At 40.3% G+C, this 57,671-nt stretch carries 51 protein-coding genes (1 of these 51 running past the window's edge); 25 read left to right on the top strand and 26 right to left on the bottom strand.

Annotation, left to right across the window (positions count from 1 at the left end):
• The 3 genes from BV372_RS31795 to BV372_RS31785 all read left to right on the top strand — a co-directional run.
• On the top strand, positions 1 to 567 hold the 3' portion of the coding sequence (locus tag BV372_RS31795) for a metallophosphoesterase (RefSeq protein ID WP_086691052.1). Its footprint begins 258 nt before the window's first position; only the last 567 of its 825 coding nucleotides appear in the window; its start codon lies beyond the left edge, outside the window; the stop codon is at positions 565 to 567.
• A gap of 25 nt (positions 568 to 592) precedes the next feature.
• A complete protein-coding gene (locus tag BV372_RS31790; protein WP_086691050.1) occupies positions 593 to 1,282 on the top strand; it encodes a trans-aconitate 2-methyltransferase in 690 nt (229 codons plus the stop codon).
• 187 nt (positions 1,283 to 1,469) lie between these two features.
• Positions 1,470 to 2,009: a DUF3172 domain-containing protein gene (locus tag BV372_RS31785; RefSeq protein WP_086691048.1), complete on the top strand. Its 540-nt coding sequence runs from the start codon at positions 1,470 to 1,472 to the stop codon at positions 2,007 to 2,009.
• A 115-nt stretch (positions 2,010 to 2,124) separates the two neighbouring features.
• Here BV372_RS31785 and BV372_RS31780 read toward each other — a convergent pair whose 3' ends face one another.
• The 4 genes from BV372_RS31780 to BV372_RS31765 all read right to left on the bottom strand — a co-directional run bounded on the left by BV372_RS31780 (position 2,125) and on the right by BV372_RS31765 (position 7,517).
• On the bottom strand, positions 2,125 to 3,075 hold the full coding sequence (locus BV372_RS31780; RefSeq protein WP_086691046.1) for an AMIN domain-containing protein: 951 nt from the start codon (positions 3,073 to 3,075) through the stop codon (positions 2,125 to 2,127).
• Positions 3,076 to 3,119: 44 nt separating this feature from the next.
• Positions 3,120 to 3,641 carry a hypothetical protein gene (locus tag BV372_RS31775; protein ID WP_086691044.1) on the bottom strand — a complete coding sequence of 174 codons (522 nt, stop codon included), beginning with the start codon at positions 3,639 to 3,641 and terminating at the stop codon, positions 3,120 to 3,122.
• 4 nt (positions 3,642 to 3,645) lie between these two features.
• Complete coding sequence (locus BV372_RS31770) at positions 3,646 to 5,820, bottom strand: cation:proton antiporter (RefSeq protein WP_086691042.1); 2,175 nt, start codon at positions 5,818 to 5,820, stop codon at positions 3,646 to 3,648.
• A gap of 407 nt (positions 5,821 to 6,227) precedes the next feature.
• Positions 6,228 to 7,517, bottom strand: coding sequence for a cation:proton antiporter (locus tag BV372_RS31765; RefSeq protein WP_086691040.1), 1,290 nt, complete (start codon positions 7,515 to 7,517; stop codon positions 6,228 to 6,230).
• A 236-nt stretch (positions 7,518 to 7,753) separates the two neighbouring features.
• Here BV372_RS31765 and BV372_RS31760 point away from each other — a divergent pair, with 236 nt between their 5' ends.
• Entirely contained in the window at positions 7,754 to 8,245 is a 492-nt protein-coding gene (locus BV372_RS31760) for a GNAT family N-acetyltransferase (protein ID WP_086691038.1), read from the top strand.
• 41 nt (positions 8,246 to 8,286) lie between these two features.
• Here the strand turns inward: BV372_RS31760 and BV372_RS31755 are convergent, their stop codons facing one another.
• On the bottom strand, positions 8,287 to 8,616 hold the full coding sequence (locus tag BV372_RS31755) for a hypothetical protein (RefSeq protein ID WP_086691037.1): 330 nt from the start codon (positions 8,614 to 8,616) through the stop codon (positions 8,287 to 8,289).
• Between the two features lie 182 nt (positions 8,617 to 8,798).
• Between BV372_RS31755 and BV372_RS31750 the strand changes: the two genes are divergently transcribed.
• Positions 8,799 to 11,423, top strand: coding sequence for a colicin uptake protein (locus BV372_RS31750; protein WP_086691035.1), 2,625 nt, complete (start codon positions 8,799 to 8,801; stop codon positions 11,421 to 11,423).
• Between the two features lie 321 nt (positions 11,424 to 11,744).
• On the opposite strand, the gene BV372_RS31745 is transcribed toward BV372_RS31750, so the two are convergent.
• The 5 genes from BV372_RS31745 to BV372_RS31720 all read right to left on the bottom strand — a co-directional run bounded on the left by BV372_RS31745 (position 11,745) and on the right by BV372_RS31720 (position 16,858).
• Positions 11,745 to 11,999 (bottom strand): NIL domain-containing protein, encoded by a 255-nt coding sequence (locus BV372_RS31745; RefSeq protein WP_086691033.1) that lies wholly within the window; start codon positions 11,997 to 11,999, stop codon positions 11,745 to 11,747.
• A gap of 114 nt (positions 12,000 to 12,113) precedes the next feature.
• Positions 12,114 to 12,992 carry a sulfate ABC transporter permease subunit CysW gene (gene cysW, locus BV372_RS31740; protein WP_086691031.1) on the bottom strand — a complete coding sequence of 293 codons (879 nt, stop codon included), beginning with the start codon at positions 12,990 to 12,992 and terminating at the stop codon, positions 12,114 to 12,116.
• The gene (cysT, locus tag BV372_RS31735) at positions 12,979 to 13,848 is read right to left on the bottom strand and encodes a sulfate ABC transporter permease subunit CysT (protein WP_086691029.1); all 870 of its coding nucleotides are present in this window, start codon (positions 13,846 to 13,848) and stop codon (positions 12,979 to 12,981) included. The genes cysW and cysT overlap by 14 nt, the downstream gene beginning before the upstream one ends.
• Before the next feature lie 94 nt (positions 13,849 to 13,942).
• Positions 13,943 to 15,085, bottom strand: coding sequence for a sulfate ABC transporter substrate-binding protein (locus BV372_RS31730; protein WP_086691027.1), 1,143 nt, complete (start codon positions 15,083 to 15,085; stop codon positions 13,943 to 13,945).
• Between the two features lie 1,266 nt (positions 15,086 to 16,351).
• Positions 16,352 to 16,858 (bottom strand): hypothetical protein, encoded by a 507-nt coding sequence (locus tag BV372_RS31720; protein WP_086691023.1) that lies wholly within the window; start codon positions 16,856 to 16,858, stop codon positions 16,352 to 16,354.
• A gap of 237 nt (positions 16,859 to 17,095) precedes the next feature.
• Here BV372_RS31720 and BV372_RS31715 point away from each other — a divergent pair, with 237 nt between their 5' ends.
• Positions 17,096 to 18,151 (top strand): thiamine phosphate synthase, encoded by a 1,056-nt coding sequence (locus BV372_RS31715; RefSeq protein ID WP_179198303.1) that lies wholly within the window; start codon positions 17,096 to 17,098, stop codon positions 18,149 to 18,151.
• 100 nt (positions 18,152 to 18,251) lie between these two features.
• A complete protein-coding gene (gene thiS / locus BV372_RS31710; protein WP_086691019.1) occupies positions 18,252 to 18,464 on the top strand; it encodes a sulfur carrier protein ThiS in 213 nt (70 codons plus the stop codon).
• A gap of 119 nt (positions 18,465 to 18,583) precedes the next feature.
• Here thiS and BV372_RS31705 read toward each other — a convergent pair whose 3' ends face one another.
• Positions 18,584 to 19,777 (bottom strand): glycosyltransferase family 4 protein, encoded by a 1,194-nt coding sequence (locus tag BV372_RS31705; RefSeq protein WP_086691017.1) that lies wholly within the window; start codon positions 19,775 to 19,777, stop codon positions 18,584 to 18,586.
• Positions 19,778 to 21,486: 1,709 nt separating this feature from the next.
• On the opposite strand from BV372_RS31705, the gene BV372_RS36830 reads away from it, so the two are divergent.
• Both BV372_RS36830 and BV372_RS31700 read left to right on the top strand, forming a co-directional pair.
• Positions 21,487 to 21,624, top strand: a complete 138-nt coding sequence (locus tag BV372_RS36830) for a hypothetical protein (protein WP_179198301.1) — start codon at positions 21,487 to 21,489, stop codon at positions 21,622 to 21,624.
• Entirely contained in the window at positions 21,617 to 22,597 is a 981-nt protein-coding gene (locus tag BV372_RS31700; RefSeq protein ID WP_086691015.1) for a DUF1517 domain-containing protein, read from the top strand. The genes BV372_RS36830 and BV372_RS31700 overlap by 8 nt, the downstream gene beginning before the upstream one ends.
• Positions 22,598 to 22,718: 121 nt before the next feature.
• On the opposite strand, the gene BV372_RS38505 is transcribed toward BV372_RS31700, so the two are convergent.
• The 3 genes from BV372_RS38505 to BV372_RS31690 all read right to left on the bottom strand — a co-directional run bounded on the left by BV372_RS38505 (position 22,719) and on the right by BV372_RS31690 (position 26,107).
• Entirely contained in the window at positions 22,719 to 22,829 is a 111-nt protein-coding gene (locus BV372_RS38505) for a 4-Cys prefix domain-containing protein (RefSeq protein ID WP_373270821.1), read from the bottom strand.
• Positions 22,830 to 23,108: 279 nt separating this feature from the next.
• Positions 23,109 to 24,953, bottom strand: coding sequence for a bifunctional serine/threonine-protein kinase/formylglycine-generating enzyme family protein (locus tag BV372_RS31695; protein WP_086691013.1), 1,845 nt, complete (start codon positions 24,951 to 24,953; stop codon positions 23,109 to 23,111).
• Between the two features lie 353 nt (positions 24,954 to 25,306).
• On the bottom strand, positions 25,307 to 26,107 hold the full coding sequence (locus tag BV372_RS31690; protein WP_306299026.1) for an ABC transporter permease: 801 nt from the start codon (positions 26,105 to 26,107) through the stop codon (positions 25,307 to 25,309).
• Positions 26,108 to 26,614: 507 nt separating this feature from the next.
• On the opposite strand from BV372_RS31690, the gene BV372_RS31685 reads away from it, so the two are divergent.
• Both BV372_RS31685 and BV372_RS31680 read left to right on the top strand, forming a co-directional pair.
• Positions 26,615 to 27,700 carry a glycosyltransferase family 4 protein gene (locus BV372_RS31685; RefSeq protein WP_086691009.1) on the top strand — a complete coding sequence of 362 codons (1,086 nt, stop codon included), beginning with the start codon at positions 26,615 to 26,617 and terminating at the stop codon, positions 27,698 to 27,700.
• 558 nt (positions 27,701 to 28,258) lie between these two features.
• On the top strand, positions 28,259 to 30,373 hold the full coding sequence (locus tag BV372_RS31680) for a DUF1565 domain-containing protein (protein ID WP_086691007.1): 2,115 nt from the start codon (positions 28,259 to 28,261) through the stop codon (positions 30,371 to 30,373).
• 54 nt (positions 30,374 to 30,427) lie between these two features.
• Here BV372_RS31680 and BV372_RS31675 read toward each other — a convergent pair whose 3' ends face one another.
• Positions 30,428 to 31,372: a 1-aminocyclopropane-1-carboxylate deaminase/D-cysteine desulfhydrase gene (locus tag BV372_RS31675; protein ID WP_086691005.1), complete on the bottom strand. Its 945-nt coding sequence runs from the start codon at positions 31,370 to 31,372 to the stop codon at positions 30,428 to 30,430.
• A gap of 190 nt (positions 31,373 to 31,562) precedes the next feature.
• Here BV372_RS31675 and BV372_RS31670 point away from each other — a divergent pair, with 190 nt between their 5' ends.
• Together BV372_RS31670 and BV372_RS31660 are read left to right on the top strand one after the other, a co-directional pair.
• On the top strand, positions 31,563 to 32,123 hold the full coding sequence (locus BV372_RS31670) for a pyridoxamine 5'-phosphate oxidase family protein (protein ID WP_086691004.1): 561 nt from the start codon (positions 31,563 to 31,565) through the stop codon (positions 32,121 to 32,123).
• Between the two features lie 552 nt (positions 32,124 to 32,675).
• A complete protein-coding gene (locus BV372_RS31660) occupies positions 32,676 to 33,221 on the top strand; it encodes a GNAT family N-acetyltransferase (RefSeq protein ID WP_086691000.1) in 546 nt (181 codons plus the stop codon).
• A gap of 40 nt (positions 33,222 to 33,261) precedes the next feature.
• Here BV372_RS31660 and BV372_RS31655 read toward each other — a convergent pair whose 3' ends face one another.
• Both BV372_RS31655 and BV372_RS31650 read right to left on the bottom strand, forming a co-directional pair.
• Positions 33,262 to 33,930, bottom strand: a complete 669-nt coding sequence (locus BV372_RS31655) for a glutathione S-transferase family protein (protein WP_086690998.1) — start codon at positions 33,928 to 33,930, stop codon at positions 33,262 to 33,264.
• Positions 33,931 to 33,938: 8 nt separating this feature from the next.
• Positions 33,939 to 34,211: a hypothetical protein gene (locus BV372_RS31650; protein ID WP_256973574.1), complete on the bottom strand. Its 273-nt coding sequence runs from the start codon at positions 34,209 to 34,211 to the stop codon at positions 33,939 to 33,941.
• 177 nt (positions 34,212 to 34,388) lie between these two features.
• Here BV372_RS31650 and BV372_RS31645 point away from each other — a divergent pair, with 177 nt between their 5' ends.
• On the top strand, positions 34,389 to 35,282 hold the full coding sequence (locus BV372_RS31645; protein WP_086691107.1) for a LysR family transcriptional regulator: 894 nt from the start codon (positions 34,389 to 34,391) through the stop codon (positions 35,280 to 35,282).
• A gap of 22 nt (positions 35,283 to 35,304) precedes the next feature.
• Here the strand turns inward: BV372_RS31645 and BV372_RS31640 are convergent, their stop codons facing one another.
• A complete protein-coding gene (locus BV372_RS31640) occupies positions 35,305 to 35,943 on the bottom strand; it encodes a Uma2 family endonuclease (RefSeq protein ID WP_086690996.1) in 639 nt (212 codons plus the stop codon).
• Between the two features lie 106 nt (positions 35,944 to 36,049).
• Here BV372_RS31640 and BV372_RS31635 point away from each other — a divergent pair, with 106 nt between their 5' ends.
• The 4 genes from BV372_RS31635 (at position 36,050) to BV372_RS31620 (ending at position 40,176) form a co-directional block, all read left to right on the top strand.
• Positions 36,050 to 36,463 (top strand): GNAT family N-acetyltransferase, encoded by a 414-nt coding sequence (locus BV372_RS31635; RefSeq protein ID WP_086690995.1) that lies wholly within the window; start codon positions 36,050 to 36,052, stop codon positions 36,461 to 36,463.
• Positions 36,464 to 36,476: 13 nt separating this feature from the next.
• Positions 36,477 to 36,938, top strand: coding sequence for a cupin domain-containing protein (locus tag BV372_RS31630; protein WP_086690993.1), 462 nt, complete (start codon positions 36,477 to 36,479; stop codon positions 36,936 to 36,938).
• Between the two features lie 286 nt (positions 36,939 to 37,224).
• Positions 37,225 to 39,315, top strand: a complete 2,091-nt coding sequence (locus BV372_RS31625; RefSeq protein WP_086690992.1) for an S-layer homology domain-containing protein — start codon at positions 37,225 to 37,227, stop codon at positions 39,313 to 39,315.
• A gap of 126 nt (positions 39,316 to 39,441) precedes the next feature.
• Positions 39,442 to 40,176 (top strand): hypothetical protein, encoded by a 735-nt coding sequence (locus BV372_RS31620; protein WP_086691105.1) that lies wholly within the window; start codon positions 39,442 to 39,444, stop codon positions 40,174 to 40,176.
• A 177-nt stretch (positions 40,177 to 40,353) separates the two neighbouring features.
• On the opposite strand, the gene BV372_RS31615 is transcribed toward BV372_RS31620, so the two are convergent.
• Together BV372_RS31615 and BV372_RS31610 are read right to left on the bottom strand one after the other, a co-directional pair.
• The gene (locus BV372_RS31615; protein ID WP_086690990.1) at positions 40,354 to 41,616 is read right to left on the bottom strand and encodes an ABC transporter ATP-binding protein; all 1,263 of its coding nucleotides are present in this window, start codon (positions 41,614 to 41,616) and stop codon (positions 40,354 to 40,356) included.
• A 2-nt stretch (positions 41,617 to 41,618) separates the two neighbouring features.
• Positions 41,619 to 42,491, bottom strand: coding sequence for an ABC transporter permease (locus BV372_RS31610; protein ID WP_086690988.1), 873 nt, complete (start codon positions 42,489 to 42,491; stop codon positions 41,619 to 41,621).
• Positions 42,492 to 42,879: 388 nt separating this feature from the next.
• On the opposite strand from BV372_RS31610, the gene BV372_RS31605 reads away from it, so the two are divergent.
• A complete protein-coding gene (locus tag BV372_RS31605; RefSeq protein WP_086690986.1) occupies positions 42,880 to 43,491 on the top strand; it encodes a hypothetical protein in 612 nt (203 codons plus the stop codon).
• A 33-nt stretch (positions 43,492 to 43,524) separates the two neighbouring features.
• Here BV372_RS31605 and BV372_RS31600 read toward each other — a convergent pair whose 3' ends face one another.
• The 4 genes from BV372_RS31600 to BV372_RS31585 form a co-directional block, all read right to left on the bottom strand.
• On the bottom strand, positions 43,525 to 44,499 hold the full coding sequence (locus BV372_RS31600) for a glycosyltransferase family 2 protein (RefSeq protein WP_086690984.1): 975 nt from the start codon (positions 44,497 to 44,499) through the stop codon (positions 43,525 to 43,527).
• 7 nt (positions 44,500 to 44,506) lie between these two features.
• Positions 44,507 to 45,802 carry a glycosyltransferase gene (locus BV372_RS31595; protein ID WP_086690982.1) on the bottom strand — a complete coding sequence of 432 codons (1,296 nt, stop codon included), beginning with the start codon at positions 45,800 to 45,802 and terminating at the stop codon, positions 44,507 to 44,509.
• Positions 45,803 to 46,786: 984 nt separating this feature from the next.
• Positions 46,787 to 47,041, bottom strand: a complete 255-nt coding sequence (locus tag BV372_RS31590; RefSeq protein WP_256973572.1) for a hypothetical protein — start codon at positions 47,039 to 47,041, stop codon at positions 46,787 to 46,789.
• A 1,038-nt stretch (positions 47,042 to 48,079) separates the two neighbouring features.
• The gene (locus tag BV372_RS31585) at positions 48,080 to 48,688 is read right to left on the bottom strand and encodes a hypothetical protein (protein ID WP_143845416.1); all 609 of its coding nucleotides are present in this window, start codon (positions 48,686 to 48,688) and stop codon (positions 48,080 to 48,082) included.
• 790 nt (positions 48,689 to 49,478) lie between these two features.
• Here BV372_RS31585 and BV372_RS35660 point away from each other — a divergent pair.
• The 6 genes from BV372_RS35660 to BV372_RS31560 all read left to right on the top strand — a co-directional run bounded on the left by BV372_RS35660 (position 49,479) and on the right by BV372_RS31560 (position 54,232).
• Positions 49,479 to 49,658, top strand: coding sequence for a hypothetical protein (locus BV372_RS35660; RefSeq protein ID WP_143845414.1), 180 nt, complete (start codon positions 49,479 to 49,481; stop codon positions 49,656 to 49,658).
• An 11-nt stretch (positions 49,659 to 49,669) separates the two neighbouring features.
• Entirely contained in the window at positions 49,670 to 50,158 is a 489-nt protein-coding gene (locus tag BV372_RS31580; RefSeq protein WP_143845413.1) for a GAF domain-containing protein, read from the top strand.
• Between the two features lie 288 nt (positions 50,159 to 50,446).
• On the top strand, positions 50,447 to 51,091 hold the full coding sequence (locus tag BV372_RS31575) for a nucleoside hydrolase (protein WP_086690975.1): 645 nt from the start codon (positions 50,447 to 50,449) through the stop codon (positions 51,089 to 51,091).
• A 170-nt stretch (positions 51,092 to 51,261) separates the two neighbouring features.
• Entirely contained in the window at positions 51,262 to 52,227 is a 966-nt protein-coding gene (locus BV372_RS31570) for a pentapeptide repeat-containing protein (RefSeq protein ID WP_256973571.1), read from the top strand.
• 15 nt (positions 52,228 to 52,242) lie between these two features.
• Positions 52,243 to 53,586: an AAA-like domain-containing protein gene (locus BV372_RS31565; protein ID WP_086690972.1), complete on the top strand. Its 1,344-nt coding sequence runs from the start codon at positions 52,243 to 52,245 to the stop codon at positions 53,584 to 53,586.
• A gap of 145 nt (positions 53,587 to 53,731) precedes the next feature.
• On the top strand, positions 53,732 to 54,232 hold the full coding sequence (locus tag BV372_RS31560) for a DUF1648 domain-containing protein (protein WP_086690970.1): 501 nt from the start codon (positions 53,732 to 53,734) through the stop codon (positions 54,230 to 54,232).
• 53 nt (positions 54,233 to 54,285) lie between these two features.
• Here the strand turns inward: BV372_RS31560 and BV372_RS31555 are convergent, their stop codons facing one another.
• Together BV372_RS31555 and BV372_RS31550 are read right to left on the bottom strand one after the other, a co-directional pair.
• Positions 54,286 to 55,533, bottom strand: coding sequence for an ATP-binding protein (locus tag BV372_RS31555; protein WP_086690968.1), 1,248 nt, complete (start codon positions 55,531 to 55,533; stop codon positions 54,286 to 54,288).
• A 324-nt stretch (positions 55,534 to 55,857) separates the two neighbouring features.
• The gene (locus tag BV372_RS31550) at positions 55,858 to 57,060 is read right to left on the bottom strand and encodes an AAA family ATPase (RefSeq protein WP_086690966.1); all 1,203 of its coding nucleotides are present in this window, start codon (positions 57,058 to 57,060) and stop codon (positions 55,858 to 55,860) included.
• Positions 57,061 to 57,671 lie beyond the last annotated feature (611 nt).

Genomic DNA, 57,671 nt, shown 5'->3' with positions numbered 1-57,671 from the left:
GAAAGTCGCGCTGGTATTTATGCAGTTTTAGGAAATCATGACCTATATTTACCTACCTCTAAAGCAGAAATAACTAGTGCTTTAACTGCTGTGGGAATTCAAGTTCTTTGGAATCAAGTAGCCTATCCTCTAGGCCCTGAGTTAGCATTAGTAGGACTTCCTGATTATTGGTCACCTGAGTTTAACCCTGCATCTGTAATGCGGCAAATAGATGTCAACACGCCTCGGATCGTGTTATCTCACAATCCAGATAGCGCCGAAGCATTAAAAAAATGGCGCGTGGATTTACAACTTTCAGGACATACTCACGGGGGTCAAATAGTGATTCCAGGAGTTGGTTCTGTACCTCACTGGATTTATTCATCTCGTCATAAAATTCCCGAATTCCTTTGGCCTTGGATACCCTTTTTAAAAGGAAAATGGCCGAAAGTTGTGAAGAATTGGCAATGGAGCCAAGGTTTACATTGGGTAGGTACAAACAAGCTTTATGTTAATCGTGGTTTGGGAACTTTTCCGCCTGGACGCTGGTATTGTCCTCCCGAAGTAACAGCGATCGCTTTGGTTTAATATTGACGCTCAAAGATTAGGCAATATGAGTGACCAACTGACACAAAAAATTCAACAGGATTTTGATAGAATTGCCTTACTTCAACCTGTACAATGGAACCATAACAATCATTACCATAGTTTTTTACTCAAGCAATTACCACCCCATTGTGAGAAGATTTTAGATATCGGCTGTGGCACTGGTGTTTTTTCTCGTCTGTTAGCTCAACGGGCCGATCAAGTTACTGCGGTAGATTTATCTCCAAAAATGATCGAAGTCGCGCAGGAACAATCTCAAAGTTATCCAAATATAGATTTCCAAGTAGCTGATATATTGCAATGGCAATTTCCTGTTGAGTATTTTGATGCTATAGCGTCGATTGCCACAGTTCATCATTTACCCTTGGAAGTATTATTGCCCAAAATTCAGGCGGCTCTCAAACCTGGTGGTAAGTTTTTAATTCTAGACTTGGTTAAATCAGAAGGGATACAAGATATACTGAGCGATGCGATCGCTGTTCCCTTACATTTGACATTGCAACTGTTAAAAAACAAACGCCTCAGACCGACACCAGAAGCGATTGCAGTATGGCAAGAGCATGGTCGCACAGACAAATATCTCACGCGATCGCAAGCAAAACAAATATATCTGAAGTCGTTAACCGAAGCAAAAATCAGAAAGCATTTGTTCTGGCGATACTCAGTTGTATGGGAAAAATCATTAACAGCAACTTAAATACACAGCATCGTAAAATGGGGCTGATTGCTATGCTTCTCAAATAGCTAAAAAATTTGCTATTTTTGTTTTTAAACAAAAATCTAGAAACTTGCGGGCAATTCTCCTCAATTCTCGGCATACTTAAAGAGGGAGAGCATTTTAGACAACTCCCTGCTATTTGAGGCGTGAAGGTAAACCAGCGACAATGAGACGTACAACCACTAGTAGATCGGCTAATAGTTCTAAATCTTCTGCATTCCAATCTCCTATATTTAACTTCACCACCATAGCGATTTTGGGGGGCGTCCTTGTGTTAGGGATTGGAATTGGCATTGCTTTTAGCTCTACAACCACTTTGTCCCCATCAAATGTGGCTTCCCGTGAATTTATTGATACTAAAGCACCAAACCCTGAGATTTGCGTGCAATACGGAGCCAGCGCTATGGTGATGGACGCCAGACTTTTTGTAACTCTCAACCCTTTCAATGTCTACGTTGCTCAACCTAGTATGCGCCCTGGATGCGTTCTCCGCCAAAATAACTGGGCACTTTTAGAGCAGCGAAAGCTAGTAACATCTGACCAGGTAAGAGAATGTAAGAACCGCCTGAACACTTTTGGTTTCACAGGTAACTTGGACACTGACAAACCTGATATTAGATGTATTTACCAGAATGAGTCGGCTCAAAACTTTTTCATGTCTCAACCAGGAGCAGTTGCGCCAACGCAAGAAACGGATAGATTTTAATAGCTTGGCAACGAAACTTGAGATTTAAAGAAGATAAAAAAGTAGGGGAAGCTAGCGAAAAATTAATTTATAATTCATTCTCACCTCTCTAGCTCCTCGCTTCTTTTTATCGCCATTAATTTCTTGTTTTGGGAATAGGTTGACCAAACTCAATCACCGTTGTTTCGGGAACATTAGGTGGATATTGAGGAACTGTAGGGATGGGAAAATCAGGTTTAGCAATAGCAGCAGGGTTGTTAAAGTTACCAGGTTGATTTGAGAAAATAGGTGGAGGAAGTGTAGAACTGGGTAGTTGAGATTGGTTGTTAGGTGTAAGGGGCGGTACAACGACAAAAGGTTGTTGTTGGTTAATAGGTATTGCAGGCAAGTTGTTAGATGGTGGCGGTAAAGTAAAAAAGGGTAATTGTTGGTTAGTAGTTGGTGGTTGGCTAATAGGTTGTTGTGGATAGTTATATGGGAATTGCGGTAAGTTGCTAGGTTGTTGTGGGTAGTTATAAGGATTTAACGGGACGTTTCCAGGCAATTGCGGATAGTTTCCTGGTTTTGCAGAGTTTCGATAACCAGGGCTGAAAGGACGTAAAACCCAGCGCGTAGGGTTTTTTTTAGATAAAGGTTGCAATTTCATCTGATTAGGATCGAAAAAATTCCCTGGTGCTAAATCTAAAACAATCCGAGTTACGCCTGTGTTCAATTGGGAAACGCGAACTCTTTGGATAGCTCCAGAATAATTTTGTTGTGTAGGAACATATCCCAATTTGGTATTGGGTAAATCTACAACAATACGTGGAGGTTGTGCAAGATAGAAGTGATGAGGTGTTGTACCTGCTGAAAGAGCAAATTCTAGTTGTAAAACCTCTGGAGAAAAACGCCAATTATCCAGCCTGGCTAATGGAGTGGACACAAGTGGTACATTGGGATAATTGGGTGCTTGTGGCGGCTTCGCAACTGGTTTGGCACTACTGCTACCAGCTTGTAGAGTAATTGTTATGTAGACACCAAACAAGCTAATACCAAATAGCTGCTGGCAAAATTTTAAAAATTGCTGAGTTCTTAAACCTTGGTCCATAATTTTTATCTAATAATTTTCTATTTTTCATTGCTGCTGTTCTTTTAATGCTTTTTAAGCTGTTGAGATTTTTCTTGAGCTTTTTGTGGTACAGCTGTAAATCTAAAATTTCTAGTGCTACCTCTTAAAGTCAATTGACCAGTAAAATTTCCTTGTTCTACCAATTGCATTTGCATTGTAGCTAAGTGAACGAGTGCATTTTGAGTAGAAGCAATATTACACAGAAGGGATCTGTCAATTTTGCCAGATAAACTCAATTCTTTATTTCTCAATATGCCTGAAAGAGAATCATTTTTGGGATTGCTAGTGGCAATTTCAGCATCAGTATTTGCTGGTAAGAAAGAGGCATTGAAGTAAATACCTGATTGTTGAAGGTTGAGTATCAAAGCATCTGGTTTTTCACAGTTAGGTATATCGTCCGCCAAAGTCAGACGATAGCGATTGTTAATTGCAGGGGGAGCTTTAAGATTAGTTTCCCCATAAGCGCTGACAGTTTTAAACAGCAGGAGAACTGAACCGATGGCTATGCCATAAAAGGCTAAGGATTTTAAATTAAAATGATTCATTGTTTCAGCTCTTAGCGACCGATTCCTGACTAGTAACCTCAGACAGCACTGAGGATAAATGAGATGTGACCTGACTATAGCGGCGGGTAATTAGCAACGAGGAACGACATTGAATCGCTAGTTGATCTGTATATCTTCCTAGAGTTTGGCGTTCGATACCCCATGCGCGGCTAGTACCAGCAATCGTTAGGTCAACTGCTTCGGAAGCTGCGACTACTGCTTGCATTGGCTCTGGCGACTCAATCGTCTTGATTTCAATGCGATCGCGTACACTTTCTGGCATTTGTCCCATCATCGTGTGTAGCTCGTAACTCAATTCGTTGTTGACTTGATTTTCTGAAACTACTTGTAAAATCTGCAATGTACAAGTATCGCGGTTGATGAGCAATCTCAAGGCCAGTATTAGCGCCAAATCATCATGGATATTTGCAGAGTAAGGAACTAACAAGCTTTCTAATCGCTCCCCTCCTCGGTCAATAAAAACTGCTACATCCACAGGTGCAGTAGTCAGAATTTGACCAACTCTGCCACCTAAGCGATTGTTACTAAAAGCCGGACGGTGCCAACCTACTAAAATCAGATTAGGTTGCTCAATTCTGGCAATATCTGCTGTTTCTCTAGCAACATTGCTCGATAGGCGGATGATAGGCTGTACATAAGAACGTGAGGTTGGTGGTTCTAAAGTATTAATTAATTCTTCTAGCTGTTGGTGGCGTTGCTCAATTAATCGGTTAGCCTCAACTGGTGTGCTCTCGAAGGCATAGTCTTCTTCAAATTCAATCAAGCTGAGGGGATGAACTACAGCAGGTTGGCGATAATTAAGGGCGATGGCTACTGCTAACTGCAATAAGCCTTTTTGGGTACTGGGATTAGCTACTGGTACTAAAATTCGGTACTCGCTACTAACAGTAGTTTCCTTCTCGGCTGCTTCCAATTCTGGCTCTAAGCGATCTAACTTGATCAGCTTTTTCGGATATGTCCATTCCAGTAGTGGTGAGGTCATAAATGTCGTTACCAATGCCATAATCACTAGCATGGTAAAGAGTACAGGGGAAATCACGCCTAAATCCAGACCAATATTGAGCACGATTAACTCGGTCAAGCCGCGAGTATTCATTAACCAACCAAGGGCCGATGCTTCCCGCTTATTAATGCCACTGACGCGAGCTGCGACATAAGTACCAATATACTTGCCTGCGATCGCCACTGCTAATACCAATGCACACAGTAACCACAACTCCGGACGGTTGAGCAAGCCTACTTGCGTCCGCAAACCACTAAAGGCAAAGAACACTGGTAGCAGAAATACCAATACAAAATCTTCGGTTTTTTCTGCCAGTTCCCTGACTAGATCTGCATTCTTGGGCATGGCTGCACCCAGTAAAAAGGCCCCAAAAATCAGGTGAATGCCAATTAGTTCGGTGATCAGAGCAGAAGCCACGACTCCCATATAAATCGACGCTACTACCAATTGGCTCAGGCGTCTGGTGCGTTGGTAGTGGCTAGCAAGGCGTTTGAGAAACCAACGTCCCACTGTCACCATGAAACCGATGTAGAGTAAGCTGGCGATAATTGTCGGGAATGCACTAGCAATGCTACCTTCTCTCGCTACCGCGATCGCTACTGCTAATAAACACCAAGCCGTCACATCATCCACAGCAGCGCAAGTTAACGCCAATGTTCCTAAGCGCGTTCCTTGTAAGTTGTTCTCTGTAATAATTCGCGCCAATACAGGAAAAGCTGTAATCGACATCGCCGCCCCCAAAAATAGGGCAAAGGCGGTAAAGGAAACACTAGCATTGGAAACCAGAGGATACAGCAACACTGCTAATAGTGTGCCTAAAGAAAAGGGCACCAAAATGCTGACATGAGAAGTCAAAACTGCTGTTTCTAACTGACCGCTGAGGTATTTTGGATTGAGTTCCAAACCAATAAGAAACATGAAAAATATCAGTCCCACCTGAGACAACACATTCAAAAATGGAACTGCTTCAGGTGGGAACACAGTAGCTGCTGCTGATGGTGCAATCAGACCAAATAGAGAAGGTCCGAGCATAATCCCGGCAACAATCTCACCAATTACCAGCGGTTGCTTAACTGACTTAAATGCCAGTCCAACTAGCCGTGACAGTCCAATAACAATCAGCACCTCAAAGAGAACGAGTATTACTGTGTGCATAGTTTCCTCGAAAGTGGCTATCAGGTTTCCCTAAGATAATTCTTTAAATCAATAGAAAATGTCAACCTTTTTATACACAACCCAGCTTCAATCCTGCCAGGTTATGATGTTAATTGTTGTTACGACACTGGGTTGGTAATTAGCAATGAATTGTGGTTAATTTAATACCTAAGTGATTAGTTGACAGTCAATAGTCAATGGTCAATCGTCAATATTTGCAGGAATTATTACCTCAAATATATTGCTTACATCCCTATTTTCTAGCTCTTAGTCTCTATTTTCAAGCTAGTCAATCACAGGCAATCTTCCATAACTAAAGCCTTCGCGTGAAGCAGTTGCTCTCCAAGACTGCACTGCTTCACCTCTGGCCTCGTAGCCTATTTAAAAATAGGCAATTAATACTATTATTAAGCTGGAAATTTTTCGTAAATTGTACCTTGTAATAAAAAGGCAACTAGTGGCGATGCCATCAATGTTGTCACAATTGCCATAATAACCATGATAGTAAATAAAGTTGGGGTAATTACTCCTTGCTCTAGCCCAATATTGAGGATAATTAACTCCATCAAACCACGAGCATTCATCAGAGCACCAATAGTTGCCGATTCACGCCAAGTTTCTCCAGCGAATTTTGCTGCTAGCATACAAGCAATACCTTTACCCAAAATAGCGATCGCCACAATTAACAGCGTAATTCCCCACAACGTAGGTGTATTTACTAGCCCTATTTGAGTGTTGAGTCCAGAGAAGACAAAAAATATTGGGAGTAAAAACCCTGTAGTCAAATATTCTGTGCGATCGCGTACTTGTTCGGCAAATTCACCGCGTGGCATTGCTGTACCTAAAATAAAAGCGCCAAATACTGCATAGATGCCTATGGCATCAGTAAACCATGCACAGAACATCAAAACCATCAGCACTAAAGTTAAAGTCTGAATTGTCACACCACCATCTTTGTCTGCAATTCGAGCAAAGATTTTCAATGCTGGTTTGCCAATAAAAATTGTTAATAGTACGTAGCCAATCCCACCACCAATCGCAAAGGCGGCAATACTTGTATTGGCATTCAGACTCGCTAGGACAATAGCTAGTAAACACCATGCAGTCGCATCATCTATGGAACCAGCTGCTAGTGCTAAAGTCCCAAAGGTAGTTTTGGCAATGCCGCGTTCGTAGAGCATCCGGGCTAACATGGGAAATGCCGTAATCGACATAGAAGCACCCAGATATAAAGCCGCAGCCCAAGGAGTAACCCCTGGTTTGAATAGATCGCCTTTACCATACAAGAAAAAAGCTGCAACTGCACCCAAACAAAAAGGCGCAATTATCCCAGCACCAGACACCAAACCTGCACTTTTGAGGCGCTGCTTAATCAGATCGGTATTAAACTCTAAACCGATCAAAAACATATAAATTACTAGTCCAATCTGACTAACAGCGAAGAGAATTGACATTGAAGGATTGGGGATTTTTGCTCCCGTCGCTAACAAGATTGGTGCTTTTGGAAATAGCCATTGCTGTATGTCTGGATTGATTAAACCCAGCAAAGATGGGCCTAACATCACACCAGCAATCATTTCACAAACAACATCGGTTTGTCCCAGATATCGTTTCCCAACAATAGTCACAACCCGACAAGTTATCAAAATTACCGTTATTTGCAGCAACAGCTTGAGTACTAGCTCAAAATTTGACATTTTATTTCCCTTAGATGAAATGGGGAGAGGTAGTATAGCAATCTTAAGGCAAGAGTCAACCAATAACTTGTTAGATCCCCGACTTCTTTAAGAAGTCGGGGATCTGGGCTGTAGACAGTTAAGAATTGAGCTTTTTTACATATTGCGATCGCAACTTATGTTCCTGATAAAAAACTTGATATCTTTGTAAAAATAAAGTCCACAAGGCATATAATTTTGATGCCAGCCCTAAAAATATGAGCGCTAACGAAATAGTTCTTCGACCTGCACAAGAAACAGATGCATGGGATATTAGTGCAATTCATATTGCTGCCATAAAAGCACTACCAGCAACCTTCTATTCTCAGAAAGAACTGTTAGCTTGGCGAAATTATCGTGATCAGCCTGATGGTTCAAATATCATGAAGAGTCTGAAAGCAGAACATTTCTGGGTAGCTGTCGAAGATGATGTGCTTGTGGGGTTTGCTAGTTATATTGTGGATGAACTCATAGCTTTATATGTGCATCCCAAATACCAAAGAAAAGGCATAGGGCGAGTTTTAGTTAATCATTTTTGCTATCAAGCCAGCGAGCAAGGTATAGATAAAGTACTTACAAATGCTAGCCTGTATGCTGAAGGATTTTATTCACGGCTGGGTTTTACTTTTATCGCCAGGGCACCGCATCAGTTAAAGAAAGGGATAATTGTTCCAGTTACAAAAATGAGTAAAAAATTAGATTTAGTTTGAAAATAAGGCAGAAGGCAGTCCCGATGAAACAAGTTTCATAGTCAAGCATGAAAGTGGAATTTTTCTGTTCCCTGTTCCCGACAGGCAGAAGGAAGGTAAGAATTTTTATGAATTAAAGTCTCCGAAACGGCAATTGTAGTCTCCGAAATAGCAATTGTAGTCTCAAAAATGGCAATTGTAGTCTCAAAAATGGCAATTGTAGTATCGAAAATGGCAATTGTAGTCTCCGAAACGGCAATTGTAGTCTCAGAAATGGCAATTGTAGTCTCAGAAATGGCAATTGTAGTATCGAAAATGGCAATTGTAGTCTCCGAAATGGCAATTGTAGTATCAAAAATGGCAATTGCGTAGGCGCAGCCCAACCTAGGCATCGCATTTCCGAACTATGGCTGCTTGTCAGAGGAAATACGCATTTTTACTCTGTGATTAAGACATTAGTTAACAAATCGGTTAGGATGAAGCGGAATTTATTCTGACAGGAATAACAGAAAATAGTAGAAGTTATATTTCCTTTTGAAAAAATATTTTACAAGTAAAAAACATCTATAAAATTATGAATGCAAGCGAACGTAAAATTGAAACTAAAAGCGATGCTCCGGGAACTTCTAGCGGTGTCATTCGCCTCAAACCCCAGCAATTTATTCATGTTTTAGACAACAATACTGGTGTTACCCGCTTGGAAGTTGGGCCGCAAACCATTACGCTGCGCGACCACGAACGGTTGATATTAAAACCTGAGCCAATGATTGTGGTTCCACCTCGCCACTATTGTATTGTTGCTAATCCAGTGCAACGGAATGAGGAAAATCAACCGATCGCTGATGACTTTGGTCAGGTGAAACTGCGGTATGGTGACGAAGAAATCCGCTTTGCGCAAGAACCATTTCCACTTTATCCCGGCGAAGAGTTAGAGGGAGAAATCAAGCGCTTGCAAGTGGTTGAGACTAATCAAGCACTGCGTCTGCGATCGCTGAGAGATTTCACTGATACGATTACCGTTACCGTTGACGGGCAAATTCAAACTAGGAATATCAATCGGTTAGCGGGGGATGAGTGGCTGTTTGAAGGGCCGGGAACCTATGTTCCTCGTGTAGAAGTAGAAGTCATGGAAACGGTGACAGCGCAGATAATTAAGCCCAACCAAGCATTGCGCTTACTGGCGCGACAAAATTGTAGCGATCGCTTAGGTAATCAGCGTCGATCTGGTGAAGAATGGTTAGTTAGAGAAGAAGGAGCCTATTTACCAGGGGTTGATGAAGAAGTTGTAGGCATGATTAATGCCTATGTGTTAACAGAAAAGAAAGCTTTACATCTGCGGGCGCAACGCACATTTAATGATGTTTTTGGTCGTCAGCGCAAAGCTGGAGATGAATGGTTAGTAACTTTTGAAGATGCAGAAATCCACATTCCTGATGTTTATGAAGTAGTGGTAGGGGAAGTTAAAATTACCGTTTTGGGTGACAGAGAATGGTGTATTGTTGTTAACCCCATTGATGATGCAGGTAAACCGCAATTAGGAATGCGCGAAGTACGTCAAGGTAGAACTTCATTTTTCTTGCATCCTGGTGAATCTTTAGAAAAGGGTATCGAAAAAGTTTATGTTTTAGGTGAGCAAGAAGCATTGTTACTGCGGGCGAGAGAAGCTTTTAGCGAAGGTGAAGGCGCAACTTTGATTCAACGCCAACCTGGGGATATGTGGATGATTGCTGGGCCGAGAGATTATATTCCCCGGGTGGAAGTGGAAGTAGTAGAAAAACGCCAAGCTATCCCCCTAGATAAGAATGAAGGAATCTACGTCCGCGATATTCAAACAGGCGAACTCAAGCTAGTGGGTGGCCCTCAAGCATATATGCTCACACCCTATGAAGAACTTTGGCAAAAAGAACTACCAACCGTCGTTGAAGAACTACTAGCAAATAAATTTGATCCTATTGCTGACAGGGGACAGCATCACCGAGATCAAACAAATTTACCTCAACCACAAAAACGCGATCGCACTAAGGCGGTTGTCTTTCACGTTCCTCAAAACGCCGCCGTCCAAATCCATGATTATAAAGAAAGAACAGCCCGCACTGTCTTTGGCCCCGACTTGGTGATGTTAGGCCCAGATGAAGCCTTTAGCGTGTTGAGTTTGTCTGGTGGCGTACCCAAACAAATGCATCGGATTAAGTCACTGGCGTTATTACTGGGGCCAGATTTTATGACGGATTTATTTACCGTCGAAACTTCCGACCATGCACGCCTACAGCTGCGGTTATCTTATAACTGGTATTTTGACGTAGACCGCCACGACGAACAAGCAGCCGCCAAACTGTTTCAAGTACCGGATTTTGTCGATACTGCATGTAAAGCGATCGCATCGCGGGTGCGTGGTGCAGTAGCAGGCGTCAAATTTGATGAATTTCATCGCAATTCTGCCCGTATTATTCGCGTTGCCGTATTTGGTACAGATGAAGCCGGACATATCCGCGAAGAATTCCGTTTTAGAACCAATAACTTGGTGATATTTAATGTTGATATTCAATCAGTCGAACCTGTTGACGAACGTACCTTAGACAGTCTGCAAAAATCGGTGCAAATTGCGATTCAAATTACCACCGATGCTCAAGAAGCCGCAGCCCGTCATGATGCTGAACGTATCGAACAAGAAGCAAAAGCTAGGTTAGAAAGACAAGCAATTGTCGATAAAAGTGCAGCTGCAAGTGAGCGGAAAAACCTATTGGAATTAGAAGCAGAAAATGCCGCAATTGAAGCCACAGGTCATGCTACCGCTGAAGCCAGAGCTAAAGCAGAAGCCGCGAGAATTCAAGGCGAATTAGCAGTAAATTTGGCACAACAAGAAGCAGAAGCCGCCAGGGTTCGAGCCGAAGCTGAATTAGAGCAATTACGCGCCCGGCAGATGGCGGAACTCGCCCACCAACAAGCACTTGTTGGTTTAGAGATAGAAAAAGCACAGCGGATGGCGGAAATTACTAGTTCCGAATTCCGTCAAAAAGTAGAAGCTATCGGGGCAGAAACCTTGATTGCAATGGCACAAGCTGGGCCAGAAATGCAGGCAAGATTATTGCAAGCTTTGGGGTTGCAGAGTGTTTTAATTACTGATGGACGCAGTCCGATCAATCTATTTAGTACAGCCCAAGGCTTAATTAGCCCAATTAATCCTACGCAATCACCTTAACTTTTGATGAGTTCGTAGCCAGCACTTTAGTCCTGACTACGAAACTACTTTTACCTCAACATTAATGATGTGTATATTCCAAGTTTATTTAATACACCAATCATACATAATTCATACTGAATTCTAAGCTCGAGTTTATCCATTTTTACCAAACCCAAAACCTGACACTGAAACCATTGCGGGAAATCAAATTGGTGTCATGCATGAAAAATTAGATCCCCGATTTCTTAAAGAAATCGGGGATCTGTAACGAGTGAATTTTCACAAATTATAGAGGATTGCTAGACTATACAATCACTATCACAAGAGACTTAAATAACCTTACCAATTAGCTGTGTTTGTCTCATCCCAGATTTGCAAAGATAACTCCTGGAGATAATTTAATGCGCTTTCAATTTGTGCATCTGTTCCTTGTAATTCCAGGTCAAACCAACCATCACCAACAGCATTAGCTCCCAAAATAGCCGCAGTAATATTAACAATCAGACCATAGTCAGAAACTAAGCGAGAAATTACAGGTTCTTGGTGATAGTCCTTTGGGATTCTTACCCTAATTCGTTTAATTTGATTTGTCATTTGCCATTTATCCAGAGTCAAAAGTCAATAGTCAACAGTCATTTCTTCTTCCTCTGCTTCCTCTGCTTCCTTGTCCCCCCACACTCCCCCTACTTCCTCATTCCCAATCCCAACTCAATCCACATCCTTAATGCGGGTTTTGCGTTCTAAAATCTCTTTCAACACCAAAGTGACTACTGCTAGTAGCGCTAACAGTACAGCGGCGGAAAATGCAGCTTCAGTTTCATACTGTTTGTAAGCATCTTCAACAAATAGTGGTAAGCTCTGGGTTTTATCAGCAATATTGCCAGATACTACTGAAACCGCGCCAAATTCGCCCATTGCTCTAGCATTGGTTAAAATTAAGCCGTAGAGTAAACCCCAGCGAATACTGGGTAGGGTGACGCGCCAAAATGTTTGCCAATCGTTTGCGCCGAGTGTTCTTGCTGCTTCTTCTTGATCCTTGCCAAACTCTTCTAAAACAGGAATTACTTCTCTAGCGACAAAGGGCATACTCACGAACGCGGTAGCCAATACCATACCAGGAAAGGCAAAGATAATTTGGATATCATGCCCTTGCAGCCAAGGGCCAAACCAGCCATTTCGCCCATATAGCAACACAATCATTAATCCAGCAACTACGGGCGAGATCGAAAAGGGTAGGTCAATAATACTTAAGACTACAGCCTTACCAGGAAAATTATGACGAGCGATCGCCCAAGCTGCACAAAGTCCAAAAACTGCATTGATCGGCACAGCTATCACCGCTAGTATTAGCGTCAGCCAAGCTGCATGGAGAAAGGCGGGTTTGGATAAGTTAGCAAAGAAGGGGCCAACCCCTTTACCGAAGGCTTGGATAAAAACGTTGATTGCTGGGATATATTGAACTAAAGCTAAATAGGCGATCGCAATCCCAATTAAAAGTGTTGGTACCCAACTTTTAGTTTGTTTGGGGTTGACTGTAGGTTTATCAGCAGCCGTAGATGAGTGAAACCTTGGCTCATTTACTGTCATATCTTCTTGACCAGGCTTGTAAGAAATTAATTGCTAGAAGTAGTACTAAGGAAATTGCCAATAAAACTACGCCAATGACAGTTGCACCAGAATAGTCGTACTGTTCTAGCCGTTGAAAAATCAATACAGGTGCAATTAAATCTTGGTAGGGTGTATTAGAAGAGATAATTACAGTAGAGCCATACTCCCCAACTGCACGCGAGAAACCCAAGGCTACACCAGTCAGAATTGTGGGAAATAAAGGTGGTAAGATAACTTTCCAAAAAGTCTGCCATTGGGAAGCACCTAAAGACCAGGCGGCTTCTTCAATTTCGTGTTCCATTTCTTGCAGCACAGGTTGCACTGTCCGCACTATAAACGGTAGCGAAATGAAGATCATTGCTACCCATACGCCCAAACGAGTGAAAGATACCTTAATCCCCAGTGGTGCTAATAGTGAACCAATCCAACCATTATTACTGTACACTGTTGCTAGTGTTAAACCTGCTACCGATGTTGGCAAAGCAAACGGTAAATCTACGGTGGCATCAATGATGCGTTTTAACGGGAAGTCATAACGCACCAATACCCAAGCAATCAGAGTCCCAAATACCCCATTGAGCAAAGCAGCAGATAATGAAGTAAGAAAAGTTACATTGTATGTCGCAAGGGCGACATCACTAGTAGCGATCGCCCAAAATCTGGCTGGCGTTTCTGTACTGGCTTTGAGAAACATCGCTGTTATGGGGATGAACAACATAACTGTGAGGTATCCCAAAGTAATGCGCCAAGTCCAGGGAATTTGACGCAACTTTTGCAGTAATCCTTTCCAGGCGGGAGTTTTACCGTCAGCTTCAAAAGAAGGAGATAGAGTCATTGTCAATAGTCAGTGGTCAGTTGTCAGTTGTCAGTTGTCAGTTGTCAGTTGTCATTTGACCAATGACCAATGACCAATGACAAATAACTAATTTTTATTTCTTCTGGGCTTGAATTTTATCGAAAACCCCGCCATCAGCGAAGAATTTCTTATCAATTTCATCCCAACCTCCCAAGTCTTGAGCTGTACCCAGCGTTTTGACCTTAGTATATTTGTCTGTAACTTCCTTACTTTGGGCTAGTGTCTCATCTACAGGACGGAATCCTACTTTGACAAACTCCTGTTGAGCTTCGGGAGTGTAAAGATATTTAACAAATGCTTCAGCGACTTCACGAGTACCGTGCTTATCAACGTTCTTATCTACTATGGCGATGGGATTATCAATGGAGATATTTACATCAGGAACAACATACTCAACCTTTTCACCTTTTTGTTGTGCCAAGATAATTTCGTTTTCATAGTTGATTAAGGCGTCTCCCTGACCTTGCTTGGCAAAGGTATCAGTAGCTTCACGCGCATCTTTTGTCAAAACAGGTACGTTTTTGTAAGCTTTGGTGACAAATTCCGTGGCTTTAGCGTCATCCCCACCAGTTTTAATCACAGAATTCCATAGCGCCAGAAAATTCCACCTAGCAATCCCTGATGTTTTAGGATCGGCCGTAATCCATTTAACTCCATCTTTGCCTAAATCAGCCCAAGTTTTGATACCTTTAGGGTTGCCTGGGCGAGTTACTAATGCTGCTACAGTTTTCGTAACAATAGCATTATTAGGGGCTTCCTTCTCCCATCCCGCCTCAATTAATCCCGCCTTTTGAATTTTTTCTGTATCTCCTGCCAGCGCTAAATGAACAACGTCTGCTTCTAAACCATCGATCACAGCACGAGTTTGAGAACCAGATCCCCCGTAGCTTTGCTTGAAGCTAACAGTTTGGTTATGTTCTTGTTTCCATTTTTCTACAAATTTAGGAATAACAGCTTCGTGCGCTGCTTTGGTGACAGCAAAGGAAACAAGAGTTAATTCTACATTTTGTTTGTTGGCGGCAACAGGACTAGCGGCAGGGGTTTCACTGGCAGAATTACTACTATTTCCACCAGAGCAGGCGGCAAGGGCCACACTCAATAATGTCCCTGCCAAAAATAACGATACAAAGCCTTTAAGCGAATTTAACCTGAATCGAGTGATTATTCGCTCAATACTCAGTTGCGATCGTTTCAGGGGGCGCGGCCACAGACTCATTCCAGATCCTCCTCTATAAAAACTACGGTTATTCTATAGAAATACCGTATACATACATGGTATATAAGATAATTGCAGGTATTCCTGGTAAAAGGCAAGAGGAAAACTGCATATTCTCGATAGAGAATATGGTGATTTTAACAGTTTGCTAGGCAATTCAAACTACTTCGGCTAAAGAATTTTTAAATTTTTATCACATCATCATAATTAGGTTCATGGCTTTTAAAAAGAACCTATCAAGCTAATAGCTGATCTTTAAGAGTCTTTTTTCTCTAACAGGTGGTACTAGGTAAAATTTCCTGGCTTTGTAGGGAGCGATCGCTAAAAATCGTACTAATGAAGCCCTAGCTTGGAGTTTTGTTGCCCAGTCCTTTAAAAATGCCGTTGTGTTACCTATGGCAGGTTTTCCACCAACCCTTCTCCTGCGGAGACGCTATGCGTAGCTTGCTTAAGCGTAGGTGAACGGGAACGCTGCGCTGAACAGGACTAGACTCACCACTTGCTACGCTGCGGGACGCCGTCCTAGCCTGAGGCAACACTCCGCGAACGCGTCTACGGGCCTCTACAAACTTGGTGGCTCCCATACGTGTATTTCAAGAATTAAGTATGAATCCTATCTAGTTTTTCTGCATCAGAAATAAATCTTCTTAGATATCTTTCAACCTGGCATTATTATCGAATTGTAGGTAATGTTTAATAATATGCTCTACGCTATTACCACAACTATTAGCGAGTAGCTTTAAGTCAACTTCATTATTAGCTTGGATGCTGATAAAAGTGTAACGTGTAGAATATGGTTTTAAATATTCTAATTTTCTTTCTTGTGCTAATTTCTTTACCACCCCAGGATAGTGGTAGACTTTACCTCTAATCTCGACAGTGTTACCTGTCCATATATCCGTAAGTGTATTACTTGAATATTGCTTACCAAAGATAGTTCTAAAAATTAATTAATTTTCTTTTTTGCTACTTTTATATAATCTTTTCAATAGATTAATTAGCTTACTTATTCCTTGCATTTTAAATAGCTTATACACATTATTTTTTGCATTTTTAGTAATTCCAGTACTGCTATCAAAGGATTCTTTAAAAATTATCCACCCTTGCTCTAATTGAATATTTTTCCACTTCAAAGCTCACACTTCACCATGTCTACAACCAGTAAGAAATAGAAACTCGATTAAATCAACACCATGTCAGATAGAGGCTTGCTCAGAATTTCTGAAAGATTCAATGATTAAATCTCTTTCTTGGACGCTATAAGCCCTATAATCTTCTCAATAGTTGTTGAGACTTTTTCGTTACAGTATAAGTCTTTTTTCCTTCTTGGAAATAATCTAGTGTTAATCGCTGATTACTTGTAGCACGTTGACACATATTACTCAGCAAACCAAACAGCTTTTTAATTTGTTGACAGTTACTTTGTTTTACTAATAAATATTTAATTAAGTTGTTGGCAGTATCAAGATTTAGGCTATAGTCTAAAAAGTCCTTAATAAAGTTGGTATAAACAATACAATTTTTTTTGTAGGTAGTTTTTTGGATCTGCTTTGTTTGCAATTTCCAGCCAACAAACTCATGCCATAATTCCCCAAGCTTAGGTGGTTGTTTAAGATTGCGTAACTGGGTAATTGTGGTTAATTGCTTAATTTCCAGATACTTAGCTAGTGTGGGGTCAAAGAAACCGCCATCTGGATGATCAATGTCAGCTTGTATCCGTGCTGCTATTTGATTTGCCCATTGGTGATTTTCTGGGGTGTCACTTCTCCCCAACCCTTTATACGCTTGTCGCTTGCTATAGAACTGCTGGCTAATGCGAGTGCTGAACTGTAGCCTTTAACTACCTTTGTCTGAACCGACACGTATATCTGCTAATTTGATAGAATCCTTGCTACTCTTACGTTTTGAGTGCATAGTAAATTTCTAGTAAAAATAGCAATTTAATAAATGACAATTACTAGAATAATTGATTTTCCGTCTTTTGATGAAAGCAGGAATGGGGTTGTTGTAATGGTCGAGCCATACAGCCAAACAGAGCAGATGCAGCAAGTGGTTTACCGCATTTTAGATGCTAATTTAGACCGCGCTCGTGAGGGTTTGCGAATTATCGAGGAATGGTGTCGCTTTGGATTAAATAATGCTCAGTTGACTGGGGAATGCAAGCGTCTGCGACAAGAGATAGCTCACTGGCATACAGCTGAACTGAGAGCAGCGCGAGATACACCAGGGGACGCAGGGACAGAACTAACGCATCCACAAGAGGAGCAACGCACTAGCATTAAAGCCTTATTGCAAGCTAACTTTTGTCGAGTGCAAGAAGCAATGCGGGTGCTGGAAGAATATGGCAAGCTTCATCATTCTGAGATGGGTAAAGCATTTAAGCAGATGCGGTATCAAGTTTATACCCTAGAAAGCAATTTATTAGGTTATCAACGTCATCAACTGCTGTGGCGATCGCGCCTGTATCTGGTTACCTCACCGTCAGAAAATCTGTTGACAACGGTTGAAGCTGCACTCAAAGGTGGATTGACTCTGTTACAATATCGTGACAAAACTGCTGATGATGCTGTCCGTCTAGAACAAGCTAAAAAACTGCGACAGCTATGCCAGCTCTATGGCGCTCTTTTTATTATCAATGACCGTGTAGACCTGGCTTTAGCAGTAGATGCAGATGGCGTACATCTGGGACAGCAAGATATGCCCATTGACATCGCCAGACAATTACTCGGTTCCCATCGCCTCATAGGACGTTCCACTACAAATTTAGAGGAAATGCAAGAAGCAATAGCTCAAGGTGCTGATTATATTGGTGTGGGGCCAGTTTATGAAACGCCAACAAAGGCAGGTAAGCCAGCAGCTGGCTTAGAATATGTCAGTTTTGCTGCCAAAAATTCTCCTATTCCCTGGTTTGCGATTGGAGGAATAGATGCAAATAATATCAATGACGTGATTGATGCTGGTGCAGAACGTGTAGCAGTGGTGCGATCGCTCATGCAAGCAGAACAACCCACCTTAGTGACACAATATTTGCTCTCGCAATTGAATCGCATTAAACCAGAGCCTTAAACAATTTAAAATTTAAAATCGCTAAAGTTCTGAGTAGTAGCTTTTGCTGCTCAGAATTTTCTCAATCTTCTCAATTGCTTTTAATGAATTTTGACAGCTTATGTCTAATCAGATTACAGTTCAGGTAAATGGGGAGAGCCATACCTGTTCATCCCAAACTCCTTTACCAGACTTACTCCAAGAACTTGGTTTCAATCCCCGCTTAGTAGCAGTGGAGTATAATGGCGAGATTTTACACCGCCAATTTTGGATTCAAACAAATGTGCAACAAGGCGATCGCTTAGAAGTTGTCACCATTGTTGGTGGCGGGTAAATCAGTTTATCGTGACTGGGAAAAGTGGTCATTTGTCAAAAGGCAATGGGCAAGATTTATTAATTATTTCTCCCCACCCTCTCCCACACTCCCCACACTCCCTTGTCCCCCACACTCCCTCATTCCAACTTGTATAGCGAACGGTGAAAGGTTTTGCGTTTGGCTAATTCTTTACCTTTACGACCGAGTTGTTCGCGTAATGACTGGTCTTTACACAAGCGATTGAAAGCTTGAAAAACTTCATAGCCAGAATTAGGGTTAACCAATATGCCGTTCTCTTCGTGCTGAATTGCATCTATGACACTACCTAAACGAGAAGCAATCACAGGTTTACCAAAGTAACTCGCCTCTAGGTAAACGATGCCAAAACCCTCTATATTGCTAGCTTTCGTATCCTGGAGATTGAGTATGGCAAATATATCGCAGGCTGCATAATAGCCAGCTAATTCGCGATCGGGTACGTATCCAGCAAAGTGTACTCTTTGATCAACCCGCAAGCGATGTGCCAGAGATTTAAGTTCCGATTCACAAGGGCCTTGTCCACAGATTATGTAGTGGACATCGACCCCAACAGTCAATAGTAAAGGCAAATTATCAATTACACGGTTAAAGCTTTTATGCTTAACAAGCTGTCCCACCGAGAGAATAACTACTGCTGTCTCCGGAATGTTGTACATTTGGCGCACACTTGCACGTAAATCACCGAGATTACCTTGACTTGTTACTTGGCTAAATTTCTCTGGCCTAACCATCGGGTTAATTACGTGGGTAGGGGTATCCAATCGAAACCTAGCTCTGAGATAATCTTGTGTAAAGGAACTGTTACAAATAATCCCTTCAGCTCGTTTAAGTGTCAATTTAAATAGCGATCGCCATAAAGGATTGCGTAAACCACAAAGAATATCATTACCGTGAAGATAGATAAAAAAGCGAATAGGTAAGAAAAAGCTTAGGAGCAAAAGTGATGGAAAGTCGTAGCCGTGTCCCCATTCAATATAGCGATAGTGATAGCGAAAATATAGTTTGATTGCTAGTACAAATGAATATATGAGATTGAGTAAAGGATTGAAAAAACTCCAATCTCTAGTCATTGGCCAACGGTATATGGGAAATTTTTGAGCTTGATCAAATACTTTATCGCCTGAGCAACCAGCAGCTAGAACAATTACCCGCTCTGGATCTTGGAGACAACGATTATATACGTATTCACTAATTACAGCCTCTTTCGGCAGAAAGCTCCGAGTTATAACTAGAATATCTGGAAAGGCAGTTTTTTCTCTAACATTTGCCGCCAGTTGTGAAATATGTTCCATAATAAATTTTCTAACTATACTGCCTATAATGTTTAATTTTTCCTACTCTCAAATAGGGCGAAGAAATTAGCACCAATTTACTGCTGTCCTTGGGCTGTAATTTTGGTGAATTTAGAATTTTATCTAGAGAATTTGGGTGTGAACTAAAGGATGAACCAGGACAATGATTTATTGACGTCAGTTACATCTTACTCACCTCAATTCTACGAGAGCAAGTGAGTAACTTAGCTACACAGGGAAATCCCTTATACGGTGATTCTCCTATGTGGTAAGCAGTAGCGTGGGCAGTTTGCCCGAGGAGCGACCTAGACTAGATTTTGAGCAAAAATCTCTTTCTGTAATTTCCATTGAGAATTTGCTATATCTGTATCTAATTTTCTCCTGTTTTATTATCTTCGCCAATAGCTACCCTGCAAAAACCTGGAATCTACATTATTTTTTACCATCAGTATTTATCCCAGGAAGAGCAAGAAGATTTGTAAAAAATTATCACTTTATAATACATAGGCTGTAGAAACATAATTCTAAATCCTTGTTTAAGCGATTGGATTATACAAATTTCAGCAGTATTTTAGAACAGTAGCTAGAAATATTTTGTTTTTAATGTTGTTAATTTTATTTTTAATTTCAATTCCTCACCACATAAGATTTGTCTATCTGATTAACAAGCATTGAATATCGGTACTGCCAGCTAAATCAATTGTTCATAGACTATTGTGGTAATTGCTCAATTTAGTTTCTATAAAGAGACTATCCTGAAAAAAACTCAAAATCCTGCCAAAATGCCAAAAAGACTCAGGTTTGTTTTGAGTCTTATATCAAGTAGCTCTTGATTGTGAAGTCTAAGGTACCTCCAGTTATATAAGTACATAAGTAGATGAGCCTAAATAACTATAGCTGCTTTGGCATGGGTAAAGGAGAATGGAGGAAATTTTACCCTTGGCTATGACAAAACATTACATACTTTGCTTTAATACCACCTCACTTGAAAGTGCTGAGTACTGAATGCTGAATTAAAATCCCAGTCCCCAGTCAAATTTCATACTTGGCGGTGAAACTTGTTTTATTAGAACTGGCTACTTACCCATAGGCTAGGATGCAGTTAACAAAATATCCCCAACTAATTATGGTAGTTAACTGATCTGCAAAAGTAAACCACATTACTTGGATGCTAAATCAATTTTTCTAATCAGTTATATAAATTACTGTAATTAAGATTACAAATTTTAAAAATGCAAAATCATTACCAGAAGTTTCCTAAATGATGAGTATGATTCTGTGTTACTGCAAATAGAGCAGTATATTCGCTCTCAGGCTGAAAGCTAGTGGCTCACAAAAAAAGCCCACCTACCCTAACCTGCGGGTTCTACTGTGGAGTACGGGAACACCAAGAGCAAACGTGGGCTAATGAAACGCATCTTCATACAGAAACAGAAACGGTATAAATTAGTGGTTGCTGCATCTGTGCAAAAACCATAAAATGCTTTTTCACCCTATGGTTTAAATGATAAGTCTCTCTCCAGACACAAGATGAGGACTAGGACAACTCCTATAGGGAATGGTAAACAGGGTAATGATTAATTGATCCCAAAATTCCCACAATAGAGAAAAGATTTAGGGTACGGTTATCTACTCAAGAAATCCCCCCTAAGCTTGCTGTCTAGGCAAGATAAGACGCGGTACATTGAAGATGTAGCTGATGAAGACTAATGTTACAGAGAGCTACTGCCAATCAAAAACTCGCTTGCTTGCTACGGGCTGGCGTTACCGACCAAGCACAACTCTCCTACGAGCATGGGGAGACATCATCACCAATACCGTTTTTCAAGCGACTGTATTATGCGTAAAAAACTACAACTAGCGATCAAACCGCTGTTAAAAACTTTCTTTATCCTGAGCCTGGTGTTAGCTTTGGCACTTGGTCACGCCGATGGAGCATTAGCTGCCCGTAGTGGTGGTAGAATCGGCGGTGGTTCCTTTAGAGCGCCTTCTAGCCGCACTTACACACCTCGTACCTATGCGCCTCCTGGCGGGGGAGGATATTACGCTCCTTATCCTGGTGGTGGTTTTGGATTTCCTTTCCTGATTCCCTTTTGGGGTATTGGTGGGGGATTTGGCGGGTTGTTTACCATCTTAATTTTTATTGCGATCGCTAATTTCTTACTCCAAACCTTCCGCCGCGTTACCAGTGGTGACACTACAAACGAAGAAGGCTACAGCAGCAACCCTTCTGTGTCTGTAACTCGTTTGCAAGTAGGTTTATTAGCTCAAGCCCGTGACTTGCAAACCGAACTCGACCGCATTGCCGAAACTGCTGATACCAACTCCCCAGAGGGGAGAGCAGAAATTCTGCAAGAAACTAGCCTAGCCTTGCTCCGCCATCCAGAGTACTGGGTATATGTTGGTGGTGGTACACAACAAGCTAAGTTAAATTCTGCTGAGGCTCAATTCAACCGTCTATCACTAGCAGAACGCAGCAAATTTAGCGAAGAAACGCTATCTAACGTCAACAACCAACTGAGAGCCGCACTAGCTAAAGAAGCTCTACCTGGTGCTGGAAATCCCGAAAATCCCACTGACCTCATAACCTCTGGCCCTGGAGAATATATTATTGTTACCTTGCTGGTGGCAACTCTAGGCAAGTATGCAATTCCGGCGATTAACAGTGCTGATGATTTGCGTCAAGCTTTGCGTCAAATTGGTGGCATTCCTAGCGAGCAAACTTTAGCAATAGAGGTGCTTTGGACTCCTCAAGCTGAAGGTGATACTCTGACTTCTGATGATTTGTTAGCTGAGTATCCTGATTTGAAGCTTGTTTAATCAAATCATGCTGCTATAGCAGCATAAAAACCGCTTGCCGTTAAGCAAGCGGTTTTTTGTTTCAGTATAAGCATATTTAGCATATATCTTCCTTGTCGATTTTAGTATAGCAAATTTAGGATCAGATGTCAATCACATTTTTCCCCGCAAATGTTGTGTCATTGTTAATGCAAAATTTATTACCATCAGGGTTGAAGGGATTTGAGCAATGGGGATTTTGGCAGATTTGCATAACTTGGGATGATTCAGAGTTTATGGTTTATGGTTCCCAAAGTTAAGGCTAAGAATTCCCCGCAGTTATTGACAGGACTTACGCAAAATTATGAAAAAACGTAGACGCGTTCGCGGAGCGTTGCCGCAGGCTAGCGGCTTCCCGAAGGGTACCGCAAAGACACAAAGGACACAAAGGAAAGAGGGTTTTAGAGGGTTCTTGCGTAAGCCCTAATTGAGAATGGTGCAAAAGTCAGTTTGCGAGTTGCAAAAGCTAGTTGATGAGTTGCAAAAGTTGATTTTAAAGCGTCCCTTCGGCAGAAAACACAACGCGAAATCCACAAATCCTCAACCCGCCATCTGACTCATTCCAACTGCGGCTGGCGCTACGACAAAGTTCTGCACCGAAACTCCAAGAACCACCACGCAGAACTCGGCGATGCATATCACCACCATCTTCCCAAACTGCGCCATCGGTGGGTGCGCCATGATAATTGTTGTGCCAAGGGTCGGCGCACCATTCCCACACTAACCCGTGCATGTCGTACAATCCAAAGGCGTTCGCTACTTCAAAACTTCCAACATTTGTGGTTTCTTTACGGTGTTTAGTATCGCTACTGCTACAGCTGACTAACTCAGGAGTAATGGTTTCGCCAAAGTGAAAGGATGTCTTCGTTCCAGCGCGACAAGCATATTCCCATTCAGCTTCACTGGGTAAACGATAATCATATCCAGTTTTTTCTGCTAACCGGAGACAAAATTCTACAGCTTCATGCCAGGATACATTCTCTACTGGTCGATTTGGCCCTTTGTTTTTAGATGGGTTGGGATTCAAAGGTTGTTTGACTTTAGGTAAAGCGGCTACGGCTTTCCACTGTGCTTGAGTTACAGGAAATTTACCCATAAAAAAAGGTGCAATTGTAACTAGGCGTTGGGGACGTTCGTCAGCATCACCTTCAAATTCTGGCGAACCCATCATGAAAGTACCCCCAGGAATCGATACCATTTCTAGGGCGATCGCTTGACTCAATTCTTCTGTAAAGGATTTGTTATGAAGGCGATCGCGGTTTACTTCTCTACCAGCTGTATCTACTGTTACTACGTCAAATTCAAAGCTTTGTAAAGAGGGTAGGGGTTTTATGGCTTTTTGTGGTCTTGTTGGTGGTGATATAGGCAGTAATATCCGTTGAGATATTGCCAAAATCTCCGCTTCTAGTTCAGATGTGGTTGTAGACTTCAAGTCATTAAGAACTTCTGCTGCGGATTGATATCTATCCTTTGGTAAATGTTGAAGCAATTTATCGAGAATCTTCCCTAAACCATCACTGATGATTATGCCATTTTCTTGCAAACGCTCTGGCCATAACCACTTAGCATTCATGGCATCATAAAGATTGTCATAAATCTGTCCATCAGTATTTTGTAAAGGCAAACATTGAGTTAAAAGACGCACGCAAGTTACACCCAAAGCATATAAATCACTGGCGTGACAAGCAAATCCAGCCATTTGTTCTGTGGGAGCGTAACCTATTGTATAAATTACTGTAGCTTGTCTAGCTAAACTAGTTTGGGTTACCTGTTTAGCACCACCAAAGTCAATTAATACGGGTTTACCATCACTATCGCGGCGGATAATATTTTCTGGTTTGATATCCCGATGAATAACATTATGTGAGTGAATGAAATCAATAACTGGTAATAAATCAGCTAAAAGTTGGCGAATTTCTGTTTCAGTAAAGGATTGTTCTTGAACTTCTTGTAAAAGTGTTTTTCCTTGAATAAATTCTTGGACAAGATATAAGCTTGAACCTTGTTCAAAGTAAGCTAGTAAGCGGGGAATTTGCGTATGATTTTCTCCCAATTCATACAAGCGAAATGCTTCCTCTTTAAAGAATTCTGCTGCTTTAGTACGTTGTCCGGTTCCTTGAACTTGGGGAAAAAATTGCTTGATTACACAAGGTGCATCTAGTCTATCTACATCTTCTGCTGCATAAGTTCTACTGAAACCACCTTCACCTAATAGCCTTAATACACGGTAGCGGTTTCTGAGTAGCTTGCCAAAGTTGCTTTGTCCACAACTTATGCAAAATCTATTGCCGTCATGATTGAATGGATTTGAGCAATTGGGATTTTGGCAGATTTGCATAATGGAGAGAAGATAGCATCTTGTCCAAAGTTAGCCCCAATATTATCGAAGTGAAAACAGATGTATAGACAAATAAATATGGACAGACTTAATCTGAGTAGATACTTAGATAAGTAAATACAGATGGAGCCATTTTATTTATTTTTAGATCTCTGTTTGTAACTTTTTAAATATGAGTATATATGAGCGCAATGATTTACATTACAGAAAGAATAATAATTGTAATTTCCTAGACTTGTCAAGGGGATGATAGTTGTATTTGTGAATACAGCTACTTTTAAAGCCTATTAATTAATATGGCAAAATGCAGTTCCGCTTCGAGAATGCGTTGGCTTTTTAATTAACTAAAAAATTTAAATTTCATCTCCGTAAGCGCGAATTAATTCTGCTACAAACGCGACAATTGCAGATGCTAAAATTAAGATAACGCTAAGAGCATTAATATCAGGTTTAACTCCAGTTCTGATGCGACTAAAAATTTCCATTGGGAGCGTGTTAGAACCGCTACCTGCGGTGAAACTAGCGATCAGAAAATCATCTAAACTCAGGACAAAGGCTAGCAGACAGCCAGCGACAATACCAGGCATTAACTGAGGTAATAATACTTTGATAAAAGCCTGTAGTGGTGTTGCTCCTAAATCTAAAGCTGCTTCCTCTAAATGGGGATTTAAGTGCGAGAGTCGGGAAGCAACCACAAGTCCGACGTAGGCGAGACAGAATACTACATGAGCCGCGATAATTGTCCACAAACTTAAGGGAATTGCAAATGCTGCTAAAAAAACTAAGGTAGCTACTGCGATCGCAATATCGGGAATAATCAACGGTAAATAAGAAATGCCACGAGATAATTTCTTGAGTGGAAACTGATAACGTGCTAAACCCACTGCCATTAATGTTCCTAGCACCGCTGAAATAGCCACTGCACTAAAGGCAACTATCAAACTATTCTGCAAAGCCGATACAATTCGCTCATCACTGAACAATTGGCGATACCAATCGAGAGTAAATCCTTGCCAACTTGCACTGTAAGGCGACTTGTTAAAACTATAAAAGGCAAGAACCAGTATAGGCAGGTACATAAAGATAAATATAATTACTGATAAAACCGCCTGCCATGCGACACGCGGTTTTTTTGGGGATGGAGAAATATTCACGTTAGTTATTTTTTAATTAATTTTTATCAGCCAATAATTATATTCTCCTTACCTTTAAAAGTCAATACTATCTAGCTCACAAGCGATCGCACCTAGCATTGATAGCCTTTTCACTAATCGGCAATAACAACCGCAACTGCTTGAAATTCTCGATTCACGTCTTCTCAAAAAGGTAGTAAGCGCAAATACTTGATAATCCTTAGAAACCATAAACCTAGTGCTAAATCAATCAATTTCAGCAACATTTGTGGAAAACTCTAAATATACAGATGTGGTGCAGTTTGAGTAAATAACATAATTTTTCTCTCTTAAGGAGAAGATAATTTCCCTACAAAGATAGAAGATAAAGCGAGAAATGAAAGCATAAGATTATAGAGTAATTCTTAACTTGCTTGGCGTTCAAAGAGAGCTTAGGGCTTAGGTTTTATTGCTTGTAATCATTCATTAAATACGAAGCTCACAAAGCAGAAATCTCTTAGCCAAGACTAACTTTTCAGGAGGTTTGTGATGCGAATTGCTCAGATAGCCCCACTATGGGAAAGAGTGCCCCCTCCAGGTTATGGAGGTATAGAGTTAGTAGTGGGGTTGCTGACCGATGAACTGGTGCGACGTGGACATGAAGTTACACTATTTGCATCAGGAGATTCTATCAGTTTGGCAGAGCTAGAATCAGTTCACCCCCGTGCCCTCAGACTTGATCCTAATATCAAAGAGTATGGCATCTATGAGATGTTGCAATTGGGTTTAGTTTACGAGCAGGCAGAAAAGTTTGATATTATTCATTCCCACATGGGTTGTGCAGCACTGCCCTATGCGAATCTTGTAAAAACCCCGACAGTTCATACCTTGCACGGTATTTTCACCCCTGATAACGAAAAGATGTTTAAATTTGCTAAACATCAACCTTATATCAGTATTTCCAATTCCCAACGGGAAGCAAGATTAGGACTGAACTATGTAGGAACTGCATATAACGGGATTGATGTTAGCACTTATAAATTTCATGCCCAGCCAAACGATCCGCCTTACCTAGCATTTTTAGGCCGGATATCTCCAGAAAAAGGAACACATATAGCGATCGCTGTTGCCAAACAAGCTGGTTGGCATTTAAAAATCGCCGGGAAGGTAGATGTCGTTGATGTAGAATATTACGAAAAAGAAGTCAAACCGCTAATTGACGGCAAACAAATTGAGTACTTGGGTGAAGCAGGCCATGCTCAAAAAAATGCCCTCATGGGAGGTGCGGTAGCAACTTTATTCCCCATCACTTGGCGAGAACCATTTGGGTTAGTCATGGTTGAATCAATGGCCGCAGGTACGCCAGTGATTGCAATGAAACTTGGATCTACAGTCGAAGTAATTGACCACGGAAAAACAGGCTTCCTCTGCGAAAATACTGAAGAGTTTGTCAGTGCCATTAACAAGGTAACAGAGTTAGACCGCCACGCTTGTCGGCAGCATGTTGAAAACCGCTTTAGCCTTCAAAAGATGACTGACAGTTATGAAGAAGTTTATCGACACATTCTGCAAAAGCGATTTGCTCAGAATGGTCGTTCCCGTAGTTTAGCTGGTTTAGGCAAGAGCAGTATTTAGGTGGATCGTTTTGGTTCACCTTTTTATTGTCTGTAGCTATTACATCAGCTAGAGGGCAATTAGCTTCCTACCTAATTAAATATCCCCCTAACTAATCAACACAGATATTCAGTTATCTGTGTTTTTATTTTTGGACGCTGCTAGTCTCCCAAAGGGTAGAGACTCTTTACAACCAGCGTCAAGCTTTTTTGTCGTCAACCTTTTGTCATATTTGTAAGACACATAGCACAAATATGGTTAATATAGTTTAAAAATGTTAAATCTACTGAATTTAACAGTTTTTCTGAACTACTTAGCGCTTTGAACGCAACAGTTAGCATCTGCCATAGGAGCTATATTTTTCGGCTCTTTGAGGATTTACCAGGTCTGAGCCATTGAAGACAGGTCTGATCTACCGGGGATTAAGAATACTTTATATTTCAGTTCGCAAAACCAGTCTTTTAACTCATGACTGTGTATTCCCAATAGGCAATCTGTCAATATGTTGAGTAACATAATCGACATAGTATTTCGTCTGAGTATAAAAATTTATTCTATCTTCACAGGAGTGCTGCCAAGGTGATTTCCCCTATTGTGTTTCCTAGAGATCGTAGGTCTGATATTCTGCCAACAACGGTAGTTGCTAAAGGCGATCGCCCATATTCTCACCCAGAATTCAGACTAAATACAGTTTTTCGTGCCTCCGTATTATCTTTGAGCGTTGGTATAAGTCTAGCGACTTTGACTTTACTGGGGATCAGCTTTGGTAGCGCCATTGCGCAAGTACCACCTGAGGGTGAAAAACAACTCTCTCAGGTTAATGTGCTGTTTGTCAACCCTGCGATCGGGGAAGACAAAGAAGGCAATGGTGGTGAACGCACTCCTTTAAAAACAATTACCCAAGCGTTAAAAAAAGCTACTCCCAATAGCGTGATTACACTTACTCCTGGCATTTACAGTGCCGAAACTGGAGAGGTATTTCCCTTAATCCTCAGACAAGGAATTTCAATTCAAGGAGACGCTGGCAATCAAGGTAAAGGAATTACGATTCAGGGAGGTGGTGAATACCTCAGCCGTAGTTTTGGCGGTCAGAACGTCACAATTGTCGGGGCAAACCAAGCAGGTTTAACTGGGGTAACAGTAACAAATCCCAACCCTCGCGGTTATGGTTTGTTCATTGAATCGAGTAATCCAGTAGTTTTACAAAACACATTTACTGGCAATACCCAAGATGGGGTGTTTGTTACTGGCAATGCCACACCAACTATTAGCCAGAATAACTTTTACCGTAATGGAGCCAATGGGATCACGATCGCTGGTAATTCCCAAGCTCAAGTGCGAGAAAATCTCTTTCAAGAAACTGGCTATGGCATTAATATTGCGCAAAATGCTGCTCCAGCAATCTCAAACAATCAAATTCAAAACAATAGATCTGGGATTTTGGTACAAGCTAGCGCCCACCCAGTTTTGCGCAACAACATCATTGAGGGCAATAAAGAAGATGGTATGGTAGCGATCGCCCAAGCTATGCCAGATTTGGGTAATGATTCCGAACCAGGTGGTAATCAATTTCGCAATAATGGTCGCTACGACATTAACGCCAGTGCGTCTAAACAAGTAATTGCTGCTGTTGGTAACACTCTTACCAACAATCGCACCGCTGGTAAGGTAGATATTAAAGTTCCCTCAACGCTTATAGCTCGGAATGCTCAATCGGCGGCTGGTGGGCCTCAAGACGTACCTAGCAATGGTGAAATCATCTTCTCAGCACCGGAACTTTCCGAAACTCCTAACAGGCTAAACGTACCTGCTGACAACCGCAATTCTCGTAATAACCTGACCATTGGCAAATTGAACCCTCAACTTTTGCCACTGCTACCAGCTAACACATCACGTGTTGTTCCCAAATTCAATCCACCACCCACCCCTACAGTCAATTCTCCAGTTCCCGGCTTTCCGGTTCCCAGCAGCTTGGTAGGTAGAGACACACCACTCAATCCCCCAGTTTCCCCAACCGCAAGTATGCCTCCTGTATCTGGGAATTCGCCTGATACACCACAGTTAAATTACGTGCAGGTTAATACTAGTGCAATTGAGTTTGCTCCACCTCAACCTCCAAGCAATTCTGTAGTCAAACCACGAGCCACAAGAGCTAGAAGTAAAAAGCAGCCATCACAAAGGCGACAAGCAGCCCCTGCGGGTAACTCAAATCTTTTGCCCGTTCCTAATTCCAATATCCCAATGGGCAATACTCGGAATATGCGAAAAGTACCAGTACCAGAAGGTTACCCGACTGGGAATTATGGTGGTTCTTTGCCGAATAATGTAGCTCCGATGGGTACAGGTTCACTGCCCTATGGTGGTACAACTCCAATAAAACCTGACTCATTACCCCCTGGTGCAGTTCCGATGAGTGCAGATTCATTACCTCCTGGTGCGGTTCCGATGGGTAGCAATCCACCGCAGTATGGTGCTATCAGTCCGATGGGTGCACGTTACCGCGTATTAGTAGAAGTAGCAACTGAAAGAGATCAAGAGTTAGTTCGATACCTTGCTCCTGGTGCTTTTTCTACAGTCTCCCAGGGTCGAAGCTTCATGCAAGTGGGAGTTTTTAGCAATCGCTCTAATGCTGAAGGCATGATGAACACGCTCAATAGCAATGGTTTAAGAGCGATCGTTGAAGTGTTGAATTGATTAAAAGGGAACAGGGAACGGGCAACAGGGAACAGATGCCCTTACCCTGTTCAATTACTGAAGCAACCGCTTCTCCATGCCGAGATTGCCCTGTAAGCCACCAGTGTGTATCAACAGTAGGCGATCGCCAACAGGAAAGAATCCCTGCTTGAGCAAATCCATCACTCCGTAAAACATTTTGGCAGTGTAGACATAATCTAAAGGTATGCCGTGTTCTTGGGTGAATTGCTGGCTAAACATTAATAGTTCATCGTTCACCTTGGCATAACCACCCATGTGATAATCACATATTAATTCCCAAGATGCGTAGGCGTAGCCCGTCGTAGACATCGCCTCATTAACAATTGGGAAACCAGAGGCGAGGTAATTCTTCAGCCAACTATCTATTTCCGGCGCGAGAAATGCCCCATTTTTGAGAACGGGAAAGCCGATGGCGCGCTGACCTTTTTGCAGCGACAGTATAATTCCGGCTAAGGTAGTACCTGTACCACAAGCAACACATACAGTATCAAATGCTGCCGTGTTTACTATTTCCATACAACCGCGTACACCGTTGAGATTGCCGCCACCTTCAGGAATGATAAACACCTCACCGAAGCGTTGCTGTAATTCTGTATGTAATGCTGTTGTTTTTCGTTGTCGGTATTTCTCGCGGTCAAGGTAGAAAAGCTGCATTCCTTGTTGTACAGCAAAACTCAGTGTCGGGTTCAGTGGCAATCTCTCCTCTCCCCGAATCATGCCAATAGTGCGGAAGCCGAAAAGATTTCCGGCGGCGGCGGTGGCAAAGATATGGTTAGAATAAGCACCACCAAAGGTCAGCAACGTTGTGCAATTTTTCTGTTTAGCCTCCAAGAGGTTGTACTTCAGCTTGAACCACTTATTGCCATTAACCCACGGGTGCATACAATCAAGGCGGAGTACAGATAAATCAACTCCAGATCGTTGGGCAATTGCGCTATAGATAGGTTGTATCGTAGGAGGCAAAAAAATTGAAGACATTCACAATTGAGAAATGGGGATGCAATTATTGTGATGAACCAACAGCGCATAGCCGTAGCTCGTCGTAGACACCGCCAAATTCGTGGCTATTAATTTAGCTTGAACAGCATGGTAGTAAAAGTCAACCCTTGCTTAATCCCTAGCTAAGAAATAGGCTGAGAACATAGAAAATTTCTAAATTTACTTGGTTATGGCTAAAGTTTTTGACTGTATCACTGAGGAACTACAAGAATTTATTGCTGCCCAACACCTTTTTTTTGTAGGTAGCGCACCTTTGAGTCCTACTGGTCACGTTAACCTATCTCCCAAAGGAATGGAGAGTTTTCGCGTGCTTTCTCCCAACCGCGTAGGCTACTTAGATCTAACAGGTAGTGGTAACGAAACTTCAGCACATCTGCAAGAAAATGGGCGGATTACCTTTTTATTTTGCGCTTTTCAAGAACCTGCCCGGATTTTGCGCCTCTACGGTCAAGGATACACGATTTTGCCAGGTACTCCAGATTGGAAATCTGTTGAGTCTCTGTTTCCTTCCTTGCCTGGAACTCGTCAAGTTATCATAGCTGATATTGAACGAGTGCAAACTTCTTGTGGCTTTGGCGTACCAATCTACGAATATCAAGGACAGCGGCAGACTTTAGTAAATTGGGCAACCAAAAAAGGCGAAGAGGGAGTTAGAGAATATCAACAGCAAAAAAATCTTGTCAGTATTGATGGTTTACCAACTCCACTGAGCAATTTACCTGGGGGTTGAGGAAGAATCAGGAGAATATCAACGACAAGAGAGACAAAAAGGAGATTTAGTTACTAACATCGCGATGTTTATCAATAACATCGTGGCGTTCATCAATAACATCGCGGCGTTCATCAATAACATCGCGGCGTTCATCGATAACATCGCGACGTTTATCAATAACATCGCGACGTTTATCAATAACATTGCGACGTTCATCGATAACATCGAGGCGTTCATCGATAACATCGAGGCGTTCATCGATAACATTGCGACGTTTATCAATAACATCGCGATTTTTTTAAATAATACCAATTTGAAAAAAGAATGTGACAAATAGACCATCTGTAGAGACGCGATGAATCGCGTCTTGAAGCAAAAATGTGTTGCAATCATTAGTTTAATTGGTATAAGTTAGGAAAAACCTATATTTACAGACCATGCAGTTAAAATATTGCGCCATGAAGAGATAGATAGCTCAAATAAAGGAAAAAGGCTGTAAATATCGATTTTTTATTCTTAAATGCTTCTCATAGCAGCCTGAATAGATATCTATTTCCAAAATATTGAAATATGAATTATTCAATTCGTCCACTGACGCAGAAAGATGAGCCTTTTCTCTGGCAAATGCTATATGAAGCGGCGCACATGACCGAAGAAGGGAATCTGACGGTGCAGGATGCGATGAATCATCCTGAATTAGCTAGATATGTTAATAACTGGGGAACTAAAGATGATATGGGCTTCCTTGCTACCCAGGTAAGTAGTAATCAGCCAGTAGGCGCTGCATGGCTGCGGTTACTGACTGGTGAAAATCGCGGGTATGGTTATGTTGATAGCCAAACGCCTGAACTTGCGATCGCCATTCTCCCCGAATATAGAAATCAGGGCATAGGTACGCAGTTACTCACTCACTTGTTGTCAGCAGCGAAAGCCTATTATCCTTCTATATCACTGAGCATTAGAAGCTCAAATCCGGCTTTACGTTTATATCAACGATTGGGTTGGGAAGTCGTTGATGGTAGTGAGGTAATCAACCGAGTTGGCGGTATTTCTTTTAAGATGAAAGTTGATTTAATGAGAATTCAACCACAGATAAACACCGATAAACACAGATGAATAATTTGTCTGTTTTCTGTATCTACAAGTGATTCAGGAATCAAATAGGATTGCTATACAACTCGTATTGAGAAAGAACTTCTGTCTCATTTTTAGCTGCTTGTATCCAGTCTTGGATTGCAGGAAGTTCTAAAATTGTCTCCACATATTTTCTAGAAATACTATCTAATTGCACATCGTAAGTGACAAATCGTAATACTACAGGGGCAAACATCGCATCAGCAATTGTAAACTTGCCAAACAACATATCGCCATCTGCTGCAAATTTTTGACGGAATTCTTGCCAAATGCTGGTAATACGGTCAATATCCTTTTGCACCTCAAGTGTTAGACCTTTACCAGGTAATTTAGCTCGGCAATTCATGGGCATATTCTGCCGGAGATTTTGAAATCCTGAGTGCATTTCTGCACTAATAGAACGAGCTAATGCTCTAGCTATTTTATCTTCTGACCACAAATGCAGATGGGGAAATTCTTCAGCTAAGTATTCACAAATCGCTAGAGAATCCCAGATGGTTTGATTATTGTGTAATAGCACTGGTACTTTTGCTGAGGGCGAATATTGCCGAAGTTTTGATGTTGTTTCTGGGGTGTAGAGAGGAATACGAATTTCATCAAATTGCACCCCGAATTGCTTCAAAGCTAACCAAGGACGTAATGACCAAGATGAATAATTTTTATTACCAATTACTAAGGTAAGTTGTGTCATGTTGATTTTTAGTGTTTGTAAAGCTGCTCAATCCACATAGATACATCAACTTCCGAACCGGAAGAGAAGGACTTTCCTGTAACAGGGTCGTAAGCTTGCCAATAGATATTACCTTGGCGGTCAACCTTTTGTATAACTTGTAATTCGTCAGGTGCTAGTAGTGTTTGAATTGCATTTTGCCAAAAACCATGCAAGGCTTGGCAGACAGATGTGAAGATATTTCTGGTTCTAGAAGCTATTTCTATCTCTTCGGGTTGCAGACATCTAATTTCATTTCTCATAGCATTATTCCCGATAGATGCTCATTACATACGAACTGTAACAACCCCTGAGTTATTAATCAAAACATGGCTTGTATAGTTTCTATAAATGCCATTTATAGATATAAAAAACCTGAATACAATCTTTTTGAGACAATTAAATCAGGAATTTTCTTACCTCTATCTCAGCAATTGACCATGAAACTCTCCCAACTTCGAGCCGTAGTTGCAGTAGCAGATTGTGGTAACTTCAGTGAGGCAGCCTTAGAATTGCAACTTTCGCAACCAGCAATTAGTCATGCGATCGCCACTTTAGAAGAAGAATTAGGTGTGCCTTTATTTGCTAGAGGTCGTCATGGTGCTGTCCTCACACCTGCTGGAGAGCGCATTTTATATCATGCTCGTGAGTCATTGCAACATCTAGAGATGATGCAAAAAGAAGCGAATCTGCATAAAGGTTTACACGGTGGTCATGTACGGATTGCAGCTTTTCGCAGTGTTGCTACCCATTTATTACCCAAAGCGATCGCACAGTTTCACGATCAATTCCCAGAAGTTGCTGTGACAATCATAGAGTGTCTTTCCTACATTGAGGTAGAACAGTGTTTGCGCGAAGGACGTGCCGATATTGGCATTACCTATTTACCTACTAGCGATGAGTTTGAGGTGTGGGAAATTATTAGGGATGAATATGTAGCGCTGCTACCACCAAACGCCAAAGTTAGCAGTTCGACAATTACTTGGGAAGATATAGGTGTATATTCCCCAGTTTTGCTATCTTGTCTACCCTGTGGACGCCCTCTGCATAATCACTTGAAAAATGTAGCAAACTTTATGAATACTATTAGCAATATTCAGGAAGACTCTACTGTTGTCAGCTTAGTAAATCAAGGGCTGAGAGCCGCTATTCTTCCTCGTTTAGCAGCTGTACCGATTCCACACAATGTCCAGGTATATAGTTTACCAATACCGCTAGAAAGAGTTATGGCAGTTGCTGTCTTATCTAATGGACTTCATATTCCGGCGGTGTTCACATTTTTAGAAATGCTGAAGAAATTTGACTTTTATACTTTGGCTAAATCCACTTATTAACGAGGAAAATCTTAAAAGGTAATTAAGAATTGTCCTTTAGCTGCTGTTTAAGGTAGCGGATGGCTGCGCTGGTATTGCGTTCATAAGCAATTTGGACACAGCTAGCGATGGCACTTTGCAAGTCAAACTCTGGAAAATAGCGACTGTGGATTTGCAGTTGGTAATCTTCTCCTTGCAGTTGATAAATCAATAACCGCTGCTTTTTAAATAACCAAATTTCAGGAACGCGGTAGGGAAGATAGTCTTGGAAATCAGAATAACTGGTCACATCAATTTCGATGACGAGATCCGGCGGTGGATCTTGTTGCCAGTCGATCCGCTTTTTGCCAGAAACCGCTTGCCAATTGTCGATGTAGAAACAATAGTCAGGTTCAATGCCGCTTTCTTGGGGCAGTTCCATCGTCACGGGTGTAAACGCATCGTATTCCCGTCCATCGTGATCCAAAAGAGTGACGACGATATTGGCAATCAAATGAGCATCTCGACCATGCACAGGTAAAGGTGACATCAGCAATACTTCTCCATCGCGGTATTTGATGCGCGGAATTGACCCATCTCCTCGCTGCTGACAGAGGATTTGATACTCTTGCCAGGTAGCTGGCAACCGCACTACAGATCCAGAGGGTAATTGAATTTTTTCTAAGGAGACAAGGGCAAACATGGCTTAAGCTCCTCTTGGTAGCGGCTTATTGCCATGATAACAAGATTGATATGAGCGATATTCTACTGCTTATTGCTCGTTCCCTTTTTCAATTCCTTAACCGATCATGAATTATGAAATTGTTGACCATCTGACGGACAATCAAATTGTGGAATTAGTTGATTTGTACAAAAACGAATTTTGGAGTAAAAAACGTACATATCAAGATGTTGCCAAGATGCTTGCTGCGTCAAATATTATTATTGGCTTAGTTGATGAGGGCAAACAATTAATTGGTTTTACGCGTATTCTTACAGATTTTATCTATCGGGCAACTGTTTACGATGTCATCATCAAACCTAGCCACAGAAAAATGGGGCTTGGTGCTAAGTTGATTGATGCAGCGATTAATCATCCCCAATTATGTGATGTTGAGCAAATTGCTCTTTACTGCTTGCCAGAAATGATCCCCTTTTATCAACGCTGGGACTTTACTAATGAGGTAGGCGGAATTCAGTTGATGTATCGTTACAAGCAATGATCCCTAGAAGCAGATGATTATTAACCCAGAAAATGTACCCAATCGGACAACTACAAATTATCCTCAAGAATTTAAATCTTTTGTGCTAGGAAGAGTTAAAAAAGCTGTAGGTAATGCAGCCGGATTGAAAAATTTTGGTGTCAACTTAGTAACTCTGGCTCCAGGAAGTTGTTCGGCTTTGCGACATTGGCACACTCGACAAGATGAGTTTATCTATGTCATCGAAGGTGAAGTTACTCTAGTTACTAACGAAGGTGCGCACATTCTCCAGCCGGGAATGATGGCAGGTTTTCCCGCGGGTGAGGCCAATGGACACCACTTGGTGAATCGTTCCCAAGAGGCGGTAGTTTATTTGGAAATCGGGGATAGAACTGCTGATGATGAAGGTCACTACCCAGACGATGATTTGATGGCTCAAGCTACTGCTAACGGTTGGATCTTCACGCGTAAAGACGGTACTTTGTACGAAAGTTAGCTGGCTCGTAGTTGCGCTTTAGCGCTAAAGCGCAACTACGAGCTTGTATCTTTGCTGCCTAGGGCTTTGGATAGATTTGATTTCGCGATCGCCCATGCTTTGATCGTTCTAGCAGGGGTAATTACCATGCCCTAATTTTCTGAGACAGGTAGGTAAGCTATAGCTATCTACAGATGAAATTACTCAGATAAATTTTGCACGTAGGTGTACTTATTCTATAAGAGTGATTATAACTAGGTTATTATTTATCGCTGTCATAATTTAAACAATTGAATTGCAACAACTAATGGTGAACTCTACCCTCGTGACCACACTCTATGTCAACTCTGTACAGGGGAATGATGCTAACGCTGGTTCACGGTTGAGTCCCTTTAAAAGTCTCACCCGTGCCTTAAAAGCATCTACAAAATCTACAATTATTCAGTTGGGGCCTGGTACGTATAGCGCTGCTACTGGTGAGGTGTTTCCACTAATGATCCCTGCGGGGGTGATCGTGGTAGGTAATGAAGCCAGCAAAGGCGCTGGCATTGCGATCGTTGGTAATGGCACTTATCAGAGTCCTAGCTTTGGTATGCAAAACATTACGCTGCTATTACAGGAAGACGCCAGTCTCCGGGGCGTAAGCGTCACAAATACCACTTCTAAAGGTACTGGTGTCTGGATCGAATCTACAGCACCAACTGTAGCTAACAATACATTTATTAACTGTGCGCGGGAAGGTATATTTACGACAGGCACAGCTAAACCTGCAATTTTAGATAACGTATTTTTGCAAAATGCGGCCAGTGGGTTGACGATGGCACGTAATAGCAAAGGCGAAGTCTTGCGGAATGTTTTTCAGAAAAATGCCTTGGGGATCGCAATTAGTGACTCTGCTGCTCCTTTGGTGGCAAATAATAAACTATCAGAAAACCAAACCGCGATCGCTCTTTCTAGAGATGCACGACCTGTACTGCGGCAAAATCTGATTACCAACAATATCCAAGGTGGTCTGTTGGTAAATGGTAATGCGATCCCCGATTTAGGTAGCACTCAAGACGCTGCTGGTAACGTTTTTCGCGATAATAAAGAATTCGATTTACAAAATGTCACATCACAGCCGCTGATTTCTGTCGGTAATCAGTTGAATCCGATCCAGGTAAAAGGAGCAGTAGATTTTCTCTCAGCTACGGTAGAATCTGCTAGTCAAGTATCAGTTGGCACTAGTTTTTATGACCTAGGTGGACATTGGGCAGCGGCTTTTGTCGAAGCATTGGTTAGTAAAAACTTGATCAGTGGCTTTCCTGATGGTTCCTTCAGCCCAAATGCCCCGATCACTCGTGCCCAGTACGCTGCTATAATTGCCAAGACTTTTCCACCACCCAATGGTAGCAAAGTCAGTAATTTTACGGACGTAAAACCCGACTATTGGGCGGCATCAGCCATCTTGCGTGCTGCCAACATGGGTTTTATCAGTGGATTCCCTGATGGGACTTTTCGGCCGGGACAAAACTTAACCAGAATTCAGGCAATAGTATCTATCGTGAATGGTTTGAAATGGAGTGGGGGAAACCCAAATGTGTTGAGTGTCTACCGCGATCGCGCCCAAATTCCCAGTTACGCTACTAATGCAGTGGCAATTGCCACTCAAAAACTATTAGTAGTGAACTATCCAAAAGCTGAACAATTAGAACCACTGCGGGATATCAACCGCGCTGAGGTAGCGGCAATAATTTACCAGGCATTAGTAGCTATTGGTCAAGAAAAAGCGATTCCTTCGTCCTATATTGTCAATCCTGATGTTGATATTCCTTCCTTTAGCGACCTGAAAGGACATTGGGCAGAAGCATTTATTCGGGCATTAGTGAGTATGAGCTTAACTACAGGTTTTGCTGACGGTAGCTATCAGCCAGATAAACCGATGACTCGCGCCCAGTATGCGGCTTTAGTGGCGGGTGCTTTTAACCCGACTCCTAAACGTCCAGCCATCGATTTTACTGACGTAGCCAAGGATTTTTGGGCTGCTAAGGCAATCCAAATCGCGGCTAGCGGTGGCTTTGTCAGCGGATTTAGCGATCGCACCTTCCGCCCAGATCAAAACGTGCAAAGATTACAAGTAATAGTCTCCTTGGTCAATGGGCTGGCCTTACCAGCAGCCGATAATGATACCTTACTTGTTTACAGCGATCGCAATGCGATTCCCGAATATGCCCGTAAAGCTGTAGCCACTGCGACCCAACAGCAAATAGCAGTGAATTATCCCGATCCTAAGCAGCTTGTGCCAGTTCGTGAAGCGACACGCGCCGAAGTAGCAGCTATGGTTTATCAGGCATTGGTTGCTATCCAGCGCACAAGTGCAATTAAATCACCATATATCGTGTCGCACACAACCAATTGACCAAGTAGAATAAGAAACATTTCCTATTAATTTAAAAATACTTGGGCTAAAACCCTGTAGTTAAAAGTTATTTCGCCTATACGCAATGGGTAGAAAATATCACCTATGTCTGAAGCTCATAGCTCGATGTTAAAACCAGTTACAGACACTTCTAATGACTTGGCGACTGCCTTATTAACTCACTATAGCTTTGACCTCAGTGGTTATAGTGTCAGTGAGCTAATTAGACGTTGGAAACACCATTACCCACTTGAGTGGATACACATTGCAGTGATCGAAGCATTGTATCAAGGTCGCTATAAAGCAGTGTCCGTACAGCAAATTTTAAACTTCTGGCAACGGCGGGGTCAGGCTACCTATCATTTCAACATGGAATTTGAACGCCTGATTTGCAGCAAATTTCCTGAAAGCTTAACCTCAATTTCAACACCAGTTTTATATCCTGCTAAGAAAATCACCACTGTTGAGAAGACTAATTATCATTTAGCATCCTCATCTGTGAACAGTGATCCATCACCAACCAAGGTGGATCGTGACTATAGCCAAAAAAAACTTGCCCCGTTAAAAGTAGTGCGTGAAGCAGAAATGCAACTTGCTAGTAAAGGTACAGAAGGCGTTGTAGTATCTTCTACACCTACGGCTATCAATGCTGCCACAACTCAAGTGGACTCTGAGCTACAACCCAGCCTCAAGACCGAAAATAGCCTTCAGGCTGATTCTCCAGTTTCTCCAGCCAGTAATAAACCACAGCAACTACTGTCAGATGGTGTCAATCATCGGGCCATTGGGCAATTTACCCCCGATAAAAGCGATCGCACCGAATCATTCACATCAAAACTCAAAGCGATGTCTGGCGGATAAATACGCCGAACAACCTAATACAAGAGAAAATTTATATTACTAACAAAGAGGACAGAAGCGAGAGTAAGTTTTAGTTTGAATTAATTTCATCTACTTACATATTATTTTAACTAGGGTTTTACATCATTGGTTCTGGAACTAGCCCAAATTTATCTGTGTGTATCTGTGGTTAATTTTTTAAATTTTACCTTTACTAATAACTTGCCATTTCCGTGGTTGATAAAATAAAGAACGACTCGTAATCTTGCTAGCTTTCACAGTAAATCGAAAAGATTCGACTATATCAAAAGAACATACACCTTCTTTTATATATATTTTGGCACTGTATAAACCGGGTAATAAGCAAAAATAAGGCATCTGCATTTGGATTTCAACTCTTCCGGGAAGTATATTTAAAGGTTCATTATCACTGGCAGAGGTTATATATAAAATTCGCTCATTTTGTCCAGATAAAGCAGTAATAGATACACCTAAATTTGCATAATCAACTTTTTTGTAGGCTTTACATTCTACGCATAAATAAGCTAATTCCCCACAAAGAGGAGCCGCAAGTATATTGCCTTGCTCATCTTTAAAACTTAGAGAAATAATATCTACACCTAAACTTTCACTCTGCGGTTTTTCTGGTAAAAACATCATTCCTAAAGATGTTTCTGTACCAGCTAAACTTAAATCTTCTTCGTATTGACGAATTACGACTTCTGTCTCGCCATATTTAATTAATTCGCCTTTGGCAAGATATAGAGAATTTTCACATACATTCAAAACCACATGGGGATTATGAGAAACTAAAATAAAAGCTGTACCAGCTTCTCTAAGTTTTGCTAGTTTCTGATAACATTTGACTCTAAAATTGATATCGCCTACAGCTAACACTTCATCAATTAATAAAACATCTGGTTCTATGTGAACTGCACAAGCAAAACCCAATCTAGCCGCCATACCAGAACTATAAGTCTGTACAGGTGCATCAATTGCATCTGCAATACCAGCAAAATCTATGACATCTTGAAATCTCTCTGCTATTTCTTTAGTAGATAAACCCAGAATTGACATATTAGCATAGATATTTTCTCGCCCTGTAAGAATCGGATTAAACCCTGCTCCCAAAGCAATTAATGGAGCTAATTTTCCCCTAACTTTCACACAGCCAGTATCAGGATTAATCAGTCCACTAATAATGCGTAGCAGTGTACTTTTTCCGGCTCCATTTGCTCCCACTAATCCTAAGGCTTCTCCCCGTCGTAGTTGAAAGCTCACATCTTTTAGTGCCCAAAATTCTTGTTGACGTAGAGTTTCGCTATTTCTATTTCCGCCTATTAGCTCTTTACAAATGTCTTGAACCCCATAAAATAAAGACTGTTTTAAGTTTCGACAAAACTTCTTAGAAACTTTGTCTACTGAAATTAATAATTCAGAATCATCTCTGAAATTCATCATCTTTAAGAACTGACTCTTTCAACCACAAAAGGCATAGCCAAACGGAAAGTAACCCAGGTGATTATTAAGCCTACTAAGGTAATTGCACTTACCACCCAAAAACGATAAGGGTCTGATATGACTCCTGTTGTTGCTAACTCTCGCGCTGTTACTAGTAAAGGAGTGACAGGATTAAGCTGTACTAAAAATCCAAAAATTCCCTGTTTTGGCACTGGATAAACTACTGGAGTTAAGAATAGCCAAAAGCCTGTAATTAAACTTAAACTTCTAGATATATCTTGATATAATACTCCTAATGGCGCTAATAAAATTCCAAAAAATACTCCTAGCAAAACTAAATTAATTATTGCTACTGGCGCAAGAATTACTGTCCAAGTTACAGATATCTGAAACCAGAAGAAAAATCCCACTATTAAAATTAGCTTGATGGCAAAGTTAAAAAATACCTCGCCTATTTTTGCTAAAATCAGTGCTTCTCTAGGAAAGTTGACTCTTGCTAACATCGGTTTTGCTACTGTCACAGCTTGTACTGGGCCATTTAAAGCTTCAACAAATGTTTGCCATAATGCAGTGCTGAACATCACATAAGCTGGATAAGGCAAATCTGTAGCTTGAATATTAATGACATTCGCATCATGAGCAAGGGTAAATCCCGATGCCATAATAATTGGTGGTAAAAAAGCCCAAGCTATTCCGAAAAAAGATTGACGATACTGTGCGCTAATATCTCGTACCATTAACCGCCAAGCAAGTTCACGAGAAGCTAGCAAGTCTCGCCACATTTGTTTACCCAATTGTATGGGATGTCTCAACTTACTTTCAGGCGTATAAATCACCTCTGGTAGCTGAGAATTTAAACGTTGATGCTGCTTCATTATTTCTCACCCTTACATAAAACCGATCCGAAGCATAGATATCAAGTACGGGGTATTTCAGTTTGAAGATGTAGGCATCAACTAGTTTATAGGTTCTGAGGGTCTGACGGTCTAACTGACCGCGTTCTTCAAATTCAATGCAGTGTTTAAATTAGTTTAGGAAAGATAATGACTTATTTAATACAGGACTCGTATTTGATTTTTGAACAAAACTGAGTACAACTTTATTCCTTGTTTTCTGTTCCCCGTTCCCTGTTCCCTGTTCCCTCTCCTACGAGTGATTCAGGAATCAAATCAGATTCCTATACATACGCATTATTTATGGCATTATAAAATCCAAAGGTGAACAAACCTGTATTTAAAAGAAATATGAAATTGAGGTAATGGTGTGAGTACATTTCTGTCTGGTGTGGCTGTATTCCTCTCTACTGTGGCTTTAATATGTGGTGGCTATGCAGCTTACGAAGTTTTCACACTGCGACAAACGCTAAATACCACCAACATTAGCACGGGGGTTAGTCCTGCTGTTGTTCCAACCTCTGTCGCAAAATCAATTTCTCCAGAACCCACAGCATCGCCAGAAAAAACAACACCAGCATCTGTCGCTATCTCAGTACTTCAGCCTGGTCAATTTGTGCAGCCTGCGTTTGGAAATAAGGCAGAAGTTGAGTTACTTTCAGCAAAAAGGATTAAAGATCCAGAAACCGGAAACCGTGATGTGGTGAATGTGCAGATGCGTATCCGTCGCCAAGCTACAGATGGAGTTGGTGGTGGCGATATTATATCGGTTGCTAGTACAACAGCTCGTAATCCTGAAACCAGTGAAACCTACAAAGCAATTGCTTTAAATCGCTCAACAGGAAGTGTTTCTTTGCCCCTGCTACGTCCAAAGGCGTCAGCAGATGCCTATGTCTGGATCAGGGTTCCTGATGGTGTCAAGAACCTGGACATTTTTGTACCAGATACAGCTGCGTTTAAAAATGTACCAATTTCTAACTAAACTTCTACCTGGATAATACTGTGATCGCAAATTTCACCAACTTGTTATCAAACCGTTGAATACCCTATCCATCAGACGCAGGATTTTACTCACCACCCGAAAGCCAAAGTTGCCAATAGACAATTTTCGGGCAAAAGGGTGAATAATTGTCATGTGCCGTCTTGATCCCAAGCGTTTGTATCTGTTTTGGAAATATTCATCTTCGGTAAGGTTCCACTTTTGGCGTAAGTGTTTGAGACTTGCCAATTCCCAGCGATCGCTCCACCGCAGCATATAGTAATGTAGGTCTGTCCACTCTAGTGGTGGCCCTGGTACATAAGTGACGAGAGATTTCGGTTCGAGGTAGACTGTACCGCCAGCCTCAGCTACCAACATGCACAAATCGACATGTTCTTTGGTGGAAAGCAGCGCTTCATCTAAAAAACCAATTTGCTGAAATATTTCTGTACGTACCAACATACAGTGAAATTCTGCTAACCCCGTTTTCTGCTGTTGTAGCTGGGGTTGCACATCTGCTACTCGCCGACCTTGATAATATATCTTCTCAATAATCCGCCGTCTGTGCGTTTCTACCTTAACTCCGGTTTCGCCTCCTGCACAATGTACTTCTTGATGTAGAGGTGTACCCTGACACAGAAGAGGACTGACTACGGTTGCTTCTGTTGCTTGCGTACAGTCTACCAATGGCTTGAGCCAATCTGGAGTTACAACTACGTCGTTATCTAGGAAAACAACATATTGGCTGGTAACTTGTCGCAGTCCTATATTTCTAGCGCAGTTTGGAGACAAGTAACGATCGCTGCGAATCAGTTGAAATTGCTTTTGTTCTGCTTGTTCTGTTAAATAATCTCTGATGTGAGGAGGTGAATTGCCATCTACATAAATTAAATTAAATGGATAATTTGTATGCTCGTAGATGCTTTCTAAAGATGCGCGGGTATAGCTAAAACGCTCTCGTGGAACAACAACAATTGTAACTTTGGGTTCTGCGATCGCTGATAAATTCATCTCTCTATTAATATCCTTGAGAATTCAACCTTCTGGTTTCAGCTAAAGCTGGTTCTAGTAGCGGTAAATTGTGACTACTTACTCGTTGATAAATTTGTATCAATTCATCGTTAAGCTTATTAATATCGTAGTGTGCTTCTACATAAGCACGGCCTGCTTGACCCATCTTTGACCACATTTCTGGATGCTTGATTAGATAAGTTAATTTTTCGGCGATCGCATCAACATCCCGTTCTGGAACCAGAAAACCAGAAATTCCATTTTCTACCAGTTCAGGAATACCACCATGTAGCGTACTGATGACTGGTAAACCCATAGCCATTGCTTCTTTTAAAGTGTTGACAGGAGCATCTTGATTACCATCACGAGTTGTGACACTAGGAGCAATAAAAATATGGGATTTATCAAGAATTTCAATAATTTCTGGCTGATTTCTCCATCCCAAAAGCTTTATTTGACCAGCAACATTTAATTTTTCAATTAATTGCTGTAACTCTACTTGCAAATAACCATCACCAATGATGTTATATTCGATATTCGGGTAACTTTTTATTACCTCAGCAACAGCACGAATGCTGTATTCTATGCCTTTCTTTTCTATTAGGCGACAAGTTGTAGTAACGTAAATTTTCTCATTTGCACCCGGAGGAAGCCTTAATTTAAATTGAAATTGGCTACAATCTATTCCTGAACCATGTACAACAATTTTTTGTTCATCACAACCCAGTTGAATAGCTTTTTTTTGAAAGTATTTACAATTTGCTAAGAAGAAATCTCCCTTCTTAAAGAGTTCGTCATAAATCTGTTCCCCATTTTCATGAACAAACCAAGTAATATCATAGCCTCGAAACGAAGTAATCAATTTTCCTTTAATAGCGCCGATATCACGCCAAATCATAGCTTCACGAGCAAATGTACCAAACTGACAATGGATAATATCGTAGGATTTAGATTCTAATAAAGGTATGACTGAGTAAAATAATCTTAAAGAAGCTGCCCATCTGCCATATTTGAAAAAATTAAGCGATCGCAGTAAGACTAAAGGATTTTTATGGAAATTATTAATTAGTAATTTGATAGCTTTCGACAGCCGTGAAAAGTGATTTGGAGGTATATGTGGTTGATAAAAAGTCCGATTCATCAACTGATACTTCTTCACATTTGGATGTACTTTAGAAGTATTAGCTGGTTGATAGGCGTAAATCTCAACTTCATGACCCCGGTCAATCGCACCTATAATTTGATTAAGAATAAATGTTTCTGACAACACGGGAAAATATCCAACTACAAAGGCTATTTTCATGATTAAATTGCCAAGATTAGCTTACTATATGAAACTTGGATCAATTGTTTTAGGGCTAGGCAGTGCCTAAATTAGGCTGTGTATTTATTTTTATATGGTCGCAATGAATTTTAATATATCTTTATGCGGAATTCAACAAAAAAAATTTGAATAAAAATTGACTTTTTGACATTAGTATTTTAGAAAAATATTTATAGGACTTACGCAAAAACCCTCTGAAATCCTCTTTCCTTCGTGTCCTTCGTGCCCTTTGCGGTTCGTTTTTTCATAATTTTGCGTAAGTCCTAATTTAGTTAAAAATAATACATCATATTAGACTCCTATGTGATTTTTGAACAAATTCCGTATATTTCAACTTCGCTTGTTCCCCTTCCCCTTTTCCTACCTCTACGAGTGATTTCTCCGAATCAAATCGGATTGCTATAGATGTTTTTGTATTTGTTTGTAGCCGTAAAACAGAAGATTAATATCAAGCTGCTTTTCTCGCTTTCAAGTATAAAAAAGCCCTCACTTTTATAGCGAGAGCTTAGTGTTTATTGATACTTTCTGAAGAAACTAATCAAAAATAATTTACGTTTAATGTGAATTAAATCTTGAAACCATTATAATTTAGTTGCTCATCAAAAAATTATGATTTTGGGCTAGTCTAGAACCTTTGTAAGATAAGCTGTTAGGCGCTAAAAGTGCATGATTATGCATTGTGGCTGTCAGTCCAAAGCAACTTTTGACCGTTGAATCTTAACCACCGAAACTGCGAAAATGTGCAATTTAAATGCGCCTTAGCTTAAGAAACGTTACTAATTCACATAAGGCGTAATTTAGAAATAAGTAAAAAGGTAAAAACCTTACTTATAAAATAGCTTCCTGGCATAAATCATATTAGAGGATACCAACCGCTTTAGCAGCAGTGGGGCAAAGAGGGTACAAGAATCCTGACTAAATGCATTATTTTTCCCTTAATCACCCCTAAAAGCTAATTTATACTTATAATCCTCTATCTGCCGCTAATTTACGTAATTTTTGGACTAATTCTTTCCCACTTCCCAGTTTATGTTTCGTCCCTAAGTCAATTAGTTCGCGTTCGATTTGTTGCCTATCGATAGCATCTCCATCTAAGTAAAACCCAAACACTATATCTACCATTGCATCTGTGTTTTGGTTAGTTAAGCGTATCAAATTTTCTATCATCGGGTATCTCCAAAAATAGTGGTAACAAGCCTGGAGTAGGAAAAACAGCATAATCACATGTATAATTCTCCCAGACTTCTGCTATTCTTCCCGTGATTTTACTTAAAATAACAAAGTATGTGTTAAGAAAAATTTTGATACTTAAATGCTTAAATAGCCTTTAGTTTTTTCACAAAAAAAACCGTAGCTGGCGACTACGGTTTTATTGAGCGAACTGACTCTAACTTGCTGTGAGAAGATGGAAGTATTACAACGTGAGCAACTCCGGCGTTGTCTAATCCTTTGAAAACATAGTCTACTGGCTCTGGTTGCATATGTCATTACTTAGGTAAGTTAATTAGGCTAGTTAGATATTTATCTAAGCCACCGTAAAATTTTGTATAACAGGCAGTCTTAACAAAGCTTGTTTAGGCAGTTTAACCGTAATAACACAGTAAAATTGATAATTTAAAACACCTCACTATAATGTGAGTAGTGTTAGTCACCTCAATTATCACTACGAGTGTATCGGAAAATTCAGTAAGCTTATGTAATATTTCTTTAAACTTACTTAGCTTAATTTTGGAACAAGAACATCAAATTGCTTTTAGGCAATATAAAACCCTGAGTCACCTCAGGGCAGGCTAAAAAGTAATATACCAGCGATAATTATTATCAATTTGCTGGTGCTAGTGTGGTTTCGTCCATTGGATAGATTTGGTTATCTATCAGAAGACATAAATATTTCAATATTAGTTATATAGCGACAAGTATTTATACTAAAAATTTGGGGTATCGATAGATGGCTATGAGATTATATTTGCTAGTTAGCAAATATAATCTCTAAATCTTTTTAATTAATGCTTTAGGTAGATATTCGATCTGTCTGCAAATTCTAAACTCATGTTTGGTAGGACACTTATGTAACGACTCACACGAATTTATCCCCATATATTGATGTGGGGATTTTATTTTTTAGTTAGCCGTTAATTACTATAAATCTGCTTTTCAGTTTCTATCTATAGTACAAAATAACTCTAAAATATTTTTGGCAAACTTGTTAATAAATAAAGTTAGTAATTTTAAGTAAAATTTAATTAAAAATTAACCCTAACTTAACGAGTTATGTGTAAATAAATTAGAATCCTCTAGATTAAGAAAATTTGCGATCGCCTCAAAAGTTTGGTCTGCGCTTTGAGCAGTAAACATTGGACCATTAGCTAAATATATGTCATTTTCAGAGTCCAACCTGAAAACGATATTGTAACTGCTGGAACTGTCAACTGTAAACGTATCGATATCAAGTCCTACGATTTCTGATAGTTTAGCTTCCATAACGTCTTTACTGAATACTCCTTGACGTTCAATAGTAACTTTGTTCAGTTTTTTATCTAAAATACAAATTATTGTGCCATTTATCGCTATATAGATAATACAGACAAACCCAGATAAAATCAAAAAAAGCCCTAGGGGATAAGTCCATAAACGGCTATCTTCATGAATAGACAATTGAGATACTTGCGACCCCTGAATAATTGTGGTTATTTGTGCTGCTAATCTTTTCTTTTGTGTACTATCTGCATTGATCAAATCTATAGAAAATGAGCCAGACTTTGTTAAGAGCAATAAAGGATAACTACCCCATGCATCAGTAGTCTTTGTATCTAGCTTTGCACCTTGTAAGTCTTGAATATCCCAACTTTTAGATTGGGATTTCAAAAAACCTTTAGTAACTAATTGACAACTTCCTTGTGTAGGTGTCGAGCGGTTACAAGTAAGAGTAGTTGCTCTGCTTAGCGATGTTACCAAAAAAATACCTCCAGCTATGAAGATGCTCCCAAAAAACCAATACAGCAAGCCTCTTGGTTTGAGGCTCAAGCTTAACAAAGTTGGAGTTTGCTGTAAAATGTTTAATCTCATCTTGCATGTTAAGAAAGTTGGCGTCAGTCAGATGTGGGCGCTCGTTTAGAACGTTTCTGACTCGTGAGCAAGAGCGAATCCTGTGGGTAACAGCTTAGTTAGTATGTACTTAAGAGTGACACAGCAAGGAGTTTCGGGGAAGGGAAGCACTAGTTCAACCGCCAGAGTGATAAACTTTCAAGAACCCGTAGCTAGCAAGTAATATTTTCTCACCCCAGCGCGATCGCAGCGCAATGATATTACATTGATTGATTGACGAAATCAAGCAAATATGCTCTTACATTAATAACAAACGAATATTAGGCTCAACATATTAACTTTATATATTGTCCAGCAAAGATGAGTTCAGGATAATTGCTAGAGCATTTTGGGATCTTTAATTAGCAATTAATAACAATTAAATACATCATTTTGTTAATACTTTGAATTTCAATTTGATCGAGTACATAATTTAAGCCTCAAAAGCGAGCATAAATACAGATTATTTTCATTCAGAATTCTGGCTTCTGAATTCTACTGAGAAAATTTTTTGCTTATGCAAATATATTGTGTTGGCTTTGAGATCAAGAAATTAAAAAAATACTAAATTATGGTGAATATTCCTCAATTAATTAGTTTAAATGTGTCAACTGCAAACTGGCGATCGCAATCCGGAGATCTCAGCGCGGCTCACTCTGATTTTGAATCGGTGCATATTTTATTGAGACGCTTTTTATGCGATCGCCATTCAGAAACTCCACCAATTTCACCTCCTCTTTGCCTTTCCTAAACCATAATTCTATGACTGAATCAATTTATAGAGCGACTAGTGAAACCTCAACAAACTCCACCATATTTACAAGTATGCTCGAACAAGTTTGTGAAGAAACAGAGTGGGAGTATGGCGAAGTTTGGCTTCCTAAAACAGACACAATTTTGGAGCTAGATCCTGCTTGGTACATTAGCTCACAAGTGAGGACCAATCGGCAAGTTGCCTGGGCGCAGTTCCGGTATTGTAGTGAAAACTTTATCTTGCATTTAGGTGAAGGATTGCCTGGACGAGTTTGGGAAACTCAAACTTCGGAGTGGATTGCCGATGTCTCTACTCAACCAGAATCCTATTTTTTACGGAATCAAATTGCTAAAGCTTTTGGAGCCAAAGCAGGTTTTGGAATGCTTGTAAGCGAGCGAAATGTCCAAGCTATATTTGTATTTTTTATGTCTAAAATTCAAAAACGAGATATGGAATTGATCGCAACAACCACGACGATACTTAAAGATTTTAGGTAAATTGTAGAGAAAGAATTAGAAAACTTGAGGTTTTAATATAAAAGCTTCTATCCCCTATTAGTAAATAAAGATTCGGCTCTACAGAAAATCTGTCTTTCAATAAAGATTGAATGCTCTAAATACAAAATTGATTAATATTCATCTGCCAAAGGCAGATCTGAGTGAAGCCAGGCTTACTGTTAGATAGGTATTGTAATAATTTTAAAGATGACATTGAAGAACTCATAGATTTGAAATTAACCTAAAAAATCGAATATTTAATTTAGCCAATTTTTTCATTAACAAATTATGCTGCACTATCGTTTTCCAGACACTATAGTTGGTTCCAATAATAATATAAAAACCCAACTGAATATACCCAAAATTATTCTTGATAGTGATTTTGGTGGAGATGATTTCTTGAGCTTCTTGTGGCTCCTTAGCTTGGTGAAACAGGGACTTGCGGAACTTATTGCTGTCACTGCTGCGGATCTTAATGTCACCGCAAGCCGCAAGTTTTCTGTTGCCACTAAGATTTTAAGATTATTTGGGTTTCAACACATTGAAGTGGGTCAGAGTGTTGCTGTGATCAGAAAAGCTGTGGAAGATACTGCTCAGATTAATGAAGTAGATAGAGTAGAGCATTTATCGTATACTTTGCCTCCTACTGCTTCTTTCTGTGAGGAATCGCCTTACTCTGATGAGATTATCATCAACAAGTTAAATGCAGATCCAGGAGAAATTACGTTGGTAGCAATTGGTCCTTTAATTAACCTTGCTGCTGCCGAAACGAAACATCCTGGTATCCTCAAAAAAGCTAAAGAACTTTTCGTCTTAGCAGAAGCTTTTCAGTGCCTGAAAAATCCGATTGCTCACACTAATAGCAATAGTTGGTTTAATCCAGAAACCTCTCAAATTGTCTTTGATAGCCGTGATGATATTATGCTTCTGTAGAAGAAATACAGCAACTTTAAATATTAAAAGATATCTCATCAAAGGCATGGCAATTACAGCGATCGCATCAGTAGCCAGTTTTATCAATAATTAGTCTCAACTCCAGCCATGAGACGCATCTATAGACGGCAAACGCCTAGATAAATAAACACTAGATTTGGGTTTTATAAATGATGATTCAGTCAGCTTATTTTTTATCAAGGTGCATGGAAACAATGGATGCAGATGAAATTATCCAATATTATGCAAAAAAAGAACGAAATTTTCAAAGCCTCGATCTGAGTCGAGTTAACTTGAGCGGAGTTGACCTGAGTGATGCTGATTTTAGCCATGCAAATCTCAATAGTGCAGATTTAAGCCAAGCAAACTTAAGCGGCGTAAATCTCATTTGGACCGATCTTAACCGCTCAAACTTAAGTCAGGCAAAATTAAGCCAGGGTTTGCTGTCATACAGCAGTTTTTGTTGGGCTAATTTACAAGAAGCTAACTTAACCGGAGCTAATTTGAGCAATGCACGACTAAATCATGCTAATCTTGCATCTGCTTGTCTAAAAAATGCTAACTTAACAGAAGCTTCTTTGGAGTTTGCTTGCATCACACAAGCAAACTTGGAAAGAGCCAATTTATTCAAAGCCAGTTTGACAGGTGCCAATTTAACAAGTGCCAGTTTCAATGATGCTAATCTCAGCCGAACTAATTGGGAGGGTGCAATTTTGAGCAATAGTTTATTGCGACGAGTTGATCTCGAAGAAAGCAAGCTCAACGAAACCATTTTGAAAAAAGTTGACTTAACCCAAGCTGATTTAGTTAAGGCTGATTTGCGTTACGCAGATTTGACAGAAGCAATCTTAAGCAAAGTTGCCCTAGAGTTAGCAATTATAAGTTACGCTGACTTGAGTCGTGCCAATCTAGAACTAGCTTCCTTGTTTCAAGCCAATCTAGAGGGAGCAATCCTTCATAATACAAATTTAGTTGCAACAGATTTAAGACACGCTAACTTCAGAAATGCCCAATTTCAAAATGTAGATTTCTCAGGTTCTCGTGTCAAAGGCGCAGATTTTACCGATGCTCAAGGGTTAACTAATGAGCAAAAAAACTGGCTGAGAGCGAATGGTGCATTAAATATTTCTACATAGCAAATTGCGATATTGATGAGAAACATTGAAGAAATTGTTGAATTCGCAATCAATTTAGTTTCTGACAAAACAGGTCAGTCATTCAGCTATATTCACAAGGTAATTCTACGAGAATCGCTACTAGAAACCAAGAAGACTTACGCTCAAATTGCTCAAGAAAATAACTATTCAGAAAACTATATTAAGTTTTGTGTTGCCCCAAGAGTGTGGCAACTGCTCTCAACTGTAGTTAACGAAAAAGTTAATAAAACTAATTGTCGGGCGCTGTTAGAACAATACATTAAACAATCAACAGCATTAAAAAATCTGGTTGAACCACAAAATAATAATAAAAATAATAATTTAACTGTCCAAGAATCTCCAGAAGGACAAGTTCCTCTAGCTTCTGCTTTATATATTGAACGTCCTCCAATTGAAGAAACTTGTTATCGAGAAATTCTGCAAGCTAGTTCACTTATTTGCATCAAAGCACCCCGCAGGATGGGAAAAACATCCTTGATTGCGCGAATTCTAGACTATGGAACTCAACACAATTACCGCACAGTTCGCCTCAGTTTAAATCTGGCTGGAACGGCTGTTCTTACATCTATTGATCGCTTCTTGCGCTGGTTCTGTACTAATGTGACTCAGCAGTTAGGTCTAGAATCTCATCTAAATGAGTACTGGGATGAAGATATGGGAGCTTTGATCAACAGTACAATTTATTTTCAGGCATATTTGCTGCCAACAATCGATGGTCCCATTGTCTTAGCATTAGATAGCGTCAGTCAACTATTTGAATACCCCAATCTTGCCCGGGATTTTCTGGCTCTACTTCGTTCTTGGTATGAGGAAAGCAAAGATATTTCAGTCTGGCAAAAATTGAGGATGATTATCTCTCACTCTACAGAAATTTATATTCCTCTCCCTTCAAATCGCTCCCCCTTCAATGTAGGATTGACAGTAGAATTGCCGCCATTCAATCGAGAACAGGTAAAAGATTTAGCTCAGCGTCACGAACTGCAAATTAACGCTGCTGAATTAGAGCAGTTAATGAATCTTACAGAAGGTTTTCCTTACCTCGTAAGGCTAGCAATGTACCAGAGTGTGCGTTCTGAAACTGCTCTGAATGCATTACTAAAAGATGCAACAACAGATACTGGCATCTATAGCCAACATCTTCAATATCAGTTATGGCACCTCCAGCAAGATCCAAAACTAATAGAGTCTTTTCAACAGGTGCTGATAGCTCCAACTAAGTTAGATATTGAAGTAGCATCCAAGCTCAAAAGTTTAGGATTGGTGCAAGTTGTCAATAATCAGGCAACGGTTAGCTGTGGATTATACCAAAAGTTCTTTAGTATCCAGGTGCTGAATTAATTCAGCCGCTACGCAGCTATGAAGGCTATTCCTTTTCTCTTATAAGAGAATAAGAAAGCTATATTAAATCTCTGTAACAAGCAGAATAACTTACTCCCACCAAAGGCTAAATTGGAAACAAAATCAGCCGACATAAGGAGTTATCATGAGTCATCAAAGGCCTGTTTTTTTAATTCCTCAATCTCAGCAAGCAAGGATGCTCAATTGGATTGCGATCGCAGGGCTAGTTGCATTGTTTGGAATTGCCATTCATGGATGGTTTGCATTACCAGAGACTATACCTATCCATTTTGGAATTGATGGAAAAGCCAACGGCTGGGGTAGTAAAAATTTTCTCTGGCTGTTGCCGATTGTAGGGTTAATAATTTATGGGATGCTGACATTTATCAACCGCTACCCCCATACCTTTAATTATGCAGTGCGAATTACCGAAGAAAATGCACTGCGGCAGTATCAAATTGCCTGCTCAATGCTCAATTGGTTGAAAACTGAAATAATTTTGCTGTTTGCTTACATTGAGTGGCAAATGTTTAATTTAGCAACCATAGAAAACCCTAACTTAGGAATATGGGTCCTTCCTGTATACTTGATTGTTATCTTTGGGACGAGCGCATATTGGTTGAGTCAATCGTTTCTGGCTCGTTAATAAAGGATACGCTCAACGGAAAAAATATGTAATATTTATACATATCGGCTATTTTATTTTTTAGCAGTTTCTACCTCTCTTGTATCTTCACTTATAGCAGTTGTGCTATTCATTTGTTCTCGCAAAACTGCAATTTGTGAAACCATAATTGCTTCTATCGTAGTAGTTGCCATTGCTCCCATCCAACGAATCATTGATGATAGAAACAGTTCTTTGAGATAGGCGAAAGAAAAGCCATCTGTGATCACAACTATCTGGCTGACAGTCTCTGGTGACATACGCATGGCAGTTTTTAGCTGCTCGTTCCATAGTGTGATGTAAGCTTGTCGTACCGAGTTATCTGGCAATTCAAAATGATACTTGCGGTCAAAGCGGCTAGGGCGATCGCGAATAGCCGGATCTAAACGTTCGGGATGATTAGTACTAGCAATGGTAACAATCCCCTCATTAGCAGCGAAGCCATCCAGTTCATTGAGAAAGAAAGAACGATTTTCATCAGTCAATAGAGAATCTAAATCCTCTAGTACTAAAATACAAGGAGCAGACTGTCTTGCTTGTTTGAACACTTTCCGAATATTTTCACTATCAGTATCATATTCAGACTGAAAACTTTTAACATACAAGCAAGGCTGTTGCATTTGATTAATTAATGCTTTGACTGTATGAGTTTTGCCATTTCCTGGAGAACCGATGAACAAAATGCCTCTTTTCCAAGGAACACCATAAGCTGCATAGATTTCTTGAGAAGCAAAGAACTTTGTTAGATCATCTTTAATATCTTGTTTAAGATTGCCATGCAAAATTAGGTTATCAAATGTTGCATTTTTAATAGATTGGAAAAGGTCGGGATTCTTTGCCCAGTAACCATCTTCAAAAACTAAAACCTCGTCGCGAATTTCTGAATTCCAATCACAAACGGCAATAAAAAAATTTTCTACTAATTCTTTACTATCAGCCAAAATCCAGTAATATCTGGTTTTACAATAGCCTTCCTGCCAACTCATTAAGAGGATATCAAGTTTCTGCCCTTGCCATTGCACCTCAAATTCTGCATTTTCGGTATATTTATACAGATGATTTTCCATCCCATCCCAGCCAGTTAAAATCTGGTTATGATTTGAGGAATTATATTGAATGTGGCAAAGGTCAGCTTCAGCATACTTCTCTAAATTAAATGTAGAATCATTACCTTCTAAAAGTACTTTTTTAGGGTAAATCGCTGCTAATTCTTGACTAATATGATAGGCGATCGCATTATTAGGCAGACTCAGCGCTGCTGTAATCAGTTGTTGGATTTTCATCCTGATTTAGCTACTTTATTAACTATGTTATGAGCAACTATACAACACCCGTTATAAATTTCGGAACGGCAAGTAAAAATTGATGATTACTCTACCAGATAAAATATTAGGGTATATATTAAGTAAGTCGGTGCAAATAATCATCACTGGTTTGTAGTTGCGCTTTAGCGCTAAAGCGCAACTACGAGCAAAATTCAGAGATTTTACTTTTCGTTACATAGTTTGGTTTTTTCTAGCCGACTTACTTACTAACTTTTTCAAAATATAAATATCAGGTGGGCATTGCCCACCCTACATATTAATTTTTTCTTGTAAAGAATTAGTTTAGACATATTTTTGAGTAAATTCATAAATCAAATCTACTCTTCCTTTACGTAACATCGCTGGATCTAATCTTTCTGTAGTATTACAAGTCATCAATACAACTAAACGCTGCTTCATTTGCAGTCCAGACTCGTCAATTATACTTTGGTACAAAGTTCCATCTAACAAACTGAGAATGTGTTCGGTTTTATTGTTATATTGTGCTACTTCGTAAGCACGATTTTGAGCTAAGTTATCAGCTTCATTAATAATGATGCAAATTTGTTCTAAATAAGTTGGGGGTACAAAGTTAGTAATTGCATCATGATCTAAGATGAAAATTACGTAGCCTAAAGGTACTAAAATTTCTTTTGCTACTGCTTGTGTCCATGCAGTTTTACCTGTACCTGGCTCTCCATGTACAACAACCGCTAACTGATGTTGATTGAGAATTGCTTGCTGTACTGTGTCTGTAAAGCTTTGAATATCTGCTGGGAACGTCCGAATGGGAAATTGGCTATGAACCTTACCCACACGACTTTGATAACCGCTTAACATTACTGCTAAGTCATAAGTAGCTTTGTTGATCAGCGGTGCCATATTTCTGGACATCAAAGTATATTGTCGCCGCCCGCGATCGTAGGGGTCAATTTGTAACCAAATATCGTATTTGGACCAGTAAGCATAAACAGTATTAATGACATCTATACGTTCCCAATTGACAAACTTATCTACTGGAAAATAAAAATCACGTTCTGAATAATATTGAGTAATGATGTCTGGACGATCTAATAGTTTCAAAACTCGCAATACAGTAATTTCTTGCAACCGATTCAGCACGTAATCAATAGGAATACTATTGCGGCTGACAAATTGCATGATTGGTGTTTCTGTAGTTAAAACTTCCTTGTAGCGATTATCTGGTGTCAGGGGTTCTGGTGTGATGAAATTCCAATATTTTTGCAGTTCTCCCCGGGTATAATCTGAAGCTACATTTAATAAATTCGCCCACCAGCTATAATCTCTTCTACCTAAAGCATCGGCATAATAACTTACTAAATTAATACTTTTTTGGGTTAACTCCTGAGTATCATGAAATAGAATTTGCCCGAAAAATCCCCAATCAAAGTCGCGTTGGAATGGCCGCCAACCGCTACTCAGTAAGTTTTGGCGGTTGTTATTTGCAGAATTGCCTTCGTTATTTCTAAAATCATCAAAAACCATATCTTTATTAGTGCAGTGGTAGTTGAGTTATTTGATACTGACGTAATATATGCTAAAAAGTTTTTTGTATTAACATCTAGCCGCCCAGCAGTTGCTAGTGCAATTAAGATAATTCTATATAATCCTTTTACCAACGGCATTCTCGCAGAGTAAGCAGAAAGAAATCAGTTAATTTTACAAGCTTTTCAACCTTTTTCAACTGCATAGTTATTTCTACCATGCTGCGCTGGACTACATATATCTATATATAACTTGTTGCGATGATTTAAATTATCAAAAATTTTTACAGGACAATCAGTGGTTAAAGCTTGGGATTCACCTCTATCTAATTGAGAGGGAGATTAAAAACGTATCTAAAATTTAATAATTGGCGAATATTTGTATTACATTATAATACAAAAATTCCAGATATGTCAAGTCGTTACAAGTCGTAGGCGGCACTAGTTTCTGTCTGCTGATTGAGTATTCGCTGTCTATTGATAAAAATCTGAAAATACGCTGATGCGTATACCAGTTGCACTATTAGGGAAGTTACCTAAAGCCACTTCCTAAGAGACCATTTATAAAGTAAATATTAAGTAGGGTGTGTTACGGCTATGCAAGGATTTGGG

The organism is Nostoc sp. T09, assembly GCF_002154695.1.
Lineage (GTDB): Bacteria > Cyanobacteriota > Cyanobacteriia > Cyanobacteriales > Nostocaceae > Aulosira.
The sequence above is the reverse complement of the archived record's forward strand: the minus strand, read 5'-3'. Positions and strand labels throughout refer to the sequence as shown.

Bases quoted from the DNA above. Each gene is read 5' to 3' on its own strand.
- BV372_RS31695 (WP_086691013.1), bottom strand. From the start codon at position 24,953: ATGCAAATCTGCCAAAATCCCAATTGCTCAAATCCATTCAATCATGAC.
- BV372_RS31685 (WP_086691009.1), top strand. From the start codon at position 26,615: ATGCGAATTGCTCAGATAGCCCCACTATGGGAAAGAGTGCCCCCTCCA.
- BV372_RS31625 (WP_086690992.1), top strand. From the start codon at position 37,225: ATGGTGAACTCTACCCTCGTGACCACACTCTATGTCAACTCTGTACAG.
- BV372_RS31750 (WP_086691035.1), top strand. From the start codon at position 8,799: ATGAATGCAAGCGAACGTAAAATTGAAACTAAAAGCGATGCTCCGGGA.
- BV372_RS31630 (WP_086690993.1), top strand. From the start codon at position 36,477: ATGATTATTAACCCAGAAAATGTACCCAATCGGACAACTACAAATTAT.
- BV372_RS31790 (WP_086691050.1), top strand. From the start codon at position 593: ATGAGTGACCAACTGACACAAAAAATTCAACAGGATTTTGATAGAATT.
- BV372_RS31550 (WP_086690966.1), bottom strand. From the start codon at position 57,060: ATGGTTTTTGATGATTTTAGAAATAACGAAGGCAATTCTGCAAATAAC.
- BV372_RS31640 (WP_086690996.1), bottom strand. From the start codon at position 35,943: ATGTTTGCCCTTGTCTCCTTAGAAAAAATTCAATTACCCTCTGGATCT.
- cysT (WP_086691029.1), bottom strand. From the start codon at position 13,848: ATGACTCTATCTCCTTCTTTTGAAGCTGACGGTAAAACTCCCGCCTGG.
- thiS (WP_086691019.1), top strand. From the start codon at position 18,252: ATGTCTAATCAGATTACAGTTCAGGTAAATGGGGAGAGCCATACCTGT.
- BV372_RS31755 (WP_086691037.1), bottom strand. From the start codon at position 8,616: ATGCCTAGGTTGGGCTGCGCCTACGCAATTGCCATTTTTGATACTACA.
- BV372_RS31580 (WP_143845413.1), top strand. From the start codon at position 49,670: ATGACTGAATCAATTTATAGAGCGACTAGTGAAACCTCAACAAACTCC.
- BV372_RS31555 (WP_086690968.1), bottom strand. From the start codon at position 55,533: ATGAAAATCCAACAACTGATTACAGCAGCGCTGAGTCTGCCTAATAAT.
- BV372_RS31655 (WP_086690998.1), bottom strand. From the start codon at position 33,930: ATGACACAACTTACCTTAGTAATTGGTAATAAAAATTATTCATCTTGG.
- BV372_RS31705 (WP_086691017.1), bottom strand. From the start codon at position 19,777: ATGGAACATATTTCACAACTGGCGGCAAATGTTAGAGAAAAAACTGCC.
- BV372_RS31700 (WP_086691015.1), top strand. From the start codon at position 21,617: ATGCGTAAAAAACTACAACTAGCGATCAAACCGCTGTTAAAAACTTTC.
- BV372_RS31595 (WP_086690982.1), bottom strand. From the start codon at position 45,802: ATGAAAATAGCCTTTGTAGTTGGATATTTTCCCGTGTTGTCAGAAACA.
- BV372_RS38505 (WP_373270821.1), bottom strand. From the start codon at position 22,829: ATGCAAATCTGCCAAAATCCCCATTGCTCAAATCCCTTCAACCCTGAT.
- BV372_RS31650 (WP_256973574.1), bottom strand. From the start codon at position 34,211: ATGAGAAATGAAATTAGATGTCTGCAACCCGAAGAGATAGAAATAGCT.
- BV372_RS36830 (WP_179198301.1), top strand. From the start codon at position 21,487: ATGTTACAGAGAGCTACTGCCAATCAAAAACTCGCTTGCTTGCTACGG.
- BV372_RS31660 (WP_086691000.1), top strand. From the start codon at position 32,676: ATGAATTATTCAATTCGTCCACTGACGCAGAAAGATGAGCCTTTTCTC.
- BV372_RS31780 (WP_086691046.1), bottom strand. From the start codon at position 3,075: ATGGACCAAGGTTTAAGAACTCAGCAATTTTTAAAATTTTGCCAGCAG.
- BV372_RS31565 (WP_086690972.1), top strand. From the start codon at position 52,243: ATGAGAAACATTGAAGAAATTGTTGAATTCGCAATCAATTTAGTTTCT.
- BV372_RS31600 (WP_086690984.1), bottom strand. From the start codon at position 44,499: ATGAATTTATCAGCGATCGCAGAACCCAAAGTTACAATTGTTGTTGTT.
- BV372_RS31590 (WP_256973572.1), bottom strand. From the start codon at position 47,041: ATGCTGTTTTTCCTACTCCAGGCTTGTTACCACTATTTTTGGAGATAC.
- BV372_RS31760 (WP_086691038.1), top strand. From the start codon at position 7,754: ATGAGCGCTAACGAAATAGTTCTTCGACCTGCACAAGAAACAGATGCA.
- BV372_RS31785 (WP_086691048.1), top strand. From the start codon at position 1,470: ATGAGACGTACAACCACTAGTAGATCGGCTAATAGTTCTAAATCTTCT.
- BV372_RS31745 (WP_086691033.1), bottom strand. From the start codon at position 11,999: ATGACAAATCAAATTAAACGAATTAGGGTAAGAATCCCAAAGGACTAT.
- BV372_RS31560 (WP_086690970.1), top strand. From the start codon at position 53,732: ATGAGTCATCAAAGGCCTGTTTTTTTAATTCCTCAATCTCAGCAAGCA.
- BV372_RS31620 (WP_086691105.1), top strand. From the start codon at position 39,442: ATGTTAAAACCAGTTACAGACACTTCTAATGACTTGGCGACTGCCTTA.
- BV372_RS31715 (WP_179198303.1), top strand. From the start codon at position 17,096: ATGGTCGAGCCATACAGCCAAACAGAGCAGATGCAGCAAGTGGTTTAC.
- BV372_RS35660 (WP_143845414.1), top strand. From the start codon at position 49,479: ATGGTGAATATTCCTCAATTAATTAGTTTAAATGTGTCAACTGCAAAC.
- BV372_RS31765 (WP_086691040.1), bottom strand. From the start codon at position 7,517: ATGTCAAATTTTGAGCTAGTACTCAAGCTGTTGCTGCAAATAACGGTA.
- BV372_RS31645 (WP_086691107.1), top strand. From the start codon at position 34,389: ATGAAACTCTCCCAACTTCGAGCCGTAGTTGCAGTAGCAGATTGTGGT.
- BV372_RS31675 (WP_086691005.1), bottom strand. From the start codon at position 31,372: ATGTCTTCAATTTTTTTGCCTCCTACGATACAACCTATCTATAGCGCA.
- cysW (WP_086691031.1), bottom strand. From the start codon at position 12,992: ATGACAGTAAATGAGCCAAGGTTTCACTCATCTACGGCTGCTGATAAA.
- BV372_RS31615 (WP_086690990.1), bottom strand. From the start codon at position 41,616: ATGATGAATTTCAGAGATGATTCTGAATTATTAATTTCAGTAGACAAA.
- BV372_RS31575 (WP_086690975.1), top strand. From the start codon at position 50,447: ATGCTGCACTATCGTTTTCCAGACACTATAGTTGGTTCCAATAATAAT.
- BV372_RS31610 (WP_086690988.1), bottom strand. From the start codon at position 42,491: ATGAAGCAGCATCAACGTTTAAATTCTCAGCTACCAGAGGTGATTTAT.
- BV372_RS31730 (WP_086691027.1), bottom strand. From the start codon at position 15,085: ATGAGTCTGTGGCCGCGCCCCCTGAAACGATCGCAACTGAGTATTGAG.
- BV372_RS31670 (WP_086691004.1), top strand. From the start codon at position 31,563: ATGGCTAAAGTTTTTGACTGTATCACTGAGGAACTACAAGAATTTATT.
- BV372_RS31775 (WP_086691044.1), bottom strand. From the start codon at position 3,641: ATGAATCATTTTAATTTAAAATCCTTAGCCTTTTATGGCATAGCCATC.
- BV372_RS31570 (WP_256973571.1), top strand. From the start codon at position 51,262: ATGATGATTCAGTCAGCTTATTTTTTATCAAGGTGCATGGAAACAATG.
- BV372_RS31635 (WP_086690995.1), top strand. From the start codon at position 36,050: ATGAATTATGAAATTGTTGACCATCTGACGGACAATCAAATTGTGGAA.
- BV372_RS31770 (WP_086691042.1), bottom strand. From the start codon at position 5,820: ATGCACACAGTAATACTCGTTCTCTTTGAGGTGCTGATTGTTATTGGA.